The following is a 56,514-nucleotide window of genomic DNA, read 5'->3' on the forward strand; positions in this document are numbered from 1 at the left end:
TTTCCTATCTATGTTGGGCTGTACTTGCTGGCTTCAAGCATTGCCAAGAAGGGCATAGATTGCGGTAAGTCTTTTCAGGAAGACTCTAACCCCTGACAATAGCCAATCATCAAATTTTACCATTCATTATTTTTCTGACGGGTTGACATATTACATACGGATGCCATTTCAGGAGGTGATCAACATGACGGTAGCTTCTCAAGTGAAAACAGCTGTAGCTTCATTAAAAAGCGCGCAGGCCAGCTTTGAACAGTTTGCGTTAAATACACAAAACCAGCAGGCCAAAACCACGTTCACAAATGCAGCGCAACAGACACAAAACATTATTGACCAGGTCACTCCACGGTTACAACAAATTGAACAGGAAGAACCGCAGTATAAAGGTTTCTAAAAAAGGCCATGCCGATCTCTTCTCGGCATGGCTGTCCCTTTATTCCCTCGTAGATGACTGGATTGGGAGGCTGATTTTCTTGGCATGGATAGCAGGATTATGGCTAGTAAATACGGCACTATTGATCATTATTGCGGTTCGGGAGGTGCGCCGCCCCGCCAAAGCGTTGACTTGGATATCAGTCGGACTTGTATTACCGATTATCGGATTCGTTTGTTACCTGTTCGTCACGAATCCTGTGCAAATGCGGCGGGACAAGCTCGTTTCTTCGCACAATAACCCGATAGCGTTGCCTCCAGCATGTGGTGACTCCGCTTTTGTTATCGCTCGGGCTTTGCAACCTTTGTCTGTCAGTGGCCTTCGAACCAGTTACGTCCAAATCCTCACGAACGGAATGGAAACCTACGGAAAACTCCTTCAATCAATTCAGGCCGCACAAAAGACAATCGATCTGGAATATTACATATACCGGAATGACCATATCGGTAAACGTATCACAGATGTGCTGATTGACCGGGCTTTATCCGGTGTGAACATTCGTTTTATAAGGGATGGCTGGGGAAGCCGGTCATTTCCCAAACATACGGTTCGCCGGATGATGGAAGCAGGCATTGAATGCAGGACCATCTTTCCCTTGCGATTCCCCTGGGTACTATCCAACTTGACATACCGGGATCATTGCAAGATCGTCATCGTCGACGGAAAGGAAGCCTTCATGGGAGGAATCAACGTTGGGGACGAGTATACCGGAATGAAGCCGGATGTCGGTTTTTGGCGCGACACTCATATGCGGTTAACCGGCGAAACAGCGGATGATGTGAAAGCCGTTTTTGAGGCTCACTGGAAAATGGCGTCACCGGACATGCTCCATTCAACGAGAAAGGCAAAATTTATCCCTGAATCGGCTCAACTTTCAGACGATAAAGCCATTCATCCATTTCCATCCGGCAAAACAGAACGATCCGGATACGGATGGGAATGGGGATCGGAGCTGGGAACGATGGAAGGCACCCACATGGGAAAAGCTTCCCCATCCAAGGATTCGCATAACGTCTATATACAGATATTCGAAGGCAATCCCGGGCTGCCTACTCCGGTCATTCGGGAAATGCATTTCATCTGCCTGACGCAGGCGACCCGAACCATCGACGTGACCAACCCTTATTTTATACCCGATGCGGATATCATGATGGCCATCAAAACAGCCGCGGCGCGTGGCGTTCGAGTGAGATTACTGGTGCCGCGCCAAGTGATTCCTAAAGTTGCAGGAGCTGCAAGCCGTACGTATTATGGCGAACTCGTGGAAGCAGGGATCGATGTGTTTCAGTACAACAAAGGGGTGCTGCACGCGAAAGTCATGATTATCGATGGCGAGATTGCCGAAGTGGGTTCTTCCAACTACGATCTCCGTAGTTACCGTTTAAACTACGAAGTGTGTGCAGTGATGTATCATTCTGATGTGGCCCGGGAGCTTACGGAACAATTCGAACGGGATCTCGCCGAGGCTACTCCATATCGTTTGGAAGATCATATGCATCGTACCTCTTCCGAGCGCATGCTTGATCAAGCAGCGCGTTTGTTATCTCCTTTGTTATAAATCTCAAAAATTACATGGAATTGAATCGAAGTCCAATTACACATGTATATGGCGAAAGGGGAGAAGGCGCCTCCAACGAATACAAGTAATATCGAATTTGGGCAACAGTCTATGGTGCAAATATCACGCCCGGCATATAGTGTAGAAAAAAAGGAGCTGCATCATAGATGATCATGATGAAACCGATTGAAGTTGAAGGTCATCAGGTTATAAGTATCGAGGTCGCCCTGCCCAAAACAACACTTCTGGCCATCACAACCGATCACGGATATATCATGTGCGGAGCGCTTGATATTCGTTTGTTAAATGAGAAATTAAACGATCGCCGCATTGTGGCAGGACGCGCAACCGGGGTACGAACAATAGAGCAATTGCTGGATGCCCCACTCGATATGGTGACCACAGAGGCGGAATTACGCGGAATTTGCCCTGGGATGAAAGGAGCAGATGCGCTTTTAAAGATGGTAAACGAGGTTAGTTAATTTTAAATCCATACTTAAGGAAAGTAGGGGGATTTTTTGTTAACGGGTCTGCATATTGTTTTCCTTGGAGGCGATGCCCGACATCTTGAAATCATTCGGTCATTCACAGACCTGGATGCAAATGTTGTGGTAATCGGTTATGAAGATTTGCACGAACAACTTCTTGAAGTTCAGCATTCCAAGCTTACGAGGGAGGTGCTTCGCAATGCTGATGTATTGATATTACCGGTTGTCGGTACAGACGACCATGGCAGAGTAGAGTCTTCATTTTCATCTGAAACGTTATTGCTGAACAAGGAATATATGTCTTCCTTGCCGAAACACGCAAAAGTCTGTACTGGCATAGCCAAGTCTTACTTGAGGAACCTTTGCGTAGAACTAGGAATAGATCTGATTGAATTATTCAGCAGGGACGATGTTGCCATATACAATTCCATTCCCACTGCGGAAGGCGCCTTATTGATGGCCATTCAACATACGGACATTACCATACATGGTTCGCGTTGTATGGTGCTGGGTTTGGGGAGAATCGGTCTTACGTTAGCCGGCATGCTTCACCGCCTGGGAGCACACGTCAAAGCGGGGGTTCTGAAACCGGAGCAGTTTGCACGTGCATGGGAGATGGGGATTGAGCCGTTTTATACGAAAGATTTGTACGATGAAGGCGTAAATGTGGATATTATTTTTAACACGGTTCCGGAGCAAATCCTTACTTCTCGTGTGTTGACCCGTATTCCGCATCACGCTATTATTATTGATTTGGCTTCCAAACCAGGTGGGACCGATTTTCGTTTTGCCGAAAAACGTGGAATCAAGGCCTTGTTGGCACCAAGTTTACCGGGATTGGTCGCCCCAAGAACGGCTGGACGTATATTGGCGAGAACGTTATGTCAATTGATCCAGGACGAACGGAGTCAAAATCGAGAGCAAATGGATATACTTGCTTGTCCTTCCGGGTTATGAGATCGCGAACGATGGAACCGATCCATCGTTTTTTTTGAGTTTCAGCGTGCATCACTGAATAAACGGGGCAGGATTGTTCAGTCATTTACTCGAATACTTTGAAGAAAAAACATGCGGTCTATTTATTTGAATCATCGTGGAAGAAAAAGTACACGGATCGGGGAATACGGAAGATTTTGGCCAAATATTCGGAGGAAGCTAAACTTGCTCAAAACCTGTCGCCACACAAGCTGCGTCATTTTCTGTTGACCTGGCTCAAAAAGCAGGGCATCGATGACGCGCTCATACAACCGTACTCCGGTCATGAAAGCCGGAAGTCATTGGAAATCTATTCGAAGCTTGCAATCACCGATGCCCAGCAGGAATATAACGAGGTTATCAATAAATTTCCCATTTAATTTACATCTACTTTGCCCTTGGTGACAGCTACGCTGGTACTACCCCTTCTAAAGGTTTGTTTTGGGAGTACCGGGGGTAGCCTTGAATTAAGGAGCGTGTATATGGCATGATTAGACGGATAGCAGGTAGGAAAGACTGCGGAAACTGTTACAGGTTATTTAAGCCATTCGAAACAGTGCATTATCTTGGGATCGATAATTGCAGTTATTGCGCTGAATGTCGTGAAAAACTTCGTCCTGGTGAAAAGGATGATCCTCACGATCACGGCGGATGGGTTCCGGCTATCTACGTTGGATTTAATGAGGAAGGGCGAAATCATATTCTACAGCTCATTAAACTGTGGAATGAGGAGAATCAAGAAAAAACCGTATCGAAGTATCAGAATGATAGGATACACCTTTGAAAAAAAATGACTTTCCCAATTCCCGGGAAAAGTCACAAAAAAGAGGGTGTCCGTTGTCGCCCACCCATTTTACCATAATGTCCCTTTGCAGTCGCTAGGCATCAGCCGGCGGCTTTTTCGTTTTTATGTGAAGCCTGTAAGGTGGGAGTGGCCACGCGGCCAAAAGAGATCGGATTGGCCAAGCACAACAGCAAAAGTGTTTGGTCAGGTTGAATGTACAGCGATCTGCAGCATAGGTCGTATCAAAGAATTTCTTCGAAGTTATTTCCAGTGGATAAATTGATCGATATGGTGATACCGGTTTTATTTAAACAATAATTTTTAACTGTCCCTCATTGAAGCCACTGAAAAGTTGTTAATAATCCCTTTATCCTTTGACCATATTTTTTGAATTTTATCCTCAATTGTATCATACCGATAAAGATTTCTTTGCTTAGCTTTTGTTCCATGATCATCTTGAAGAACATTATACTTCTGAGGTACTCCAATAAAATAAATAAATCTGTCGTCTGAAGAGGAAATGTTGTTGGAGGCTCAAAAGTTCCTTACTGGATGATGAGAGTATCGGGTTAATAGCTCCATTGTTAGTGTTCATTTCATAAATTAAAAAATTGGCATCATCTCTGGCTTCTCATTTTACTGAAAATATGATTTTACTTCCATTTGAATTAACTGAAAAGTCTTGGATATGTTTTCGAATAAACCCTACATTCTTTAATTTAAACCCATTTGGATTGTAAATGCTGAACGTATATGGTTTAAATGGTCCCTGATTTTGATTAAAATCTTCTATATTTTGATGCGACTCTGTTTCAGAAAAGCTAGGAACGTACACATTTCCATTTGGACTTACACTAAAATTTTTGACACTCGTATCTTTTTCATCGCTATTCCAAACGTTCATTTCCTTCGATTTTAAGTCATATACGGCGATATGGAAATTCCGGTCTCCATTTAATAAAACACGCATGTAAATCTTCTCTCGTTCTTCGTCTAATTTCAAATAATCAATAGAAGAAAAGTCTGTTGTTAACTGTTGCTTATCCTTATTTTCAAGATTGATTTTAAAAAGCTGCGTTGATGATTAGAATCAAAATCAGTAAAAAATAAGTTCTTATTATTCCCTGTCAAGGCAGCAGTTGGGTAGTCCGCCGCACTTTTGGTATATACAACATGATTTTTCCCCTTAAAAAAATTAATATATGTAACTTTAAGTTCTTGGCTAGTGAATGTGATCAGTAACTTGTCGCTACTTAATTGCTTCGCGCTACCCTTATCCAATATAAACCTAGCAGCACATGCTAAGAGAAATAAACAAAAAATAGTATATAATATAGCTCTTTTCACATCTATTTTCCGCCTTTTAAAAACAGAAGTAAAGAGAATAATTCTCTCTACTTCTGTATAGTCTATACTACGCCAGTATTTTTAGCTGCTGTAAGAGTAATAACCATTATAGATGTAGCCATTAATCAGGTTTGCACCGAGTACTTGCTCAAAAACATAGGGCATAATATCTAAAATAACCGAGGAGCTTGATCCCCCCAAGGATCCAGTATCCCACTTTTCCAGTGCAGCCACTTTACCATTATCCAGATTTTTCACCAGGATCTGCGTTCCGTTGGGTGGGTTATCAAATCCAATTTTAGTTGCACAATCATAGTTACCTAAAATGTGGTAGTTACCATTACCATAATCAACGGTTTTTCCTACGCCATTGTACCAAGAAATTTTTCCATGAGCTGATAAGGCATAAGTGTTATTTGAAGGATAGAATGCTAAAGCAAACATAAACATGAACGCGATTCCCATTGCCAGTAATCTTTTCATTGTTTACCTCCAATATATATGCTTTTTTAATGACTAGTTTGGGGAAACTAGTTTTTTCTTTTACCCAGCGCTAGGTACTTATATATTCGTTGACCTAAAGACAATTTCTTCTATTTATTGAAAAAAATATATGTTCGATGCGATAAGGGACTAAAAGGAGAAAAATTGTGGTAGGGTACGAGTGGACGTTATTCGAACCGGTCTTGCGCAGTGTGAGCGGAGCCTAGTCCTTTCAACCACGATATCTTGAAACCAAACAAAACGTACAAATGGAGAAAATCATGACCACTCGCTCCAACGGGGTGGAACGGACATTTTCCGATATGCCGATGGGGGCAGTGAGAGTTCTCTCCAGTGGCTGTAAGGCAGTTTTTAAGTGGTCTTCATTGTTTTGAAAATCACTGCTCACGGCGGTGATGGTTGAGTACCCTTTATTTTTGTTCCTCGATTCCATCGATTATCCGACCGCGTGGTTGAGCCACAGCTCGGACAACTTCAATGACCGTCATATGACGGTCATGCAAAGGACTTCCCCCACTTAGAAGAAGGAAAACCCATTGACTATAAGCATAATCTGCTGTAAAATAGACTATAGTAAACGTAAGGGCGCAAGCCATCCGGAACGACAGCTCTGGATTCTCCGCCGGGGGGACGTTAAAAAATACCGTGTAGTCGAGGATTTGGCTGTCTCTATTTTTTTAAAACTGTCAGCTCTGATGATGAAAGTCATCAGAGCTTTATTATTTTTATTTAAGGGGACTACCTATGGCTTTGCTAGATTTGCCCGGCTTACTTGCGCTCCAGGTAAAACCAACAATAAATCAAATTGACTTGCCTCTTCTGCAGCAGTTTTACGAAACCCAACTTAGCCCAAATACATATATCTACAATCTCTCTTCAGGAGAGCAGATTAGACTCAAATTCGAGCCCCACCGTTTTTGCCACCTTCTTGGCATCGAAAGCATTGTTCAAAAAGCTTTACATTGGTCGAAACACAAAGAGTACAAAGGCCGTCTTGGATGGGATAATATAAAGAATGGATCGCTCAACTTTAAACACCTCAAAGACAAAGCCGGGAAGGCCGAGTTCAATAGTAAAAAAGATAAGATGCTTTACTTTTATCTTCTTCCCAATCTTCTTAATTCCGCAACAATAATGATTAAGTTTAATCCAGTACCTGGGAGTAGTGTCCAATGCGAATTGTTGCTCTACAATCAGCTTGAAGGGGTTTATTTGCATCTAGGTATTGAAAAAGAAGACGATGGAAAAAGCTATTTTCCTCGAACATTTCTTATTGAACGCATCACGGCATCTAATCCAGGAACACGGTTCATTGATGGACAACCTGACACGAAAACCGTAGTTAGCTTCGAAGTACTCGAAACTGACGGGGATGCGCAAAAGTCCTTATCCATTCCTTAATAACTGATCTCGCCATGATTGGATTGTTACAATTCTTCCAGTCGATTCGTTGGATAGCAACGTAGCAGGCAACCGCATATTCATGGTTTTCATGAGCCCTTAAGCGCTCCAAAAAGTTATGTGGTGAAGGTACTAATCAAGTGAGCCAGATACATATACGACTTTACCGCTTAAGTCATATCCAGTAATTTTGATAGGCGGGTATTGCGTGCAGCCCCGTATGTATTTGTCAGCCAACGATCGGATAAATGTACGACACGAGCAATTCAGCATTTGATCGAAAAATACCGGGCCCGTACGTGTCATGCCCTGAGACACACCTTTGGACACGACCTTGTTACTTCAGATCCGCCGGTTCCTTTAGATGTGGTAGCTATGCTCATTGGGCATTCAAAGAAGACGGAACCCCCAACATTGAAATGACCATGATTTACACTACACCAGGTTATGATGATTTAAAAAAGGCTGTAGAATCGATCAGTTGATTTTAGTCGCACGCTCATGAATTAGCTGTTATTACAAAAAGGCTTCTCCTTCCCAGTTATATGAGCTTCATTTTACTTCTAATAGGGGTACCGCGCGGAAAACGAACGTTAAAAAATAAAATCAAGTCAGCACTATGAAAAATGCGCACGCTAAGATACTTCGAAATATATCATCAGCATCAGGATATAAGGGGTCAGCCGACATTTTATCGAGTATACGTTATAATGTCGCCGTCATTACTCGTTGGAACCAACACATAGGTTTTTGTCATATGTTATGAAGTGTCTTTAATTTATGACAAAGGAGTATGCAAATACATGAATAGATTTGTGTACTTTGGCTATCCACAAGCCTATGCCTCATTCCCAGCTTCGAAATATTATCGAAATGAAGATTTACAGCGCAAGGAAACTTTGGTATTGCCGAAAAATGTTATGTACATGACACCTGTGGAACCCAAATTTACTGAGAATTTGATCCAACACATAGGTTTAATGATTGTCATCACGACAACTGTTGGCAAATTGGTCGGTACCTTGGATGATGTTTTTATTGATCACGTAGCTCTTATGGTTCATGGAAAACAGCATCACATTCGATTATGTGAAATTGTTTATTTTGAAATAGCAGAAGAGAAATAAGTGGGTCGGACTTCATCAGTAGAGATGATGCCGTCACAATAGCTTCTCCTATGCAGAGGTAATTTGAATGGAAAAACGCGGTCAATCACCGCAGAATTGAGTTTTGTGCATTATAGAGGAATCTAGCTATTTCATAGCGAGCACTTATTGGAGAGGATCCTCGAATCATGGGCGCCTCTCGCTTCTGGCTTTGGAAATGCCGCTTTTTAGGCAGCTGCAGCCTCTGCGATCCACCCTTTACCCGTTGCAGTCACGGTCTAAATTCATGGAGTGGGGTAGTTATCAAAGGTGGTGTCATATATTTTATTTTAGGCTTAGCAGTGCTGTGGTCTAATATCATGAAGAGGCTAAATTTGGGAGCAATGACCTGAAAAAATGCAATCTGTAAAGAATGCAATCTTAGCGTGATGGTAAGGAATATGTAGGGAATTCATGATCATTTTGCAAAAAATGAAGAGTCCGTTGAAAATGCTAAGCCTTAACATATTTGAATGATTAACATTATCCCCCCAATGAGGGGGGTCCGCGTTTGGTACATAGATCTAACATCTGAGCTCAAGTTCAACGCTTCAATATAGGATTACATCCTAAAACCCTTTGTATTGAGGTTCTTCTTTTTCTAGCTGTTGAACCCGGCTCTCCACCTGCTGTACGATCTGGCCAGTTTGCTGGGCCGCCTGAGTAAACAGGTTTTTCGCTTCCTGGTTTTGTGTGCTAAGAGCAAAAGTCTCCAAGCTAGCCTGGGCACTTTTTAGGGAAGCAAGTGTTGTTTTGACTTGAGAAGAAACTGTCATCACTTTCACCTCCTTTATAGAACAGTACCAACATAATCTAACCGGAAGAGGATCAAAAAATTCATGAAACAGGGTATTGTAAGCTTTTTGAGTAAAAGGATCAATATCTCCCTATCCTCAACATCATTGTTTTACCTAATTATTCGATGAGCCCGAGCTCCTCGTATACCTTTGATGAGACTACCCCGTTTTGAATAAGATGATGATCCCGTTGGAATTTTCTTAGGGCTATGGTTGTATCTGAGCGAAACTTACCATTACAAACCCCGGTAAAGTATCCAGCACTTTTTAATCTTGATTGAACCAGTTGAACGCCTCCGCCGACGTCTCCCTCAGCCAAGTTTCTTGCGTCTTGGTTGGGGTCCCCTAGGACATGACCATAAATTGTTACTTTTGTTCCGATCGGGATCATATTGAACAGTTCCTTTACGTCGTTATTGCGCATACGTATGCATCCGTGACTAAGGTGTTGTCCAATGGAGTATGGATTGTTCGTGCCATGTATACCATAAGTTCCCCAAGGGACATTCAATCCAAGCCAGCGTGGACCAAATGCAGCCCCCCAGTTTTTACCCTTATACACGATTTGGTACTCTCCAATTGGGGTCGGGGTTGTTGGATTTCCAACGGCTACAGTGTATTCCTTAATCGTCTGATCTTTCGACCGTACAACTAAACGGTGGTCAGATGGATATACATCGATGGAGATACTCCCCTGATCTGCCACGATGGGCAGGGAGGAATCGGCATAAGTATATAAAGTCTTTCCTTCGAAAACCATAAAAGCCATCAGCAGAAAAATAAGGAGTTTGTAAGTAAATTTAAATCGTGTCATTGTTAATCCTCTGGCTCTTTTCCTTGTGCTTTAGTTTTGCTTATTTTTTAACAATTGGATCCATTTTATTCGAAGTCATAAATGTATCCCCGAGACTCCGTATTCAGTATGCTTCATTCGCAAGCAATGGCATCGAAATATAAGTCAACCATGAATAGGATGGAAATCAAGGATTGAAAGGGGAATAATCAAGAATTGTCAGGAACCATGTCAAGCCATTATGCATAACATATATTACTCCGCTCTTGAGTAATTATTAGACCGGCCCGTGACTGCAACGGCATAAAGAGTGTGATCGCAGGGGTCGCTGCTACCCAAGTAAAGCGGCATGTTATTTGTTAGGGCTTCAATAAGGAACCTTCAGGAACTGGTGGAGACTGTTGGGGAATCTGATGAATCGCTCATCTTCATTAAGTCAGATCCGAATTATTGAAGCCTACGGATAGTTAACATAAAATGGGCTGAGCGGACTTGTAGTGGAGAGCATTTGAAGTGAAACGGATCTAGAAGGGCCTTTCTGAGCGCTAATTGTTTGCGCTCATTTTTTTGCGGAATTCTATACATATTTCACTGTGAATGAATAATGGCATGAATAGAAAACTTGGGTTAACTTTGCTTCTGGCCCCGAGCAAATTACAGAAGCAGAATTTAGGGTCTACTAAAACCATTTCAAAGCAACGTGAGGACATCACAGGGACCTAACGAAGATTGGGAGCTCGGAACATTGGTGCTGGGGAATCTTCTACAAGTGAGCATCCGTAGTTCCAGGAAAAGCATGAGCCATCAAATAGCCCCCACCTAATGATGGAAGGCAGATTTAGCTTATGCCAGTTGTTACCATAGGGTGGGGGCAAAGACGCTTGATCAAAGTTCTGAGACCTTCCGTTCCTTAACAAGGGTTGCTTTGCCCAAGGCTACAAAACAAAAAATGGCCAAGATTCTCATTCCGTCGCTTAGTATGTTTGATATATATGCTCGCAGGTTTCTGCTGTTGGCTCATAAAAACAATGACTCTTATAACGCCCTACAAGCGGTTGATTGTACCAAGTTTCCGGACAATTCCCTGAAGGCTTGAAATACCACAGGCTAAATTTAGCAGGCCAAAACCGTTCCCCATTTACCGCTCGTCTTGCTAATCGTCTTTCTCTGTCTCTTGCCGATTGATAAAAGTATCCGTGAATTAATGCTTCAAACGCGTGGGGTTGGTAAATCATTTGTGGAATCGTTCGAATTCCTTTGAAATCAGAGCAATTTGAAATTATACGATTAATTCCTACATTCCCTACAAGCATCATCCCCCTTTGGCCCTCGCCTTCAGCCTCCGCACGGAGCAGTCTTGCTAGCAAGGCGATATCTTGATCTCTTGCTTTGACAACCGCCATGAAATCACACCTCTTCCCTTATTGGATTAACCTTAACATATGTAGGGGAAAACGAACTTATGAGAAAAATGCCGAAGTTTGTATTTTGAAATGGAATCAAGCGAGAATAGTGTCTCGGGGGAAAAAGTGGCTTTTGGCTCGTTTCATTGCGCAATGATCGAAAAAAACAGGGTATACCAAAAGAGGAAGTTAAGTTCCCGTCATGAATACGTGGCGATCCCACCAATTTCACCCTAATCGTGATAGTAGTCGCTTTTTGACGAACCCAAACAAGGTGTTAGCCTAGGGGAACTAGTGATTCACCGCTCGGTTTGTTGTCGATCTGCTATAACAATATACTTGGGGCGATACACGGTTCGCTGATCATTGGGAATTCCCTTCGCCCTTCACTGACAGATGGGATATAATTTTCAAAACAGCTCCCAAATAAAAAGCCCACCGTGGGTTAGCAGACGGGCCATTTAACTGGGAACACGATTTTACAGGGATAGGGGGGATTTTGAGGAGATAAGGTCCATTCCGGATGGCTACTTATTTGGAATGGACCTCGATCGCAAATTGTAAAGCCGTTCTTTAACCCAAACGTTCTTAAATTCTTCCGGGAACAGACCCCGTTTTAGTGTCTCAAGGCAAGTTAACCCCCCATCAATGAGGGTGAATCCCTCCTGGTATTTTAAGCTGTATGCTGCACGCATCGCGGGATCGTGGTTTTTCTGATACTGCGAGAAGTAGCCCATGCTTTGTTCCAATGCCTTAAAACCCATCGTGAAAAACAGGTGGATTTCCTTCATTGCATCCCTAGTTTCGTGCGAAAATCCATCTGGGATTTTCATTCCAGAGAAAGAATCCGACGTTTCCCCAAATACTTCCCCTGCGGTTGAAATCGTTGCCGAAAGATTGTCGATGCTTTTAGCATTATTGAGTTTAGCGCTCTGTTCAATCCGTATATGGATTTTCTGTTTTTCCAGCGGCTCGAGACCATGATCAATCAAGTTGTAAATTATACTTTCATGGGCGTGAAATTGCTCCTCTTGTGACGGTTTCCCCGCCAAGACGGGGTAAAAAGGAGTTAGGAAAAAAAGGACCAGTGTGGCGTAAATAATCGTACTGACGCATAATCTTTGTGATTTTTTCATACTAAGTACCCCCCCGGAAGATCAAGTAGTTCAGGAATCGTCATCACCAGCCTAACACCGCCGTTTCGCAGTTTTTTGATATTAGGCAGCACCTGAATGGTGCTTGTTAGGCACTCGCCGCTCCAACCCGATATGAGCCTTGTGACTTTGTGTGTTTTCGTGACCTGATTCCGAAAATCAACATCGCTTAATTTAGGTGAATTCGCGTGGTTGAAAGAATGGTTACCCACCATATGACCCTCGCTAATCATTCGGGATGGGCCTCTAATCGGTTGAACAACCCGAGAAAGGAAATGAACCAAATGCATTTCATCGTCAATGACTCCTCGCTGATATAATTCTGAACACAGTTAATCTCCCCATCCACTTTTGGGAATATACCCCGGCATCAAGGCCATTTTTTGGTTCCCACTTCAAAAAGGAGGGTATAATGACAGTCATCGTGAAAGTTAAAAGCCCTGGTACCGAGTAGGTATGGGGCTAACGAACTTTGAGGCGAATGTATTTTTTTCTGGGGCCCCCATCACCTAGGCAAACACCGTGTGCATTATGGGTATTTCTCCATAGACTAATGTGGAAATATAAAATTGGTTCATCTTCTTAAGGAGGAATTTCAATGAATCATTTCGTACACTATGCAATGCCGATGTATACGCAAGACCATGCCACTTATTACCGGCAAATGTACGAATGGCATATGAAAATGCAACATTATCAAGAACAACTGCGTAGCTTCCATTTGGAACGGGCGAAGTACTTTCAGGGTATGGCGGAAGAAAGGGAAAAGGAGGCATCTACTAAATCCAATGATGGGCCTGCCGCTTAAGGGTAAGACTCGGATCGTTCGGTGGCTCCGAAAAAGATGGAGTGCCTTCATAAAAGACATCAATGCAAAAAACGCTATGCCCCTGACTTTCGCCTCCGTGGGACTTTTCATACTATAAAGAAAGGAAATAAAACTCGCTCACTTCTAAAAAAGCAGTGGCACTCTGGAACCAAAAGGTTCTAGAATGCCACTGCTTTTTATGTAGTAGACCTTTCCGTTACATCCCCGAAAAGGTTTGAAATTAGCGTCATGACTTTCCAGCCGTTAGTATGGTAAAGCAACTTGCATACCTTTCCGCTTTCCTGTTGCTTGTTTTTGCTTTGACCAGTTTATATCTAGCCTGTAGGGACATTCAAGGAGGGGACGAGCCTGAAGAACTGCTTTGAAAAAGTGGAGCCGATGAAGGCGCCACTTTTTACCCTAATGTGTGTAACCGGTCCCAATGCCCAATTGACGGGTGCAGCGGCCGGAAAACGGGATATCTTCTTACCAACGAAAAAAAGCCTAAATAATTAATCAATGCCATACATAGTTCCATCCCGGAAAGGGTAAGGTGTTTCATTTTTTGTGCCTAGCAGGTAATCGACTTACGCGGCCAAGTTTCCTGTGTCAAGCGAGGCGAGACCCATTCCTGCAGGGCAGAGGTACCCTCATTTTGTTTTCGTGACGGGCCAAAAACTTCAACTTTCGTCTTTTACAAAATTCCGCCGTGAGCGGCTTGGGTCATATTCAATTTAGGATAAGTTTGTTTCGATTAAACAGGACTGTTAGACATCCAACGTTTACCCCATTATGAATTCCAGCGTCCGATTGGTACAACAAGAGGGAAAATAGAAGATGGTTGTGTAATCATGGTGGGTTTTAGCGGACCATGACAGGCCATAGGACCAAGAAGCCTGCCACCAAGCCCACTCCGGCTAAGGATGGGCATGTGCATTCCCGGTCTGTTCTGTTGACATATTCAACACTTGGCTAGGCGTAAATATGTTAGAAGGAAAACTGCTGCAGTTCCGAATCGACAACAGGTTAAGTTACGGAAGTTGTGTGTTGTTTACTTCGTATAAATATCTCTGAGATGTATGAGCGGATGAGCACTAGCGGAGGCAATACAAAATATTGAACGTGAGCCCAAAAGTGAAAGCGAAAGGGATTAGACCGCCTTAAAAGGAGAAGAAGGGAGAGGGGTTACCGCGGGAATTGAAACCTAGATAGGAATGGGTGAGGGATCCATGGCCGCAAGAATCACGATTACGGGTGAGGTCTCGAGCGTTCGTAAGATTGAGAACCCCCAAGATCAAAATACAGATTGGTATTGTTTGGATTTAACGACATGGGGGACAGGAGCAGCACTGCCGGAGGGCCTACCTATGCCGAGTAAGGATATCCTGTTTACGGTGCTCCTGGATAAAAAACAGTACGATAAGGTATCTCAGGAGTCGAAAGCAGCACAATTGGGACTAATCGGTGGAAGGGTCCTGATCCAATGTGAAATTACCCTGGATTTGTCCTTTAATGTATTAGAAGGTGATGATATGGGGATTATTGCGTTTCAGGTCGAGTTCCTGGCAGCAAAAAAGGCAGCGGATTTTGCTAACCAAGAAAAGCAGAAGGTAGTCGGCAGGTCAATTTCTCCAGCAGCTCCAGCGGTAGCCGCGCCCAAAAGGCGTCTTCCTAAAAGCCCGATGAAGATTTACTCCATACAGATTCCGTATGAATTCTTCCCACCAAGGGAAGAGAAGATCCTGCGTGCGGTTGAATATTATGAGGAGCATGGTGAATTTGATCAGAAGATTCTACTCGAAAAAGGGAACGATGGATGGGTTCTTCGGGATGGGTACTCGCGGTACCTCGCAGCTAAAAGGCTCGGGTTGGATGAGGCAGACGTAGGATTATATGGGGGAAGAATGAAGCCAGCGGGGACTCCGAGTATCCCGCCTAGGGGCGAGGCATCCTTTTGGATTCCTGTCGTGTTGTCATGAGTGGCAAATCTTACGAACACATGAGGCAGAAACATGTGTTATTTGGAATCCTAGCTGTTGACTTATGATGCTTGAATTCCCCCAAAGCACAGACTTTGATGTACCAACTGTTTTGCCAGAACCCCTCCCTTGATGCCGCTATCATCATCAGGAGAAAAAGGTAAAAAGACTTACATAAACAGGATCACTCCTTCTCTCACGTCACGCCTCTACTCTATTTGAAAGCGATGATCCATTTGATAAGTGATCCAATCTTTAACTTTCTTTAATCTGGAGTGAAACGCGACAACGAAAAGACCCGACCGTTGGTACTCGAAGAAATGCACCCTTTTGATGTTGGCAATAGCTTCCTCATAGCTTTGGAATTTCAAATCAACAAACAGAAGATGATCCATGCCTTGTCGCACATATTCTACGTCTTTCCAACAATTCAACGGCACATTGGCGAACTGCCATGGCTGAAATTCACCGGGATAAAGGGGCATTTACCACCTGGTAGGGGGAACTACCGAATGTGTCCAAAATACCTATTAGCCGGTTCCGTTAAAAAAATCCGGTATTGATCCGTTGGGGAATATCAGAAATAGGGATCCTTTCGATTTCATCAATAACATATTTAACAGTATTAATGGCTCGTTGTCAGCCCTTTTCTCCTATCCAGTATCCGTTGGAAACTTGTTTGAAATCCCAAGGGAAAAATTGGCCCGGATATGAAAGCTCAATCAGTTCGGTATAATTCAATCCTTGAATTTTGGCCGGTGGATTTAACCGGTTTTTCCATAATAGTTCTGCTGTAATTTGCTTTGGGATTTTTTCGGTGGGAATATTTAAAAGGTCTTCAATGATATACCTGGTCAGTTCAACGAGATGCTGCTTTCCTGGTTCACCAACAAAGTAATGGTTTGGAAAGCGTTTTCTCGTCCCTTGCTGGATTTCATGGAATAGCATAATCACCTCTGAGCTGTTCATTGCCTCAATCCCTTCTAAAAAAAGTCTTATTATCATTTTCTCCTTTTGGTTTATTTATCATACAGCGGGGGACTATGAACCTTTTCACCGGCAATTGAATACACTATCTTGCGTTATTCATAACAACATTGAAGGAAAGTCAGGCCCTAAATAGCCTCCCTTAACACGGAGGCTATTTAGGTTTCGATGATTGGTACCTGTGGGACCAGATACCAGAGCGATTTTTTGGTGATCGTTTTGGTTCTTTAAGAATCGTATGAATTTTGGATACGGCCCGACATGGACCACAAACAATCATCTTGTTGTTAAACTGATCGAGCACACTGTGGGCAGCCTGTCTATAAGGTCTCCCTTGTATCCGAAAGAAACGACCCTTTATAGTCGTTAGGCCTTTATAAGATGGAGTTAAGGTTTGGCGGGTGTGATCGTTTATCAGCAAACGACCGCTCTTCCTGATGTCGCTTTACCCACACTTCGACTTGTGTTTTGCTTCGTAAACCTAACCGCTCAGCAACGGTTCTATATCCTAACCCTTCCTCCAAATAAAGTCGTACAGCCTCCTCTTTGATCTTCATGCTGTAACGATTAAATGTTGTCCCTTTCTTTGCCATAACAAAAGTCCCCTCCAGTCGATGCAGCCTCCGAAAGTAGTATTCATTTGAAGCCCTAATAATGCTACACACCAGTTTATTTTGGTAAATAGGCACCCTCTGTCGATCACTTTTCTCGGCGAATTCACGGGCCGGTAACGGAATTGCAAGAGTGGAGCAATGTATGATATGCCTATTCGCTTGGCTTTGTTACTTCGAACCAGGTTCACACTCACTGGTTTCATACCGCGTTCTGTCATTGACTAACAACGGTAAACTGCACAGTCATCTTCTGAATATCAGCATACATTCTCCATGTACCATCATGGGAGGGAGTGAGACAGTATATGTCGTGACGGAACGGATGTTGGGGCTAGGAATGCCACTGTTGCCGGGGGCCCCTTTGGGAGTGGGTATGCCTGCTTGTCGGGTTAGCGGATTCGAAATCGATCAATAATTTCATCATGGAAACGCTAATGCTGGACTTTCAATGGGAAGAATCAGATTCACAAGGGAAAAACATACTATTCTTTCTGAAAAGCAGAGCGCTTACCGTAGGAGAGGTTAAGGATGTTAGTGACTTTGATGCTTTCTTTGACGCCCTATTATACGGTGATGCGATTCTCCTGTTGGATGGATATACACTGGGCTTGGTTATCTCAATGAAGGGCTGGGAACATCGCGGTGTGACAGAAGCCAGTACAGAAACAGTCATCCGCGGATCCAAGGAGAGCTTTAATGAGAACCTCCGAACGAGTACAGCTATGATTCGGCGGAGAATCAAAGATCCGCGTCTATGGGTGGAGAGTAGGCAACTCGGTAAAGTGACGAAAACAAATATAGCCCTGATGTACATCAAGGGCATTGTCAATGACAAGGTCGTGGAGGAGGTGCGCGAACGTTTGGATCGTATCGATATTGATGGCATCCTCGAAGGTGGCTATATTGAACAAATGATCCAGGATGAGACGTTCACTCCATTCCCGACGATTTACAATACCGAACGCCCCGATGTCGTCGCTGCTGATTTGCTGGAGGGAAGGGTCGCTATTTTGATTGACGGAACCCCGTTTGTTCTGATCGTTCCCGTCGTATTCACGCAGTTTTTCCAAGCTGCAGAGGATTACTATCAACGTTGGGACCTTGCTAGTCTTTTGCGTATTCTGCGATTCCTCTGTTTTTTTATTGCTCTCTTGAGCCCTTCTCTTTATATCGCAATCACGACTTTCCATCAGGAAATGATCCCTTCCGATTTGTTGACAAATTTGATGGCGCAGCGGGAGGGGGTCCCGTTTCCGGCAGTGGTGATGGAAGTGACCTTCGAAATTTTGCGAGAAGCCGGCATTCGGATGCCGAAAGCCGTTGGACAAGCGGTATCCATTGTAGGGACTTTGGTCGTCGGAACGGCTGCGGTGGACCCGGGGATGGTGTCTGCCGCGATGGTCATTGTCGTCTCGATTACGGCAATCTCAAACTTCGTGTTTCCTTCTGTCAATATGGCCATTCCCGTACGCATACTACGTTTTCCGTTTATGATATTAGCAGCTTCTTTTGGATTGCTCGGAATCATAGCGGGCTTCATCGCCTTATTACTGCATTTATGCAGTTTACGCTCATTCGGGATTCCCTATATGAGTCCATTCGCTCCGCTCATTCCCAGTGATTTGAAGGATACCTTAATTCGGGTCCCCATGTGGGCCATGTTTACTCGTCCACGTTTAATGAATCAGAAAAATATCGTCCGGGAACGAACGCCAGAACCAGAACCACCAAAGTCTAAAGAATAACGCTTCTGAATGGGGTGTTTTTTATGAAGAAAGGTTTGACCTTGATGATGATGATGATTTGCCTTTCTTTATTCCTATCCGGCTGTTGGAGTCGCCGGGAGTTAAACGAACTTGCTGTAGCTTCGGCAATCGGTATTGATAAGGTGGGAAATCGGTATCAGGTGAGCGTTCAAATTGTGGTCCCAAACGAAGTCGCTTCGAAAAAAGGGGGAGGATATGAAACGCCAGTGGCCGTCTACACAACGACGGCAAAGACGATGGCCGAGGCCATCCGAAAAATGACGACGATTTCGCCCCGAAAGGTCTACCTTGCCCAGCTCCGCGTGATTGTCATTGGTGAAGAACTGGCAAGGGAGGGAATTAGCTCTGCACTTGACTTTTTGATAAGGGACCATGAGGTTCGTGAGGAAGATCTTTTCACCCTTGTTGGCAAAGAAGGCAGCGCGGGAGACATTGTCAAAGTGTTGACGCACATGGATAAAATCCCCGCTGACCGAATTCGCGGGGGCCTGAGAACACTGGATAAATATTGGGCACCCACGTCCGTCATCAAATTGGACGAGATTTCGTATGACCTTCTAACCCACGAGAGGCAGCTGGCGGTTACCGGGACTGATATCAAAGGGGGGAAGACCGGGGATGAGGGGACGAAGAAAAACGTCGAGTCTGTGGAATCTCCAGCGATTTTGCAATTTGCGGAGACAGCCGTCTTCCGGGATGACAAACTGATCGGTTGGTTAAACGAAAAGGAGAGCAAAGGGTATAACTACATTACGGATCGGGTTGAAAAAACAGCGGGGCATTTTGCCTGCCCGGGCGGGGGGACCCTAGCGGTAGACGTCATCCGCACAAAAACAAAAATCATCGGGCATTTCAGGAACGGGAAACCTTCTATCGAAGTGGACTTACGGATGGAAGAAAACGTAGCCGATGTCGAATGTACCCTCGACCTTACCGATCCGAAAACGGTCGATACATTACAGGAAAAAGGGGAGGCGGAATTGCAGGATATTATAAAAACAGCACTTGATAAAGCACAACATGAATTTAAGAGTGACATTTTTGGATTCGGTGAAGCTCTTCATCGATCTGATCCGGTAGCATGGCGAAAAATCAGGAAGAACTGGGATGAAGTCTATCCAGACATTCCTGTGAAAGTGGAAACTAAAGTTTTTATCCGAAACATGGGCACGATAGGAAATTCGATCCCCGAGGGACAGGAGGGATAGCCGCATATGGTTTCGATTCTTGGAATTATTGCGGTTGCCACCGCGATTTCCTTGTTTTTGAGGTTCCTTCTCTTAGGCGAAAAGGGTATCGCAAGGAATGTTGGGTGTTCTTCACTGTACTCCTGATGGGTATGGTTTTGGACATTGCCTGGGTATTACATGCCAGGATGCCGTCTCCTCTGGTGTTACTGGAAATTGTGTACAAACCAATAAACGACTTTCTGATGAGGTTTTTAAAGTAAAGGGGGATTTAAATGTCTGAAACCGCCAAAATTAGCACGCGCCAATTGGCCATATTGGCGACATTCTCCACCGTGGGGGATTCTATTTTGGTCTTGCCAGCGATTGTCGCTGGTGAAGCCAAGAAGGATGCATGGATTTCTACCATTTTGGGTTTAATGGTTGGCTTGCTGGTCATCCTTTTGTTCGTTTACGTAGGAAAGTTCAACCCCAAATTGGGCTTGGTTGAATTAAACGAGCGTATTCTTGGAAGATGGGTGGGGACGGTTATTTCTTCACTGTTTTTAGGATACGCTTTACTTTCGATGGGGGCACACCTAAGGGAGCTGGGGGATTTCACCGTAACCCAGGTCATGCCAGATACCCCCATTGAAGCGGTTGTCATTCATTTTAATCCTTCTCCTAGCAATTATGGGGGCAAGGCTGGGTCTTGAAACCTTCACCCGTGTTGCGGAGATCTTGTTTCCCTGGTTCATGTTGCTATTCGTCGTTTTTGTTGTATCACTTATCACGGCGACCGATATGCACAAAATACTGCCGGTGTTCGATCAGGGGCTTAAGCCTGTCTTCCGGGGGGCGATCCCCGCCGCCGCCTTTCCTTTTATGGAATTGGTCTTGTTTATGATGTTATTTCCAAGCATGAACAGAGCAGAGGAGATGAGGCGGGGGATGCTGCTTGGGGCGACATTAGGGGGGATCATTTTAATCATTACGACCGTCTTGACCATACTAGTCGTCGGTGCTGTACCATCCGCACGATATGCATACCCGGGGTACGCTTTGGCAAGGAGAATAAATATAGGGGATTTTTTTCAGAGGGTTGAAGCCATCTTGGCCCTTATGTGGACCATTACGTTTTATTTTAAGATCATGGTGTATTTCTAGCCTTTAATCGGGGACTAGCTCAGATGCTAAGAATTAAAGATTTTCGCATGTTGTTGTTGCCATTAGGTATGATCCTTATTGTGCTCCCCCTTGTGATCGCTCCAAACATCGCCTACTACAACAATCACATAGTTAACTATTGGCCGTATTTGGATGTAACGTTCAGCGTGTTACTGCCTTTATTGCTGCTTGTCGGATATGCCATCCGGAAAAGAGTGTAATCCGGGAAGTCTGATTTTGAAAAAGTCATATTTTATATGATGATCTTGAGGAGGGTGAGTATGGAAAGCCTTACATCTGTAGGACAAAGTGTGCCAAGAGTGGACACGGAGGATAAGGTTGCGGGTAGGGCAAAGTTTACCCATGATCAAACAAGGCCGGGGATGTTACATGCAAAGCTCCATACGAGTCGCCAAGCACATGCCAAAATCAAATGTATCGATACATCCGATGCCTTGCGTTCGTCGGGGGTGCAGGCGGTACTTACCAGTGATGCGTTTCCACATCCTGTGGGTCCGCTTTTGGCAGATCGACCTCCGCTCGCTATTGGTAAAGTGAGGTATTACGGTGAACCAATCGCTATAGTCGTTGCCAACACGGAACACGAGGCAAAGAAAGCAGCAGAGCTCATCCATGTGGAGTATGAAGCACTCCCCGTCGTCAATTCGCCGAGTAAAGCTTTACAAAGCCATGCGCCTTTGGTGCACGAGGGGAAGAGTCAGCCCCAAATTACAGGGGTCTACCCGGTCTTTGGCACCAATATTGCGAATCACACGAAAATCCGTAAAGGGAACATGGAAACCGGATGGTCCGAAAGCGATGTTATGATCGAAACGGATGTTTCGTTTGGGCCATCTGATCACGCTGCTTTGGAGACCCGTTGTGTGAGGGTAGAAATTATGGCAGATGGGCGCGTTATTGTACATTCTGCAAGCCAGGGGCCCTATGTCATCCGAAAAATGCTGAGTCAATTTTTCCATATTGATATCGGCAAAATTACGGTGCATACGCCGCTAGTCGGTGGAGCCTTTGGGGGAAAAGGTGCTGTGCAGCTTGAGTTCCTAGCATATTTAGCTTCTAAAGCCGTTGGCGGACAAATGGTGCAAATAGCAAACAGCCGGGAGGAAGACTTAATCACTTCTCCTGTTCATATCGGACTTGAGGCTAGGGTAAAGCTCGTCGCGACAAAACAGGGGCGGTTGAACGCGGCACAGTATCGTTTTCTGTTTGATGGGGGGGCTTACTCGGATGAGGGAGTCGGTGTGAGTAAGGCGGCTGCGGCCGATTGTACTGGCCCGTACCGTATTGACCATGTTTGGTGTGATTCATATTGTGTTTACACCAATCACCCCTATGCTACATCGTTCCGGGGATTTGGCCACCCGGAACTTACCTTCGCCATGGAAAGAGCGATGGATATCCTAGCTAAGAAACTGAATATGGACCCCTTGGAACTGAGATTGAAGAATGCGATCAGTCCCGGGGATACAACGCCAACCCAGGTTCTTTTAAATGCAAGTAATGTGGGTGATTTGCCGGCCAGTATTGCACGATTGAAATCGTTGATCGAATGGGACGGGGGGCAACGGGTTGAACATAAAGATGGGAAGATAATAGCCAGGGGGATCAGCTGCATTTGGAAAACGTCAAGCACGCCTCCAAACGCGGGTTCCGGAGCTATCCTTACGTTTAACCAGGACGGCAGTATAAATGTAAATACTGCCGCTCTAGAACTCGGGCAAGGCGTCAAGACCGTTCTCGCGCAAATCGTGGCGGAAAAGATGAAACTAGAAATAAATAAAATCCATGTCACGATTGACGTTAATACCCAATACGATCCTCATCAATGGAAAACAGTTGCGAGTACCGGGACCTATTTTGCAGGCCGGGCGGTTCTCGCTGCCGCGGATGATGCGATTTCACAACTTCGCAGAATCGCCGCTATCGTCCTCAAATGTTCCGAGGATGATTTAGAAGTTGCGGGTGGTAAAGTATGTCTAAAAGACAGCCCCGATCTCTGGGTCGATATAAAGGACATTGCGCTGGGTTATAAATACCCGAATGGCAATTCGATTGAAGGTGAAGTTATCGGGCGTGGCTCGTATATTGTCAAACATTTAACGCCGCTTAATCCCGAAACCGGATTTGGTAAACCAGGTCCCCAATGGGCGGTTGGTGCCCAAGCCGTGGAGGTCGAGTATGATCCTCGGGATCACACCTATCGGATTATGAAGGCGGCTACTGTACTCGATGCGGGCAAGTGATTAACCCCCAAGCAGCTATCGGACAAATGAGGGGTGGAATGTATATGGGGTTAAGTTTCGCCTGCAGCGAAACCCTCTCGTTTAGCGAAGATGGGATGGTACTGAACCCACAACTGCGCACCTATAAAATGTTGAGATTCGGCGAACAGCCCCAATATAAAGTCGATTTTGTGGAAACTCCTTTTAAGGAAGGACCTTACGGGGCAAGGGGGATTGGAGAATACGGGGTCATCGGGATGCCAGCGGCGCTTGCGAATAGTCTTTCTGTGGCTGCCCAAACGGAATTAACTCATCTACCGCTGCTCCCGGAATTGATTTGGGAAAGCCTGAAGGGGGAACATCCATGATTCCGTTCGATTTCGAATATTACAATCCGACTTCTGTTAACGAGGCCCTTCAGACATTCTTGGATCTCCAAGCAAATAACAAGCGAACGCTATATTTCGCAGGTGGCACGGAATTCATCAGCAGGCAAGGTTAGGACAAATTGCCGCCGATGCCGTAATTGACCTAAAAGGGATCCCCGAATGCAATGAACTGGAAACTCGACCGATGAATTTATTGTGCAATTCCTGGTCGCTGAACATGATGCTGGACTTCCGTTCATCAGCTTGAAAAAGACAAGATTTTCGAAAGTTGACTACCCCCTGGTCTCTCTCGCGGCCATCCACAAAGAAAATCAAATTCGAATCGCACTTAGCGGTGTGTGTGGATATCCCTTTCGTTCGAAGCCAATGGAGGAAGGGTTGATCGATTCGGCGCTATCGATTAAAACAAGGGTTGAACATGCGCTTCGTTATTTGCCCGGCCCGATTGTGAGTGATTTCCATGGATCAAGCAAATATAGGATGTTCGTTAGACATATGTACAAAATCCTAATTTTGTGAATATAAACTTGGAGATTTAGATGTTAGATAGCGGTCATAAGACATAGATGAGTATATAATTCGATCTATGATTATGTAATCCAGTGATTATCCCTCTTTCGTTCTTCAAATCAAAGTGCTGGGAAGCTTTGTCATCCTAATCGGTCTATTTCTTACCTTTTTTAGGGAATGGAGATATTCGATCCTATTTACTTATCTAACACATTTCTTTCAGACCTCTTTCATTGAAAGTCTCCAACGTAAGTGTAGTACAGTAGGAGATTCTCACTCGTGGTCGTTATGAGATACGACAGACATTCATCAGCATTTTCCACCCAGTTATTAGGCAGTGTCGCGGCAATATTCACATCCTCGAATCGCTCACGGTATCGCTCGATTGCCGCAAAATGCTCCCTCATGGATGGGTACCGACTACCGGTTGGTGCAGGAAGATGAAGGTGGGGAAATACTTCGCAAAAGAGACCCGTCGCACGCGCATCATCCTCAATTGATGACAACGGTGTGCCAGGGTCGGCACCTTCTAACAGGGCCACGCCCCATTCATCGTCTGCATCTAGGACATGAATCGCCCCCCGGCCCTCATAACCACAAGGAAGCAGTTGCCGCATACGCGGAGGCTATTCGCCTTAACTTTCCAGAACGTCCTTTGTTTGTGATTACTGGGGACCGCGTATCGGTTCAAAAGCGGAAAGCGATCGTGAAAGAGCTCCAGAAGCATCCGGACGCCATTCTCTTGTCCACGCAGCAGAGTCTGAGCAGTAGCATGAATATAGGGTTCATCGACAAAGTCATTATCGCTGAGCTCAGTTGGAACGATGCCTCGATGTCCCAGTATTACTTCCGCTTTATTCGCTTTAACAGCGAAAATGACAAGGAAGTTCATTTCGTCACCTATGAATCGAGCATCGAGAGCAATCTCCTAGGCCTCATCCTTGCCAAAGAGCGTCTGAATCTGTTTATGAAGAATCAGGAGCTTGATGATGAAGAACTGTACGACAAATATGGCGTGCATTTTAATCTCCTCGACCAGCTCATGGTTAAAGAGAGAGATAAGGACGGCAATGTTTCGATCCGCTGGGGAAAGCAAATGATCGTCTAATGGCTGTATTCGCGAATTTATCTGTACTTTTCTCAACTTGTGTTGAGTTGGGGATGGTGCGTTTTTATTGTTGAACAATGGACGTCACAGGTATGGTATAATTAGATGTGAGGTTGATATCAATGAGTAGACATGAAATCGAGATTGAAATTGACGAATTAACCCCTTGTTTAATCCATCGGGAATCTGGGGAATATTATAAGACAGTCGTCGAACCATTAAGCAAGTCGGATTTACCGATGCTAACAAAAAGGCATGGTTGGGGTAACTTCGATTGGAGCATAGAACATGCTGCCCCCAATCGTCATGTCTACAAACTTAGGGTTGAAGGATCAGACGTAATCCAAGGACTGATAAGTTTTGAAATCACCCAAGGGTATGTCGATGTCTTTCTAGTGGAAAGCGCCCCGTGGAATATTGGGGCTGTCACAAAAGAGTTTGTTGGTGTAGGCGCTCATTTATTCGCGATCGCTTGCAAGCATAGTTTTGAGCTGGGATTTGATGGTGTCATTGCATTCACGTCAAAAACCAACTTGATAAGCCATTACGAAGACACTTTAGGCGCCATTAGAATCGGCGGTCATTTAATGACTATTGAGACAAGTGCAGCATATAAACTTGTTGAGCGTTATTTTGGAAAGGGTGAAGCCAAATGAGCAAAGAGATTATGGATGCTTTTGAGAAAATGGCTGATTTGGGGAATGGTGTTCTTGCAATCCCTCCTCATAACGAGAAAGAACGTAAAGAACGTGATCGTCTTATGCAGGAGTATTTGCGTAACCGCACTACTGAAAAAAAGGAGTCACTTCATAAGTAGACTTAACACCGGTCAAATTCAACCGATTATTGGGAAACCGAAAAACGTGAAAAAGCGAGCCCCCGTTGTCTTGGGGGCTCGCTTATTTTGTTATTTTGATGGATCCGGCTTAATACGCTGTGAACATTGACCATTTCGAGAACGACGGTAGATGGCATGATATAGCGGCAATAGGCTTTTCAATCAGGAATCGGTTTATAGCTCTTCGCTTCCGTTTGATATGTACTGGGGAGACCCTTGGGAGAGACTGATTAAAAAGAGCATTTCACAGAAATGCTCTTTTCTGGTTTCTCGAGATTGCCAACCGTGTTTCTTGAGCTAAAACAACTACTGATATACAGGGGATGTCCGTAATGGGTTTGTTTCTCGAAAATGAAAGTGTTGGCTAAAATTAAAATACAGAGAACTCTTTTGGAAGATGTGTGAATGAGGGGGTTAAGGAGGTGTTCGATCGGGGCTAATAGCGTTGCTCTGATTTAATGAACGTTCGAGAGAGACAGGACTTCTATATACCTAAAAAAATCGTAGTTCCTATGCTAGCAGGGTATTCATCCCAAATTACTGGTGAAAGGTATCCTGCAATAACTCTAAAGGTAGGCGAAACCATTGAGATTTACTTTTCTAAAAACCGCGATTTTAGCAGTAGCCATATTAGCCATCACAGGAGTTCAAAATGTATTGGCGGATGGCTGGAATCTATCAATGTCAATTACAGATAAGCAAGCGGAGACACTTGCAGGATCCTTTCATAGTCATGTAAAACCTGGAACCGCGCAAACGTATACCGTTACTGTAAAGAATTCTGATCCCCCAAAAAGCATCAACCTTTTATCTGTACCCTACGGATGTGATCCCCGCATTAAATGGGGGCATTGGTTTTAAATACTACGGGGAAGTGGGTTGATGTCCAGCCTTAAAAAGTAACCCTTAAGCCCAACGAATCTAGAAATATCACCTTCCAAGTAAAAATACCGGAGAACGTAAAATACGGACAATATATTTCCTACTTCGCTTTGCAGGAGTTCAAAGGCGATGCAATTGTTCAGGATGTCGGAAATTCGTCTCTATCGACGGATATCACTACTAAAATCGGGATCCAGATTATTTCAGACTACAAATCTGTTTTTAGCTAAAAGTGTCTTATCTTTTTCCAGACTTGATCATCAGTATTTAGCCAATGGTTTACTAAGACTGTCTGGCTTTGTGAAAAATGATGATGGAACAATTCTTGCTAGGCCTGACGTTAATATCGAGGTATTCGATCAGGATAAAAACGAACGAGTTTTTGGCAGCTCGATGAAAATGGGTTCTGTCTATGGCTCAACCGAAGCAGAAGGAGAATTCTTGATAACAGATAAGTTTTTGCCCGCAGGTAATTATAAAGTGCTCCTTAAAGGGCAGTGGAACGACCGGGTCTTCTCCAAGACACTCTACTTTAACTTGGATAAGTCGGATGTCAATAAGGCACAGCAGTCACTGCCCGATCAAAGCATGGTTACCGTCGTCAATCAAAACAGTACTTGGCCGATCTTTGTGATTTATATTTTGGCTATAGTCATTATTTTTCTTCTGATCCTAATTGTCTTCAAGCGGCGATCTAAAAAGAAAGACACTGAAAGGGGTGGTCGTCATGTGAAAAAGAATAGTGGAAAGATGACATTAAATTAAAAGCGTAAATAAAAGGGAGGATTTCGAATTATGAAGAAAATGAGTTCGCTTCTGTGCGGTGTAGCATTATTGTTTTCAGTCCCTTTGGCAGCGTCTGCAGGTCCGGTGGATGTTCAGACTCCAGAAAGCCAGTTTAGCTTGGTCGGAGGTGAGTTGAAGTTTAATGCCCGGTCGTATTTGATACAAAGCAAATCAACAGCAAGGATTGGAAAGGAAGCACGGTGTCAACAGATATCGGAGTTACGGATGACTCTGGCCGAGCTGCTGGTTGGACACTTACAGTATCAGGTGGGGATTTTGAAAGTCCTGAGCTACCTGATCCAACATCCGGTGGAAAAGGGACGTATGTGTTATCCTATCCGGTATCCAGTGTTGAAGTTCGGATAGGAAACGTGTACGTGAACAGTGGACAAGACATTGACCCAGTCCACGGTCTGTTTGCCAGGGACTCTTCTTATCTACTTCTCCGCAAACGATTTTTAATGCTGATCCTGGTTATGGAATGGGGGACCCTACATTTGCTCTTACGGCTCCTAAAACTGTGACAGTATCCAAATCTCAGGGAGAGGGGTCATCATATCAGGTAGGGGATACAGTGGGGGCAGTGGCCACTACATATAAAAACAGATTGACTTACACCCTTAGCACTGGAATTTAATCCTTATAATGACTGTCTATCTGGTTATTATTGTCGTATTGATCGGCACAAAAGGAAGTCCTGGTCTGCCGCTGTTTTTACTGAGCAACCTTACAATATCAAGAACTAGAATTAACATGTATAATATTTATGAATTAAGTCTTGCTTTGAAAGAGAAATAGGCATAAATCCCGAGGGAGGTACGAACAGGTCATTATTAAAAGTATTGTAGTTTGAAAATCTATCTTAGACTATAGCAGTAAAGATTTCGAGCAGCTTATGATCGAAGTCGTGATATCCTGCAGCAATCGCCGGTTGATGAAGAGGTGCTAGATAGTAAATGAATATAGGTGACTGGGTAATTGTTCAAATCGGTCTACCGGGAAATCCTTATGGTGGATATGCCGGCAGAGTGGTGGCGATCTACTGCCATCATGCCAAAATCCAATTCGTTTTACGTCCAACGGGGTTCCTAGATCAATCATTTGAGCGGTGGATTCCTCTCTGGGACATTCGGTTGGTTACTACAAAGGAGTATTTTACTTGGCTGAGGTATGCATCATCAGTTCAAGGAGCTTAAAATACATAAAGTCTAGTAACATCAGCATTACAAGGAATTAAAAGGCCAAGAGATGATATCTTCGGCCTTTTTGTTTTATTACGATATATCGATGATTGAGGGCAACGGAATATCGGCAACCTGGAGGGAGCTTTTTCAGATGCGGGCATTAATAAAGTATGGGGAAAGTACCGGGAATAAGGAAACCGAGCAGGAGGGTCAAAACATAATTATGCTACTGAGGGTTACGCCGGACTCATGACTCATATCAACTAATTCGAATCCTCACACAGACCCATGGAGTGGGGACTCTGGACTCTTTCTGTTTTATTTCTTGATTCAGTCGATGCTTGATATAACTGAGGTAACACGAATTTTCTGTACGGATGCAAGAAGGGTGGGACTGGAATTGTCAGAGGACATTGATAAGGTATTCACGAACGATAGTAAATCAAAGAAGAGAACCGCAAACGGCTCTTTTGGCAGGGTTAGGGATTTGAGCTGGGAGATATAATAAATTTGATCCATCAAATATCATGAAAGACCTTAGTTTGAAGAACTACAGGGAGGAGTGGAATTATTATGACGCGAGTGGCCAACTCTCAACCGACGAATAAGCGATACATGAACGGTGTAATCGAAGCTTTTCAAAGAAAACAAGGATCGAACTGAATCATGCAAAAAGTCAATTCCTGCGATACTATCGACCTGTAAAACGGAATTGGAATTTGAACCCGACGTCGAAGAATTTGCCGATAAAATCATTAATATCAACCGTATCGTAAAGCATACTCGAAATAATGAAGGCAGCCCCCCTCAATTCAGTGGAAAAGGAACAATTAAACAGAAGTTAAGTTTTCGGCTGCGATAAAACTTGGTCAATCCTCAGAATCTGTTCATGCCCTGGTAAACACAGCAACAGGGAAGAAGTTGAAACACGCTATATTAGTGCATCGCTAATGAATTTAGAAATCAGAGGTAGTCCGTGACGATAAAGTTCTGGACTACCTCTGTGTTGTTTTTAATGTGCAAATTGTAATGGACCGCTGTTATCGAAAAGCAGTTTGACCAGTAGGTTGTCTCGATTAATTCTGATATGGTTTGCATAAATTTCCGTTCTAAGCTGCAAACCATTTGAATCTGAGTTGAGGGATTGGTATGGATCATAAATCGGCTGTCTAGTTCAATATCCGACGTTTCGACGGCAGGACGTTACCTTCTCCTCTCCGGTAAATACGGTGGAATTGGCACATTTATGGTTGATACCGGTATCTCCAGACACTTTCCAATTTGAATATCGTATGGTGAAGTTAATCGGTTTGCTTTCTGCAAATCATCAACAGAAATGCAGTATTTATTGGCCAACGATTGTAAAGTATCCTCAGCAGTAACGATATGCTGAGATCGCATTTTTTCAATTTTGCATGCTGATTGCTTAAATGAAGGCTGCTTGGATAATGGGTCCGTAAAGTCAGCCGTTAACTCATTCGCCGCTTCCCGTCCTTCCCAGCTGCCAAAGTGAAACGGAACAAATACTAATCCTTTTTGTGCTACATTTCCAATTCTTGCAGGGACCTCAATCCATCCGCGTGGTGAGGAGATACGCACAAGTTCTCCAGGTACAAGGGATAGTAACTGCGCATCTACCTCATTAATTTCCACATACCCCCGGGGAGCAGCAATATGCAAAAAGGGCGAGCGTGCAGTCTTTGTCCTTGTGTGCCAGTGCCAAACAAGCCGTCCTGTTGTCAGCCACATTGGATACTTTTCCGTAGGCGACTCAGCCGGAGGTAAATAGGTGATTGGATACAGGATTGCCCGGCCATTGGGATTTTTCTTTTCATATTCCTTTTTTGTTAAAGGCCGTCCTGTGAATTGATGTTTAGTGAAGCTTTGGGTGTATTCCGTTTCTGTAGGAAATTTAAAATCCGTATATAGTCTGGTTGTACCTTCAGGATGCTCATCATTGACCGGCCAGCGGAGGCCGTTGCACCTTTCTAATTTCTCGTAAGTAATCCCGGTCATATCACAAGGCCGGCCCTGCGAGACCTTCTTCCACTCTTCAAAGCATTCTTCTGTGGTTTTGTAAGCAATTAACGGATGTCCATCACGGTCCTTCAGGCCCATACGGTTTGCAAAATCCAACAATATTTCGAAATCCGTTCTTATGCCTCCAGGAGGGTTGACGGCTTTTCTTAATAAATTGATTGTTCGATCCGCATTCTCCATGACCCCCTCTTTCTCTCCCCATAAAGCTGCTGGAAGTAAAACATCCGCGACAGTTGCCGTCTCCGTTAAAAAAGGATCCTGTACCACAACGAATGTTTTTTCAAACGCTGCTCTGGCTCGGCGCCTGTTTGGTAGAGAAACCATAGGGTTGGTACCAATATTCCAAAAGAAGCCGATTCTGCCCATTTCCATCAAATCAATCTGTTCCTCAATCCCTTTTTCCGGTCCAACCGGAAGTTTCGCTTCATCGACATTCCATAGCCTTGCGATCTCTTTTATATGGGATGGATTGGCTGGATTTCGATGAGCCGGAAATGTCCCCACTCCGCCAACTGTCCGGTTGGCAGACGAACTGGGTTGTCCTGCCATATGGAATGGCCCGCAGCCTGGCTTGCCAATTAAACCTCTAATCAAATGCATGTTGTTGATGGCAACACAAGCTGTTGTTGCATCGGCGCTTTGGTAGACTCCTTGCAGCGTGGTGGTCACAAGAGATGGCGTTTTCCCTAATCTATGTGCTGCATTGAGGAGTATGTCCACCGGGATCCCTGTTGTCATCGACGTCTTCTCCGGTGTCCAATTATTTGTGGATTCTTTCATTTCTTGAAACCCAACTGTATGCTTTTCAATAAAGATTTTGTCAACCCAGCCATTTTTTAGAATCACATCCGTTCAAATAGAACGGTGCCTGTTTCCGCTACATTATGTCCAAACAACATCAGCGTGTCAGTTTCATCAATGTCATCAAAGGAGGTTGGACTGCCGTCCGCGCCAAATGATTGAAGAAAGCACAATTCGGTAGTAGCTGTACAAAGCCGGGTATTTGCATCAAGCAAATGAGTATGCAGGCCGGCCCTGCCAATTTTTGCGATGGTGTAGTAGTCCTCTAATAAAGCTTGTCCGGTGGAATAAATGGCGATACTAATGAAATCTTATGTTAAGAGAAACGAAAGGGCGATTTCTTCATTCTGCAGAAATTATCATGTGGGAGTAAACTTTGATATGAATACCAACCAGTTTACGGTTACTGATGGTAAGATCGCATCATTATTCATAACATATTTATTTTCAAATAGAATGGCTCAAAATATCGAAGGTGAACTTGTTTATTATAAAACATTTGGGAAATTACAAAAGGCAGCTGCGGTTATTAAGTAGAGAACAATTGCAACAATATACTGGGGGGTGTCCAAGGTATACTTCATATTTTATTTCTTTTACTTGTTTGGAGCTCAGTTTCCACTGTTTTTGTTATTGATAATAAGAAATATAAATAATAACAGTAGTAATATGTTCATGTATATGTTTATAACTTCGATGATCGTACTTATTATTTTACTAGCTTTTGCAAGGATCCGAATTGCAGTTAATAACAAGCCAAAATCAAGTATAGTTATAAATTCAGAAAATTTAGCCAACGCAAAGGAGCAGCGCGGGCTTATTGTGTTTTACACAAGCAGCAACTTGTTGCAGCATATCATGATTATTTGACGGAACAAGGGATTACACCACAGAAATCATTCTTGGTTCAATTTTAGAAAAGACCACCATTTACCGGATGGCCTTTGACTTTCATTTACAAATGGTCTTTTAAGGCCTATTCTACTGTACACTCTCAAGATATTTGACAAATAGTAAGTGACAAAAAAAGAACCGGGAAAACACGGGAAACGCCGATACTATAAGGGATTAGACGAGATAATATTAGAAAAACTATGACAGTAATCTTGAGAAGAAAAAAACGGTCACGTACTTTCGAATTTTGAAAGAAAAAAAGCGCGAAACCCTTTCGGGATAAGGGATTCGCGCTTTTTTTGAGTCCAGTTCACATTAGACCAGAATATGTATGACTCAAAAAATGTCGCCGCGTTATAACGGGGCGTTAGTCATTGTTAAATTCATTAACGCGAAGATTACCTAGTTCAAAGAAACCTAAATAAATCAAGGACTTTCGGTGATTTAGCTCTTTATATTATTGCGTTATAAAAAATACAAACCACTAATTTAAAGTGGATTTTCTTTATCCAAGCAAAGTGACATTTTAACAATTCACACAAAAAAGTGTCCCATTGCAGTTGTGACGCGGGTTTTCGGACTTTTATTAAATAAAAATTAGCATTGTTTCAATGGGACAAGGAACTGCACATTATTTCGAATAAATAGAGGCTAAGTAAGAGTCAAAAAACGCGACTTTATAGTTGGTCAATTCTTCAATTTGTACAGACTGGCAAATTGTGCGGAATTGCTTTATTTGCGCGGGTTCACAACTATCTTTTGTTAATGATTAAGGTAAGAGCAATTCTTCAGCATAAGATAGGAAAACCTATCATTGCATACAAAAAAATTAGGCGGACTCACTTTTTGCTGCGCCTTCTTCTCGTCTTTCTGTATTCATCGAGGAAGAAGACTTCTGCGTGACCGATGTTTGACGTATATCCTCACGCGCCATCAGTATCCCCATTATCATTCCTTCAATCTTCACTTGTTCCTTTTCGGTCAATTGATGAAATTTTGCTAAAAGTTCCAGATCAGCAGGAGAAATTGAATCGCCACTTGCAGTTTGAGTCGTAGGCTGAACAACATGTTCGGATATCTGATATTCTTTTCCTGTCACAAGCCAATCTATTGAAACAGAGAGCGCTTTGCTGATGAGCAATAAATTTGCAACAGAGGGAGCGTATTTGTCATTTTCAAGATCGCTCATATTTCCAGTGGATATGCCAGTCAATTTATTTATGTCTTTTAGCGTAAGCTTCAGTTCTTTTCGTTTGCCTTTTATCCTTTCACCAATTGTGCCCATATGAATTGATCCTCCCAGGGAAATTCGGATTTCAGTGTAAATATCTGATTTCAGAATTAAATTTATTGACAAGTTCGGATATCCGAAATAAAATAATGATAGATAGGAAACCTTATCAAGATATTACCACACATCATGATCTAACAACAGGTTTAAGGCAACCTGATCCTTGAAAACTGAATATTTACTTCTGATTGGAATTCTATGTGGAGAGGAGGATTTATGTGGCCAGATCCTTGCATGAGCAGCATGAGCTTGTAACGGGAATTGCTCAGAAAATTCTTGGGGATATTCAGATGAATGCTCCAGATGCGGAATTAATCGTATCTACTGCACACGAAGCAGCAATGGAATCTTTTATTGAGTTTTTGGAGGAACGCGAAAAATTACTGATTTCCGAACTGAGGAAAGTCACGCTTGAAATTAGTGCAAAAATTGCTGCAACAAGACAATTAAGAAATGAAGCGTCACGTGAAACTGGTAAACAAATCGCATTTAGAATGGTAGCAGCAGACAACCAGAAAGGAAGTGCAAACAATGAAACGTGATTTAACGCCTACCGGGGTGATCATAAAGAAAAGGTTAATCGAAACTGGAAAAACCCAATATCAGCTTGCAGCAGAGGTTGGAACTAGTAGCAATTACCTTTACCTCATTATGATCGGAGAACGGTCAGGGAGAAGTTATATTGGCAAAATTGCGGAGGCATTAGGGATTGAATCTAAGAACTTTAATGAATCAGTGTCAGCATGAAGTATTCAGAGGAGAAACTACACAGCGTTTCGAGAGAAGATGAGAAAGAGCGTCCCACCCACCACAGGCAGACGCTCTCCCGAGACAAGGAATATAAATTTCTCCTCCATTTTACCATGGATTTGCATTGAATGGAAAGGAGGTAAAGGCTTTGGATTTAATGTACATCACGATTGATGAAGCTGCTGGGTATGAAGGAGTTAGTTATGAAACAATCAAGAAAAAAATTCAACGTAATCCCAAAGCTTTTATCACAAAACATGAAGCCTCTCCATCTGGAGGAAAAGATCGCGTATTAATTTCAATATCGTCGCTTAGTAAAAAAGCTCGGTTGGCATATAAGAAATCTACCCAGATCAAAGGTGGAGATATCCTAATAGAAGAACGCGCAAAAAATGAGGAAATTCCTTGGTACGTAGAATGTGATCTAAACGCCTATCTGACAAAGAATAGCAAGCAATACTATGAAGCCGTTGAATTGGCGAATCACATCCGAGAGTTCCTGAATTATGCCGATGCTGATCGTACCAAGTTTTCAGAGGTTTTCGCCGCAAAGCTTGGTATTAGCCAAAGAACCTTATACCGACATGCTGAAAGTTATCTGGAAGCAAGTGCATGGGCTTTGAAAATGAGGAAGCAAGACGGAAATGATTATGAATTTTTCAAGGTGCTTGCGCTTTGCCGGAAACCTAAACAAAAATTCACTTTTCCTTCGCTCTCCCCTGAGTGTAAAGCCTTTATTGAGAACCTTTGGTTTGATCAAGACTTTGCAGCGAATAACGGCACGATCGACATGGTATATAGCAGGCTGATGAAAGTCGCCTCGGCCAATGGCTGGGATTACCCGAGTTACCCTACCGTCGCACGCTACATAGGTTACTTGATGGATGAACTGCGCGGAGGTAATGCCCGGTTCCTGGCTGCACGTGGCCTGCGGGAATATAAAAATCATGTCATGGTCAAAGCGTCGAGAAACACCAAAGCCCTGCCGGTTATGGGGCTGGTTCAGGGTGATGCTCATACATTAGACGTTTGGGTTAAGTACACACACCCGAACGGAAAAGTCACAGCGATTCGTCCGAAGCTCGTTGCTTGGATGGATACTCGGAGCCGCTGCATCGTCGGTGATGTGATCTGTCTGAATCCTAACGCTCAGATTCTGAAACAATCCTTGTTGAATATGATGTACGCCGGTGAAGTTGGCGGCGTGCCGGAATGGCTGCTGATCGACAACGGAAAAGACTACACCGCTGAGACAATGACCGGTCGCAAACGGAATGAACGTGTGAGCTTCGATTCTGAAACAAAGGGCTTCTATCGCTCAATCGGTATCCAGGATGACATCCGCAGCTTGCCATATCAGCCCTGGTCAAAGGGTCAGATCGAACGCTTCTTTGGAACGATGATCAGCAAGTTTGAGAAATGGCTCGTAAGTTATACTGGCACGCTAACCGGCTCAAAGACGGCAGCTAAAGTGAACAAGGATATCGACAAGATGCTGGAGCGCGATGAGCTGATCTCTATGGAAGAACTCTATGAGCTATGGAAGGAATGGCGAGATAACGAGTACCATCGTTCCATGCATAGCGGTTTGAAGCGTCAGGGTGAAAAATGGCAGACGCCGATTGAGGTCTTCCAGAATGCCGAGGAACGATATATCAAACCAGCGCCGCCGAAGTCCTACGCTACTGTCCTGATGATGAAGGCTGAGCGCGTACGGGTTTACAACGTAGGAATCCGGAAGTTTGGATACGAATACCGAGCTGATGAATTGACGGATTACATCGGTGACAAAGTGGATATCAAATGGGATGCCAATGATGTTACTAGGCTTTATGTCTATACCAAGGATGGTCAGAAAATCTGTGAAGCAGTCAGCCAGGATCTCCTGCTGATCGCCCCGAAGGTGCAGCAAAAGGCGCTAGAAGATCATATGCGAATGCAGAAAAACCAAATCAAGCGCGACACGGCGAAAGGCGATTATTTCCGAACGCCGCTTGAGCAGCGCGTGAACGAATATAACAATGCCCCTGGAGAAGTCGCCGGATTCATGGTTAAGAATGATTCCCCGAGCCCATCGAAAGTGGTCTCTCTTCCATCAGACCAGCAATTCAAGGAAGAGGTTAAATCAAGAAAAGGCAAGCGCGGAGCTGAAGTTGAGTTGTATTCAGAGAAGGCAGAGCAAGCGCTCGCCGTACTTCGCAAATTAGCTAATTAATGGAGGGATTAAATATGACGGCTGTTGCTGAACTTTACACCATTAATAAAAGTTTGGTTGTAAAAGTCCGTGAATACATGGATCAAACGGGAACCACGATTACGGAAATTGCGCGGGAGATCGGATTCTCCCGTCCCGCCGTATCCCAATTTCTAAGCGGCAATTACAAGGCCGAGAACAGTGACATCGAAGAAAAGATATCCGCATACCTGGCCGCTAAGACGGGAGAGATCGAATTGACCGCTACTAGGGAAAGCTCTCTCCCGGCTAAGCCAGGATTTTTTGAAAGCCGGGATTCAATCAATATTCTTGGCGTCTGCCAATCTGCCCAGGAGTATCTTGGGCTTGGGATTATTGTCGGTAAATCCGGATTTGGTAAGACGCATACTCTGAAGTATTACGCCAAGATGCCGCGCGTTGCTTATGTCGAGTGCGATGATACGATGGGCCAGCGCGACCTTGTCAAGGCGATTGAGCGAGCGCTCGGTATTCCTACCGGATATGGGTCTATCTGGGAGCGTGTCAACGGCATCCGGGAATTCTTTAATGTCAATCGGGGTTATCTGCTGATCGTCGATGAAGCGGACAAGCTGGTCAGCAAGTACACCCAAAAGAAAATGGAGATCCTGCGGGGAATTTTCGATCAAGCCGATGTCGGTCTGGTTATCGCCGGGGAACCCAAACTGGAGGGCTTAATTAAAGGTTATCTCTCCCGCTTTGCGAACCGGGTCGATTTCTACGCCACGCTCCGGGGTCTGTCCAATCAGGAAGTGATGAAATACTTGGCAAACTTTAACCTTGATGACGAGGCAATGCAAGAAATGATAGCCCGTGCTACGAATGCCCAAACCGGTTGTTTCCGGCTGCTTGATCGCACGCTGAACAACATTATGCGCTTATCATCCGCTGGATCGGCCATATCATCAGAAATGATCGCCAAGGCCAGTAACATGATGATGCTTTAGGAGGTTACATTATGAGAACCTTCTCGAACCCAACCGATCCGATTATTCGCCTCTTTGCTCTATTGAACTGTGTCAGGCTGCCGGTCAAAGTGAGAGCGGCAGCCGTGGTTTCTGGGCTCAGTGACTCCGAAGTTCGCCGGGCTCTGGCCTATTCACCTGATTACGTAGTGAATGGCGAGCATATTTCAGTCAAAGAACCTTACGAAGCTGTCCTGGAGAGATTAGAGAAAGAGCTATCAGAAGCGATTTCTGCCTCTGATGCCGATTGGTTATACCGTGAAAAAGGCTGCGTCTTCCGCTTTGAAGCGGGTCAGCTTATCAATACATTTATCGAATCAAAGGAGGAATTTGCATGACAAGAGTAAGAATGCCGGACGCACCGGCACTCAAAAGCTGGGATGATGTAGACCTGACGCTAAAGGAGATCGGCGAATGTCAGCTCGCCGTCGAGCGTATCGAGGCGGAAATGAACGCCAAAATTTCGGATATCAAGCTTTCTGCCGAAATGGAAGCAAAGCCGCACAAGGAACGTATCAAGCTGCTGGAACTTCAAATGAAGGAGTTTATCGATGAAAACCGCGATGACTTAGGTAACCGGAAAACGAAAGAAATCAACTTCGGTCGCGCGGGCTACCGCAAGAGTACAAAGATTGGGCTTCCTCGGGCGGCGGCCAAACTGGCGGAAGTTATCCGGCGGATTAAAGAGTTTGGAATGACAGATTGTATTGTTCAACCGCCGGAGAAAATCGACAAGGATAACCTGAAGAAGTATCCGGAAAGCGACATCTTAAAGGTTGGCGCAACACTCACCATTGATGACATTTTTTGGTATGAAGTAGATCGCGAAAAGCTGGCCGATCTGTGAGGTGCCGTTCATGGATAAGATCACCTATCCGCAAATTAAGAAGATTTATGGTCTCTCCAGACAAGCCGGTTTAAATGATGAAGAGCTGCATGACCTGGTCTATTCCGTGACCAGGTCAGACAGCATTAAGTCTCTGAGCAAAAATCAAGGGATTAAGGTTATTGATCGTCTCACTTCCCTAGTAAAAGGCCATCCTCCAACAAGAGCTACACCAAATCAAATCTGGCAAATCAATAAGCTTGCCGAAGAAATGGGCTGGACGAATGATCCCCGTAGGCTGAGACATTTTCTTGAAAATCAACAACATGTAAGCCATCCGAGCTACTTAACGCCGGAAGCCGCCAGCAAAACGATTGAGGCGCTGAAGAATATAAAGCGTCGGGCCACAAGCAGGGGGTCAGTCTAATGATTGCTTATGATTTAAAAATCTGGCCGGACCACTTTGAAGCCGTTACTTCCCCCGATCCCCTGAAACGTAAGACGGTAGAAATCAGACAAGAGGATGACAAAACGTATAGTGCGGGCGATGTATTGCGGCTGCAAGAATGGAATCCCGAAGAATGGAAATATACTGGCAGATCCGCAGTCGTTGTCGTGACGCATATTTTGCGCGGATCTCCCTATCTACCGGAAGGATTCGCAGCTTTATCTATCCGATGGATTCAAGGGAGGGGGTGTTAAGTATGGAAAACCCTCTGCTAGAGCGTTACAGCGACCTGCAAATAAAAGTGATTAACGATTATTGGGATACCATTCGCTGGACAAGGTCAACCGGCAAAGTGTCTGAAGGCATTAAAAGCAAGGAACTTGAGTTTTGGAGTAAGTATCCCGCTAAAACTGTCATCCAGGCGCTTCGGACTCATATCGATAAGTACCCTAACATCAAAGAGCATTACACCCGTGGTATTATCCGGAATTTGAGTAAAGGTCAGTCCCAGGCTCCAGCCCCATCATCGAACAATCGTTATCAAAAACCGGTTCTGCCGATTGTCCAAAGTCAAGGTGAACCAACTGTTACCGATGAAGAGTTTGCCGAATTAATGAAAATGGCTCAGCAAATGCAGGACAACAAGCGGAAATAATTATCAAAATGAATGACAAAGGAGGCGTCGAAGAAGATGTCGCTATCGAATGAAGAAGAACCCATATTCGATCCTAAAAAATTTCAATGGACGGATCGCTTGGGCTGTATTAATGCACTTGCCTCAGAATGTGCTGATAATGGAAATAAATTTGATTTGGCGGTAAGAACAATCGATTTACGGAGCTATTGCTTCAACGCAAATAAAATGACCGTGAAGCAACGGACTGCTCTCAAACGGGAAGTTTCCAAAAGGGTTAAGGATATTCAAATCATGCGGGAATCGGCAGAGGTTGGAGATATTGTTCTTGTTTCAAAAATGGTTCCTAACCCGCTATTAGGAGGGTATTTGCGGGAAGGTTCAAAGCCGGTGGAAGCCGTGGTTGTGTCAAAAATACGGTTATCGTCTTCATTTCGATATCAAGTGAAGCGCCTTGCTGATCAAGTTAATCAGGAAGGAAACGGCCATATGATCAAAGGAATTATTCGTAAAGCCTCAGAAAGTGCATCATAATGGCAAGATCAAAACCTAGCTCTGTTCCTATTCCATTCGCGACTCCACCCGATCCCAACCGCAGCTTTGTAGTCTTTCCGAAGATTTTAACGGCGGGTACAGTAGCAGTGAGTCTGGAAAGTATCCTTCATCAGGTTAGAAAGCAACCGGCTGACCGCCAGATCATTGAAGTCACCATAGACCCTACCCTTAGATTTGAAATCAAGTATGAAAAGAATGAATGTGAGGTGTCACAATGAGCGAGTTTCACTATCCTATCCGAAGCCGTGAGGCTGAAAGTCGCGCCATTGGTGCGGGAGCCGTCGATGAGTATTTGCTCACCCCGGAAGAGCTGAAGCATTTTAACAGTAATCTTCCGGAACCAGATCGGATTCAGTCAAAGGCATCCAAGCCATTTTCTTTACAACGCAAAACATCGAGCCCCCCTTCTTTGCAGCAGCCAGAACCGGCTTCAGGAGTTAAGCGGCGGTCAAAATATGAACATGTAACCAAAGACATCGTGCTAAAAGAGTTTAAAAAGGGGATGACAATCACCCAGATCGAAGAAAAATACGGAATGTCAAAGAACTTTTTATATGGTCGTCTTCGTTCCTGGGGAATTCGAAGTCCTAAATCACCTCAGTTCAGCAAGGCGGAAAACAACAAGGCCACCCCGGCTATATCCGATGATCGCAGGCCTTTAGATATCCGTATTGATAATATTACGGTTGAAGTAGTCATGGAATTGCGTAGAGCTATGGGAAAGTTTTCTCCATTAGCTTCGGCTCATGAGGGATATGCCGTACTTAAAGAAGAAGTAGACGAGGCTTGGGAGGCTATAAAAGCTAATGACCTTATTAAAGCAAGAATGGAAATGACCCAGGTCGCAGCAATGGCGATACGGTTTTTACATGATTTACCCCAGCAGAATAATCCTAGTGAAGAGGAGAATGAAAATGAACAAAGGAATTGACTGTGCCGTTCCAATCACAGCGGCAAATGCAAAAAAAATGGCGGCGGCTGGATATACTTTTGCTGCCCGCTACCTGGTACCGGAGCGTTTAGCCTGGAAACGGTTGACTAGAACCGAAGCGGAAAGGCTGACGGCAGCCGGGATGAAAGTGATCTCGGTGTTCGAAACGACAGCTTCCCGGCCTGCGGGAGGTGCGGCAGCCGGACAGGTTGACGGTGCCGAGGCCTTTAAAGAGGCGAAGCTAATAAATCAGCCAGTAGGAAGCGTAATCTACTTTGCCGTAGATTATGATGCTCAAGCAAAAGACTTTGATAAGATTGAGGCCTACCTCAAAGCTGCTGCTTCCCAGATCCCAGGTTATAAGATCGGCGTTTATGGATCGTATAAAGTCATTGAAGCAATGGCGCAGCGTAAAGCCGCATCAGCTTTCTGGCAGACGTATGCCTGGTCAAGTGGGAAGAAAAGCGCGAAGGCTAATGTTTTTCAATATAAAAATGGGCAGTCTCTGGCAGGTATGACTGTTGATTTTAACGAATCCTACGGAGGTGAGGGCTGGTGGGATACGTCCGAAGAGGACAAGCCGATGACTCCAGAGATCGAGTGCAAAGTTTCATCTTCTGACGCTGAGAAGATCATCCGATTCCTATCTGCCGCATGGTTTGTTCCGCAAAAAGAGTACGCAGGAGAATTTAACCGACTGGCGGATGAACTACGCCGGGGAACCGATATCCAACCTACCGACGCCGAAAAGATCATCCGCTTTCTATCCGCTGGTTGGCATGTCGTCCAAGACTTCAAAGATGCCCGCGACGAGTTCAACCGTTTAGCGAATCAAGTCCGCTTAGCTGCTGGACAAAAGGCCGGATGATTGCCAAATGAAATGACCCTGATATAATGGGAGGTGATTATTCCGTGGACGAATGGGTAAACGATTTGGATATCGAAATGATTCCGGATGCTTATCGCGAATTTGCGGAACTCATCGGCGTTATAGGATTTTACAAATTGGCTCAAGCCTTCGGAGGCAGTACAATTTATATCCCAAAGGCGGATACTATATTGAGGCCTGCACGGGATCATCATATCAAACAAGAGTTTAACGGATATAATCACGCTGAACTTGCTAGAAAATACGATCTGACAGAAAAGTGGATACGCGAAATTTGCGGTCCCGGGCACCATAAGGATCAGATGACGATCTTCGACTTCATAGACGAAACCCCTTAAAAATCACAGAAGCGCTTCCTCAATACCCTCAAATAAAAGAAAGCTAAGATACCAGTATAGGCAATTGCCTGTACTGGTTTTTTTATTTTTTCTGACAAGGAGGAATACGATGCAAAACTCCATCCAAGACATACTGACAAACTTTGCGCTCGGCGTACTTACTTTGCTTTGTGCCTACGCCATGTATTACATCAAGCGGGCTATCGCGAAGGTGAAACTTGAAGCGCAGAAGATCGACAATGAGGAGCAGCGCTCGCTTATACTAACTGCCCTCTCCCGGCTCGATGATGTAGCAACCAAAACGGTCAGGTCCATTGAGCAGACGACGGCAAAGGAAATCCGTGAGGCAGTCAAGGCCGGGCTAACTAGCCGAGATCAGCTCTTCCAGCTTTCCCGCCAAGCCTTCGACCAGATTTATGACCAACTGGAGCCGGAGTATCTGGCGGTTCTGGCCTCGACTTTGGGCGACATGGACAACTACATCAAAAACACAATTGAGTCCAAGGTATTGGAGCTAAAAGGAGCAGTCTGATGGATTATTCATGGATCATACAAACGGTCACAATGCTCGGGATCGGGGCTATCGGCTTCTTCCTTAAAGCAACGCTCTCCGAAGTTAAGACCCAAATCAAGGAGAACGCCGAACGGGTGGATGCGCTGGAAGAGAAGCTGGAGAATCTGAAGTCTGACCTCCCCTTTATCTACACCACCCGAGAAGATTTTATTCGCACAATGAACAACGTGGATACGAAATTGGAGAAGATCCATGACGTGCTGCTGAAAGGAGGCAATAAGCATGGTACAGGATGAACAAGAATATCGCGGCGCTCAGCATAACAAGGCGGTCCGGGGGTACATCTTGCGATCCCTCGTAAAAGGGCATAACAACTCCTTGCTATGTCGGCAGCTCGTTAATGTCATGGTCAATGATGGCGTCATCGTCAGCCCGGATATTTCGAAACACCTGGATTACTTGATCGGCAAAGGCTACATCGAATTTACCGATAATCGGATCAACTCTTATACCGCATACGCAAATGATGCCGTTATCCGGCTGACTGTCACGGGGATCGATTTGCTGGAAGGCTCCACCCCATCTGACCCGGGAGTGATGCTCTAATGGGAAAGCGTAGAACCAGATGCCTTATCGATGATTTGCCGCTGCACATTAAGGATCAGGTCGATGCCATGCTGGCAGATACCCGGATCACTTATTGGGAAATTGTCGAATATCTGGACAGTCAAGGCTATGCGATAAGTAAATCGGCAGTCGGGCGCTATGCTCTACGGCTGGATAAATCGACTCAGCGGCTACTGGAAGCCCAAGAACAGACCCGCGCCCTGGTCGAATTGATCAAGAAAAATCCGGATGCGGATTATACCGAGGGTGCCATGCAGATCATGGCCGGTGAGCTGACCCGCAAGATGGCGCAGGCCCAGGAAGAATGGGACGAGATGGATCTCGATAAAGCCGGTCGGCTGATGGTCGCCCTATCCCGCAGCAAGGTCTACAAGGACAAAGTCCGCCAGGACATGCAAAAGAAAATCGACCTTGCCTTCTCCGGAATGGAATCCGACATCATGGCGGCGATCAAGTCGGACGCTGCTCTGGCCGCCCAACTCAAAGAGGTCTTACAAAAAGCCAAGGAAAAGATGATGGCCGATGATTAAACTGGACGACTACATCCGTCAACTGGAGGAGGACGACGAAGCCAAGGAACAGATCCAAGACCTTGTCTACCAGCGGGATCTCTTCGAGCGATATGTTTGCCGGAACAATGAACACGGCGATTACCGCAAATCCCTTTGGCAGGCTTACCTGGAAGGTGATGAGCTGACCGGGGCGAACGGGCTTCGGAAAAGGCTCGGTGCGGTTGACCTGGAATACTTTGGCCGGGCTTATCTCCCCCATTACTTTATTCGGGAGTCGCCAAAATTTCATGGTGAGCTGGATCGGATCTGGACGCAAGGCGTCATGAAAGGTCTGAACCCAATCATTGATAAGAAAAAGATCTCCCGGGAAAAAGGATGCAAACGTGGTACGGCTGCTCCCCGGGGTCATGCGAAATCTACAAACTTTACGTTTAAAGATACGCTCCATGCCGTGGTCTACGAATATAAGCATTACCCCATTATCCTGTCGGATAGCAGCGACCAGGCCGAAGGTTTCCTCACTGACATCAAGACCGAACTGGAGGACAATACAGCGATTATTGAGGACTTCGGCAGCCTGAAGGGCAAGGTTTGGAAAGGCAGCGTCCTGTTGACATCTACGGATATCAAGGTTGAAGCGATCGGCAGCGGGAAGAAGATTCGCGGCCGTAGACATCGAAACTGGCGTCCGGATCTCCTCGTCCTGGACGACATCGAAAATGACGAGAACGTCAATACGCCGGAACAACGTAAGAAGCTGGAGAACTGGTTCTATAAAGCAGTTTCCAAGGCTGGGGACACGTACACGGATATTGTATATATCGGAACGATCCTGCATTATGATTCCCTGCTGTCCAAAGTGCTTAAAAACCCATCCTATAAATGTGTGACATATCGCGGGGTAATCGGCTTCTCAACTGAGGAAAGCCTCTGGGACGCTTGGGCGTTGCTCTATTGCGATCTGGACAATCCGGCACGTGAGGAAGATGCTCTGGCTTTTTTTGAAGAAAACCGGGAAGCCATGCTGGCCGGAACGGAAGTTCTCTGGGAGGAAAAACTCTCCTACTACGATCTGATGGTTATCAAGCTGTCCGAAGGTGACGCTTCTTTTAACTCGGAGATCCAGAACGATCCGATTGACCCGGACAGTTGTACGTTTAACGAGGAATGGTTCGACTTCTACGACGATGATCCGACAATCGACTTTTCCGATCCCAGATACATCATCGTAGCTGCGAATGACCCGTCGCTTGGCAAAAACAAAAAATCAGACACTAGCTCAATCATTGCCATCGCCAAGGATACCAAAACCGGTTACATGTACGTGGCCGAGGCTTCGATCGAGAAGCGACATCCGGATGTCATCATCGATGATGCGATCGAGATGTCGAAACGAAATAAACGGGATCTAAAGAAACCTTTCTATAAGTTCGGCGTGGAGACCGTACAGTTTCAGCACTACTTCAAAGATGTACTCGTTAAAAAGTCCGCTGAAGCTGGTGAGTATTTACCCATCGAGGAAATCACTAGCACCCAGAATAAATTCATGCGTATTGAAAGCTTGCAGCCGCTGATCAAGAACCGGTATCTGAAGTTTTCCCGGAAACACAAAACACTGCTTCAGCAGCTCAAAGAGTTTCCAATGGGCCGGAATGACGACGGCCCCGATGGTTTAGAAATGGCCGTCCGTCTGGCACTCAGCATCAAGACGACCAACAAAGTTGATTACAAATCTGTGATCGGCCGTGCGCTGAAGTTCCGGCGAGGCGCTTATTAAAGGGGTGAAACGAATTGTCGAAAAACAAATCCAAAAAGAACCAGGTGAATCGGCAACAATCCCCCGTGATCCAGAAGCCGGAAATGACTGAAATCGCGGTCGCCCAGGTCCATGATAAGTATTCGACCTATCCAAGCAACGGGCTGACCCCGCAGCGCTTAGCGCAAATTTTCCGCGAAGCCGATGCTGGTGATGTCATGCGGCAAATGGAACTGTTCGAGGAAATGGAGGAAAAAGACCCTCATCTGTTTTCGCAGCTCCAGACAAGGAAGAACGCTGTGACAGGTCTTGATTTCGAAATCATTCCCTTCTCGGACGAAGAGCAGGACAAGCTGATCGCCGAATTCGTCAAAGAGCAAATCGAAGCGCTGGAGAATATTGAGGATATCTTTATGGATCTCCTCGACGCGATCGGCAAGGGGATTTCCGTTTCAGAGATTATCTGGGGTTACGACGAGGGTCACACCGTTATACAAGACATCAAATGGCGCCATCCGAAAAGGTTCCTTTGGGACAACGATGACATCTTTAAAGTGACAACTCGGGAAGCTCCTAATGGCATACCGATGATTCCCAATAAGTTCATCATGCACCGGTATAAGGCTAGATCCGGACATCCGGCCCGTGCGGGGGTTTTACGGGTAGTCGCCTGGATGTATCTTTTCAAGAACTATGACATCAAAGATTGGGTCAGCTTCTGCGAAGTGTTTGGAATGCCGCTACGGCTCGGCAAATACGATCCCTCGGCCTCCGAGGATGACAAGATTGCTCTAATGCGGGCATTAATTCAAATCGGGACAGACGCCGCTGGGGTCATCCCGAACGGTACGGAGATTGAGTTCAAGGAATCCAGTAAGACGACATCAATTAATGTCTATGAGTCGTTGGCAAGATACTGTGATGAGCAGGTCTCAAAAGCGATTCTCGGTCAGACACTGACATCTGATTCCGGTGGCGGCAGCTACGCTCAATCCAAGACGCATAACGAGGTCAGGCATGACCTGACGGTGGCCGACTGTAAAGCTCTCGCTGCTACTTTGCGCCGGGATCTCCTCCGCCCGCTAGTCTATTTCAACTTTGGTGAGGATCGCCGTATACCTTACATTCGGTTCGATTGTGAGGAAGCCGATGATCTGAAGCAGACGGCTGAAATTTACGACACCTTGATCTCAAAAGTTGGGCTGAAGATACCTACAGCACACATCTATAAGAAGTTCTCTATCCCGAAACCGGAATATGGTGAGGAGGTAGCTTCTCCGCCATCAGTTGCAGCAGCTTTGCCATTATCAGCCGCACAGCCCTCTTTCTTGATGGCAAATACAAACAAGGAAACGAAGGATACAGCGCAACAGCAAATCGATCACCTGGCCGATGCAGCTCTCCAGCACAATTCAGGGGTATTTGCAAAAATATTCGCGCCGATTCTCAATATTCTTGGCAAAGCCGAAAGCTTAGAGGAACTGAAGAATCAGCTTGAGGATCAAACGTTTGTTGAATCGCTGTATGCCAAGATGGACATTCGGGATCTCGACGAGCTGCTGGCAAAGTCGATGTTTTACGCCGACCTGATCGGGAGGGCCGAAGAATATGAAAGATCTGTTTGAATTGCTAACCGAGCCGGGCTGGAGCTTTAAAGAAGCAGCCGAATTTTTTGGCGATAAACTGACGCTGAAACCAACTGACTTTTATGACCTTGCGGAAGAATATCGCCATAAAGCGTTCACCGTGTCCGGGTATAGCAAGATCCAGATCCTGAAGAAATTCCAGGACGAGCTGCTGGCAGCGATCGAAGAAGGTCAGACGACGCAAAGCTTCAGAGACAAAATGAACGACTTTCTTGAGCGCAAGGGATATGAAGGGATCACGAACTTTCAGGCAGATAACATTTACCGGACGAATATTCAGACAGCCTACCAGGTTGGGCACTACAAGCAAATGACTGATCCGGAGGTACTTCGGCTGCGGCCCTATTGGCAATATGACGCCGTTAATGACCGCAGAACACGTCCCTCTCATCTTGCAATGGATGGCAAAGTATTCCGGGCTGATGATCCGATTTGGGATACTTGGTATCCTCCGAATGGGTTTCGTTGCCGCTGCGGTGTAAAGACTCTCTCGGAGCGCCAAGTAAAAGATCGAGGGCTTACGGTTGAAACATCGGCCCCGGTTTCTGCGGAAGTCGGCGGTCGGTTCACAAATATTATTCCGGACCCGAACTTCTCCACCAACCCGGCAAAGAATGCCTTTCATCCGGATGTGAGTAGCTACCCGGAAGCCTTGCGGAAGGCCTTCGAAAATCGGGAAAAACGGAATTCATAAGACAAGGCCTCTAAAAGCCGATTTAAGCCGATAGAGAAATTTGGCTTCCGGTTGGTGGTATCTGCAATGCAACCCCCGTTATAACGCGTTATAACGGGGTCTGAGAAGCAAATGACACGTTAAGGAGGTGGTTCCCCTGAAAAAATGGTTCGCTTGCTCCGGCCAGACGGTGAAGATCGAAGGAATTCCAGACATCATTAAAGTCCTCCCTCTAGGGAGAGTTAAATCCCAAAAAGGCGACTTTATCGTCGATCAGGAGTCATTCCAGGAGATTCAAAGAAAGTTCCGTGAGCGGGCCCTCGACATCGTTGTTGATTACGAACATCAGACGCTGGAGGATGTTCAGGCTCCGGCTGGCGGCTGGATCAAAGACCTGATCCTTCAGGACGATGCCATCGCGGCAAAGGTGGAATGGACGCCAAAGGCACAGGAGTATTTAAGAAACAAGGAATATCGGTATTTGTCGCCGGTTGTGTTGGTTCGTAAATCGGATACCAAGGCGATCGTTCTTCATTCGGTCGCCCTCACAAACACCCCGGCGATTGACGGCATGTTTCCGATTGTCAACTCTCTTAATTTCAAATTGGATGAAGGAGGAAGAAATGAAATGGATTTTCTGAAGAAACTGGCGGCCCTATTGGGCTTGGGTGAAGACGCCACGGAAGAACAAATTTTACAAAAGATCAGCGAGGTGCTGAAATCCGCTGAGAAGCCTAAAGAAGATAAAGAACAAAAAGCCGACAATGAGCTGGTCGCAAATAAGACAATCATGGACTTGCTGGGCGTGGCCGAGACGGCGAAAACGGAAGATGTGGCAGCCGCCATCATGTCTCTGAAGAACCCCTCAGGGTTTGTGCCTGCATCTGAATTCCAAGCTTTGAAAGCCCGTCTGGATAAAAAGGACTCGGATGAACTTGTTACCAAAGCCCTGAAGGACGGAAAGATTTCCCCCGCTCAAAAGGAATGGGCTGAAACTTATGCTTTGAAAGATCCGGAGGGATTCAAAAAGTTCATGGAAAAGGCACCGCAAACCGTCCCGATCGGTGAGCTGACGATCGATTCCGGCAAAGAACAACCAGCGGCCACTGACGAGGCGACGCTGGCCGTGTGTAAGCAGCTCGGCGTCTCCAAAGAAGACATCGAAAAATACGGGAAGTAAGATCCATCATCTTACCTGAAGGGAGAAAAGACACATGTTAAGCAAAGGTAGAAACACCCCGGAAGTCGCTGAGGGAAGAACGCTTATGCTCCCCGTTAAGGGTGGCGCTAAAATCTTTGACGGTTCTATCGTGGCCGTCGATGCAGCCGGGTTCGCGGTTCCGGGAACCAAAGCAACCGGACTTACTGCCGCTGGCCGTGCGGAGGAGCTTGTCGATAACACATCTGGAACTGACGGGGCCTTATCTATCCGGGTTCGTCGCGGCGTTTTTGTTTGGAGCAACTCGCAGACCGGAACTATTGGTGCCAAGGATGTACTGAAGAACTGTTACATCGAGGACGATGAAACGGTCACAATAACGGCAACCAGCGCGAGCATAGCCGGTAAAGTCCTTGGATTTGAAGACGGCGACGTGATAGTCGAAATCTTGTAATCAATCTTTAAACCTATCAAGGAGGAAATGAAGCATGATTGTAAACCAGCAAGCCCTGCGGGGTATTTATACAGGGTTCAAGACTCTGTTTAACAAGGCGTTTGACGAGACGAAAACACAATGGGAAAAGGTCGCTACCAAAGTTCCATCTACTACAGGGGAAGAGAATTATAAATGGCTTGGCCGAATCCCACGGATGCGGGAGTGGATTGGAGATCGACAGATTCAAAACCTGGAAGCCTCGGATTACACGGTTAAAAATAAGGACTTTGAATTGACCGTCGGTGTAGATCGTAACGATATCGAGGATGACACGATCGGCTTGTATAATCCCGTGATTCAGGATATCGGCCAAAGTTCCGCAACATTTCCTGATGAATTGGTCTTTGACCTCTTGAAAAATGGGTTTAAGAACAAGTGTTACGATGGCCAGCCATTCTTTTCAGATTCTCATAAGGTTGGTAAAAAGTTCGTCAGCAACAAGGGAAAGAAGAAGCTAACGCCTGAGTCTTACGCTGCTGCCCGTACAGCCATGATGTCCCTGACAGATGAAAAAGAAAAAAGCCTGAAGATCATTCCGGATATTCTTGCGGTAGCCCCGGCAAATGAAAATATGGGCAAGATGATCCTCGAAGCGGATCAAATTAACGGAACGACAAATACGTACAAGGGAACTGCTACATTACTTGTCGTCCCTGAACTTGCAGGCGCTGATGATGCCTGGTATCTGCTCTGCACGTCCAAGTCATTAAAGCCATTGATTTATCAAGAACGTAAACCGCCGAAATTTGTCTCTATGACAGAGGAAACCGACCAGAATGTCTTTATGAAAAAGCAGTATCTGTATGGTGTTGATGGCCGTTCGAATGCTGGTTATGGCTTCTGGCAAATGGCATACGGCAGCACAGGCGAAGAAGCCGCTCCACCAACTGACGATCCAACAACTGAAGATCCGGCAGCCGAAGAATAACGCTTATTGAAAGGGTGATCTGATGTACTGCTCAACACAGGAGGTTCGCGACTCGGTTAAAGACGATGCGATAGGCTCTCTGATCGGTGGCGACTACATTGACGATCCGGAAGAACGCGAACTGAAGATTACACCTCTCATTAAGAGCGCGATTGAGGACGCTTGTGGGGAAATTGACGGATACCTGGCTAAACGGTATTCCGTCCCCCTCCAGGTTGTACCGAAGGCCATTAACAAATTTGCTAAGGATATCGCCATATATAACCTGTTTAGCCGGATCGGAATTGACGAATCAGAACGGGAAAAAAACTATTTGAATCGTTATAACGCAGCGATCCGCTTCTTGGAAAATGTAGCGAAAGGCATGATCGATATCGGCACCGGAGGAGTGAGCGACACCACCCGTAAAGCGGACACCGGCTTTTCGGTTCACTCCAGTCCGCGACGCTTCTCCCGAGACAGCATGAGAGGTATGTGATGTACAGCATTCGTTTAGAAGGCGATGTACGACGCTTGATGCGGCGACTAAAGCAGCTTCAAGAGGTAGACATCCGCTCGGTCAATCTCGCATTGGCCGAATCATTACGAGAATCCACCCGGGAGCGCTTCAAGGAGCAAAAAGATCCGGAAGGTAAGGTTTGGAAACAATCCATCCGTGCTTCTAAAGAGGGCGGCACTACGCTAACACAGAGCGCCGGTCTGAAGAACTCCATTAAATCCAAAGCATCCATGGACGGCTTTGCGGTCGGTACAAATAAAATCTATGCCCGGACCCATCAGTTTGGTGAAAAAGGCCGCGAGGTAACCATCCGGGCCAAGACTTCGAAAGGTCTTGTCTTCCGGATCGGTGACCGCTGGGTTCGTAAACGCCAAGTGAAGGTCAATATTAAAATCCCGGCACGGCCATTCCTGGGTATAAACGAAGCGGATATGCTCGAAATCAAGGGTGCGCTTGAAGATCTGCTGGAGGAATAACCTATGATTGTGGAATGCAGAGATTATTTAATCCAGAAGCTGCGAACTGCCGGAATTAAAACCAAGGTTTGCACTTCCATGAAAGACTTGAAAAGTTTCTCCGATTCGCATGTCGGTGCCGTTATTCCGGATGGTGAGTCGTTTCAGAAGGCGTACAGCAAGAAGGTATATCAAACGGATTCCGGAGATAAACACAAGCGCCGGAAACTCTTTGATCGTGAGCTGACCTTCGTTGTCGTAATCGGAGAAAATGATTACCTTCGGGCCTCTGAAATTTTCGATCGGTTTATGGGATCTCTTGATACTGGAATCGTGATTAACGGTAACTATACCGAAATCATTGTCCCTGAAGCCGATTGGGTGGACAAGAATGACAGCATCTTGAACAGCCAAATCGCGGTTCAGATCCAGGTCAAATTCATGGGTGGCATTTACCGCGATACGGATTTTGCAAAGGTTAGTAATTACGAAATCAGAAGTATAGAACAGGAGGATTGAAATGGCAGCAAATAAAGATGCGGCAATTCCCCAGGGTAACACCCCGGAGCTTCGGGATGTTGGCGAGCTGAAGCAGCTCCTAAACGTTCCGGAATCCACTTACCAAGGCGTCGCCGCCTCTGAGAACTGGAAGCCTGGTCGCCAGGTCACGCAGGCAGAGTTCGAAAAGGCTGTAGATCGCTTTAACGGCAGCCCGATCAGCGGAAAGAAGGTGAGGAAAAATGCTTAGAGATGTAAGCACGACAATTACAGACGGAGGTCTTGGGGTTAGTGCCGCATCCGGAACTGGAATCCATATTAAAATCGGGGTTTCTTCGGTCCAGGCTAACTCTCCTATTCCGATCACGGGCAACATGAGCGCAGCCAAAATTAAACAGCTCCTGGGGCTTTCTCCTTTGGCTGACGCCGTCCTTGATAGTGTGGAAAATGGTTCCGGGAAAATCTACTGTGTACCGGTGGCGGCCTCTGTAGACGGCGCTATTGGCGAAGTCAAAAAGGAAGGTTCCGGAACGGGGACGGCGATCGTGTCCGGCAAACCCAATAATGCCTATGAAATTATTGTTCAGATTACGGAATCAGGCGGACTGAATGCGGCTACTTTGCGGTATTCGGTAGACGGTGGCTATTCTTTTGGGGATGAAATCACCATGCCATTAAATGGTGAGCTGGCGATTCCTGACACGGGCCTGACTTTCAAATTTTCGGAAGCCACGACCGAACCGGCGAATTCGTTCCAAGTCGGCGATGCCTTTACAGTCAAATCCGAGGCCCCGCAGATGTCCAATCAGGACGTTATTAAAGCCTTGGCCGCTCTCCGGAATAACACCCTGGCCTATGAGTTTATTCATATCGTCGGGGAATCTGCTCGGGCTCTTTGGCTAGCGGTCGCTTCTGAGATTACGACCTTTCACGAAACGTATAAAAAGCCGGTCTTTGCAATTATGGAGGCTCCAAGTCCGGAGCCTGGGGAAACCGTGGACACCTACGCGCAGCGGCTGGTAAACGAACGAAAAGGCCTGAAACATACAGATATTCAAATCGTGACGGCACGATCCCGCTATACCAAGATGGACGGCCGAACAATGGAGATCAACAATGCCGGTATTGTGTGCGGCTGGTATGCGAAGGCAGCTCCCCAGCAATCGATCGGTGAAACAAAAACATTCAGCATCGCTGAAACAAAAATGCTGGAATTGCTTCCGGCAGGCATAGAGGATTACATCGGCTTGCTGGATGAGGCAAACTACCTCACGTTTCGGCAGTACGAAGGGCTTGACGGTTTCTATGTGACGAACGCCAGGATGATGTGCCCGGATGGATCGGATTACCGTTACGCCGAGAATGTCCGGATTAAGAACAAACTGATCCGTGAAACCCGGAAAGAAGCCCTCAAGCAGCTTCAGGGCCAGGTCGATATGTCGGACGTTCAAGGGAGCCTGGAGACGATCGCGAAATTCATCGAGACTCCGGTGGATGAAATGGTACGGGCAAAGGAGATCTCCTCGGGAAGAATCATTGTTCCGGAAGATCAGGATATCCTGGTCACCGAAACCCTTCAGGTCATCATTCGCTACGTGCCGGTCGGATATGTCCGGGAGATCGCCATCGATCTCGGTATGGAAAATCCATATGTAGGAGGCGCGTAAAATGAGCATTATCAACGGCAAGGCGTATGATTGGGGCGATGTGAATATCGCTATCCCTGGCCTCTCTTTGGAAGTTCAAGAGATTAGCTATGATGATGAACTTGAGAAAGAAGTTGTCTACGGGAAAGGACTTCGGCCGCGCGGCTTTGGCGAAGGGAACTACAAATCAGAGGGAAAGCTCTCTCTACTGCGCGATGATTACGATGATCTGATTGCCTATTGTAAGGCCCAAGGAGTCGGCTTATATAAGTTGGTCATTCCGAAAATTGTAATTAGTTATGCTGATGGCAATAGCCGTACAAGAACGGACGTACTGAATACGGTCACCTTTACCAAGGCGTCTCATAAAAACGCCCAGGGCGATAAATCGCTGAAAGTAGATCTGGACTTTATCATCGTTAATGGCATTGATCGTGACGGGGTTAAGCCGGTCTAACGGCTCCACCCCCGTCAATATCAAAATAAATGACAAATTTCGGAGGCGAAATCTATGAGTGAAAAAGTAGTAACGACGAAAGCTGATGACTATAAAGCAAAGTATGACAAGGTGTACCAGGTGAAAGCTACCTTGGAACCTGACGATCAATCGACGGTTGATCTGGAGTATGTTTTCAAACGTCCGTCTTCTCCTAGTTTTGATCGGTATGTCAAAACTACATCCCAAAGCACAACAAAAGCCCTACGGAATTTTATCCTGGACAACATCGTGGAGGAACAAGCTACAAAGCTTGAAGCGGATCTGGAAGAATATCCGGCTCTTGCATTAGCGATTGGCGAAAAGTTACTCACGATGCTCGGGCTTAGCAAGGACGTAAATTTAAAGCAGCTTTAGAGAGTGCCCTTCAGGAGGTAAAAGCCAATATTGTAGAGTCAGGAACACTGGAAATCTATCGGTTTTTGCCTCCTGCTCTTCTAAAGAAAGACCCGGGGCAAATGGACATGGAAGAGTTTATTCGAACCTTGGCGCAGGCCAGGTACGTGCAGGAAGTAGAGGAAATCATTATGGCGAAGGCGATTGTTAGGGCGTTCGGGGACTAAAAAAACCGCCCTTAAAAGGACGGTTTCTTTCCGCGAATCCAGCTTCCATAAACCTTTGTTGCACTTTTTACGATTTTGAAAAACTTATCGTTCTTCTTTTCCACGTATCTACCCATTGTATGTTGATTCCCAAGCCAGAGAGAGTACGGAATTATGTATATACTCAGGGGCACAAAGATGATAACTGCAATAATGGCACCTGCACATAGTGCGAAAAGCAAGATTTTAAATGCAAACCATAATCCAACCATGATATTTCCTCCTCTATGTATTTAATTAGTATTTCCAATATATCACAACTGAAAGGGGGCGACTATATGTGAGCTTGGATTCTGTCTTTCGATTGTCGGTTATTGTCGGCATGATCGATCAGTTGACCGGGCCTATGACACGCATAAACTCTTCAGTCGATGAATCGGTTAGTAGAATTGATAAACTGAATCAGAGTTTTGCAAGTATGACCAAAACCGGTCTTGTTGTTGCTGGAATCGGTGCCCAGATCACTGATACGGCTCTGGCCCCTATAGAAGCAACCTTTGAAACGCGCCGGGCACTCGGTGAATTATCGGCTATGGGGGTAGAGAACTTTGCCGCGCTGGAGTCGGCTGCTCGTGAATTTTCCGATGAATGGGCTGGGACAAGTAAGTCTGATTTCTTAAAGGCAGCGATTGATATCAAAGGTGGTATAGATTCTCTTACGGACGAAGGTGTCGCGGGTTTCACGGAAATTGCCGGGATCACTGCCAAAGCCACCGGAGCAACAATCGAAGAAATGACTTCACTCTTTGCAACCGGATACGGAATCTATAAGGATTTTTACTCGGATCTCTCTGATTTGGATTTCGGAGAAATGTTATCGGCAGGGCTTGCTGAAGCAATTCTCGTCTTTAAGGCATCCGGTCCTGGTATGGCCCAAGCGATTGAATCCCTTGGCGGCTCGGCCACAACTGCAAAGGTCCCGCTTGAAGAACAACTCGCTGTTCTAGGGCAGCTTATGGCTACGATGTCGGGATCTGAAGCTGGTACAAAATATAATGCCTTTGTTCGCTCTGCTGCAAAGGCTGGTAAAACGTTGGGATTAACCTTTACGGATTCAAATAACCAGCTCCTCTCCATGCCCGAAATACTTGAAACGATGAGGGCCAAATATGGAGAAACGCTTGATACCATTGAAAAGCAGCAGATACAAAAAGCGTTTGGAACTGACGAAGCTGTCGCATTGATCGACTTGCTTTATTCCAAGAC

Annotated in this window: 65 protein-coding genes and 2 pseudogenes (1 of these 67 only partly in view); 53 read left to right on the plus strand and 14 right to left on the minus strand. The window is 45.4% G+C overall.

Annotation, left to right across the window (positions count from 1 at the left end; genetic code table 11):
- Positions 1–184: 184 nt before the first annotated feature.
- The 5 genes from V3851_RS20915 to V3851_RS20935 all read left to right on the plus strand — a co-directional run bounded on the left by V3851_RS20915 (position 185) and on the right by V3851_RS20935 (position 3,831).
- Positions 185–391 (plus strand): DUF1657 domain-containing protein, encoded by a 207-nt coding sequence (locus V3851_RS20915; RefSeq protein ID WP_029197844.1) that lies wholly within the window; start codon positions 185–187, stop codon positions 389–391.
- A 79-nt stretch (positions 392–470) separates the two neighbouring features.
- The gene (locus V3851_RS20920) at positions 471–1,988 is read left to right on the plus strand and encodes a phospholipase D-like domain-containing protein (protein ID WP_331846715.1); all 1,518 of its coding nucleotides are present in this window, start codon (positions 471–473) and stop codon (positions 1,986–1,988) included.
- Between the two features lie 167 nt (positions 1,989–2,155).
- Entirely contained in the window at positions 2,156–2,470 is a 315-nt protein-coding gene (locus tag V3851_RS20925) for a YunC family protein (RefSeq protein ID WP_021624005.1), read from the plus strand.
- Positions 2,471–2,506: 36 nt separating this feature from the next.
- Positions 2,507–3,433 (plus strand): dipicolinate synthase subunit DpsA, encoded by a 927-nt coding sequence (gene dpsA / locus V3851_RS20930; RefSeq protein ID WP_331848511.1) that lies wholly within the window; start codon positions 2,507–2,509, stop codon positions 3,431–3,433.
- A 98-nt stretch (positions 3,434–3,531) separates the two neighbouring features.
- Positions 3,532–3,831 (plus strand): tyrosine-type recombinase/integrase, encoded by a 300-nt coding sequence (locus V3851_RS20935; protein WP_246061417.1) that lies wholly within the window; start codon positions 3,532–3,534, stop codon positions 3,829–3,831.
- Between the two features lie 1,035 nt (positions 3,832–4,866).
- Here the strand turns inward: V3851_RS20935 and V3851_RS20940 are convergent.
- The 3 genes from V3851_RS20940 to V3851_RS20950 form a co-directional block, all read right to left on the minus strand.
- Positions 4,867–5,205, minus strand: a complete 339-nt coding sequence (locus V3851_RS20940) for a hypothetical protein (RefSeq protein ID WP_128630832.1) — start codon at positions 5,203–5,205, stop codon at positions 4,867–4,869.
- Between the two features lie 59 nt (positions 5,206–5,264).
- Positions 5,265–5,582: a hypothetical protein gene (locus V3851_RS20945; protein WP_128630831.1), complete on the minus strand. Its 318-nt coding sequence runs from the start codon at positions 5,580–5,582 to the stop codon at positions 5,265–5,267.
- Positions 5,583–5,663: 81 nt separating this feature from the next.
- On the minus strand, positions 5,664–6,065 hold the full coding sequence (locus V3851_RS20950) for an RlpA-like double-psi beta-barrel domain-containing protein (RefSeq protein WP_128630830.1): 402 nt from the start codon (positions 6,063–6,065) through the stop codon (positions 5,664–5,666).
- A 765-nt stretch (positions 6,066–6,830) separates the two neighbouring features.
- Between V3851_RS20950 and V3851_RS20955 the strand changes: the two genes are divergently transcribed.
- The 3 genes from V3851_RS20955 (at position 6,831) to V3851_RS20960 (ending at position 8,614) form a co-directional block, all read left to right on the plus strand.
- Positions 6,831–7,487, plus strand: a complete 657-nt coding sequence (locus tag V3851_RS20955; RefSeq protein WP_128630829.1) for a PBECR4 domain-containing protein — start codon at positions 6,831–6,833, stop codon at positions 7,485–7,487.
- Between the two features lie 204 nt (positions 7,488–7,691).
- On the plus strand, positions 7,692–7,910 hold the full coding sequence (locus V3851_RS27010) for a tyrosine-type recombinase/integrase (protein WP_178075801.1): 219 nt from the start codon (positions 7,692–7,694) through the stop codon (positions 7,908–7,910).
- Between the two features lie 380 nt (positions 7,911–8,290).
- Complete coding sequence (locus tag V3851_RS20960) at positions 8,291–8,614, plus strand: DUF2642 domain-containing protein (protein ID WP_128630828.1); 324 nt, start codon at positions 8,291–8,293, stop codon at positions 8,612–8,614.
- Between the two features lie 587 nt (positions 8,615–9,201).
- Here V3851_RS20960 and V3851_RS20965 read toward each other — a convergent pair.
- The 5 genes from V3851_RS20965 to V3851_RS27015 all read right to left on the minus strand — a co-directional run bounded on the left by V3851_RS20965 (position 9,202) and on the right by V3851_RS27015 (position 13,069).
- Positions 9,202–9,408 carry a DUF1657 domain-containing protein gene (locus V3851_RS20965; protein WP_128630827.1) on the minus strand — a complete coding sequence of 69 codons (207 nt, stop codon included), beginning with the start codon at positions 9,406–9,408 and terminating at the stop codon, positions 9,202–9,204.
- A 139-nt stretch (positions 9,409–9,547) separates the two neighbouring features.
- The gene (locus V3851_RS20970) at positions 9,548–10,198 is read right to left on the minus strand and encodes a L,D-transpeptidase family protein (RefSeq protein WP_246061910.1); all 651 of its coding nucleotides are present in this window, start codon (positions 10,196–10,198) and stop codon (positions 9,548–9,550) included.
- A gap of 998 nt (positions 10,199–11,196) precedes the next feature.
- Positions 11,197–11,625: a cell wall hydrolase gene (locus tag V3851_RS20975; RefSeq protein ID WP_128630825.1), complete on the minus strand. Its 429-nt coding sequence runs from the start codon at positions 11,623–11,625 to the stop codon at positions 11,197–11,199.
- 527 nt (positions 11,626–12,152) lie between these two features.
- Positions 12,153–12,761 (minus strand): hypothetical protein, encoded by a 609-nt coding sequence (locus V3851_RS20980; RefSeq protein ID WP_128630824.1) that lies wholly within the window; start codon positions 12,759–12,761, stop codon positions 12,153–12,155.
- Positions 12,758–13,069 (minus strand): polysaccharide deacetylase family protein, encoded by a 312-nt coding sequence (locus V3851_RS27015; protein ID WP_414859340.1) that lies wholly within the window; start codon positions 13,067–13,069, stop codon positions 12,758–12,760. Before V3851_RS27015 ends, V3851_RS20980 begins: the two co-directional genes overlap by 4 nt.
- Positions 13,070–13,377: 308 nt before the next feature.
- Between V3851_RS27015 and V3851_RS20985 the strand changes: the two genes are divergently transcribed.
- Together V3851_RS20985 and V3851_RS20990 are read left to right on the plus strand one after the other, a co-directional pair.
- On the plus strand, positions 13,378–13,587 hold the full coding sequence (locus V3851_RS20985) for a hypothetical protein (RefSeq protein WP_128630823.1): 210 nt from the start codon (positions 13,378–13,380) through the stop codon (positions 13,585–13,587).
- Positions 13,588–14,954: 1,367 nt separating this feature from the next.
- A complete protein-coding gene (locus V3851_RS20990) occupies positions 14,955–15,566 on the plus strand; it encodes a ParB N-terminal domain-containing protein (protein ID WP_128630822.1) in 612 nt (203 codons plus the stop codon).
- A gap of 639 nt (positions 15,567–16,205) precedes the next feature.
- Here V3851_RS20990 and V3851_RS20995 read toward each other — a convergent pair.
- Positions 16,206–16,535: a hypothetical protein gene (locus V3851_RS20995; protein ID WP_128630821.1), complete on the minus strand. Its 330-nt coding sequence runs from the start codon at positions 16,533–16,535 to the stop codon at positions 16,206–16,208.
- Positions 16,536–16,927: 392 nt separating this feature from the next.
- A complete protein-coding gene (locus V3851_RS21000; protein ID WP_128630820.1) occupies positions 16,928–17,146 on the minus strand; it encodes a transposase in 219 nt (72 codons plus the stop codon).
- A gap of 392 nt (positions 17,147–17,538) precedes the next feature.
- Between V3851_RS21000 and V3851_RS21005 the strand changes: the two are divergent.
- The 5 genes and pseudogenes from V3851_RS21005 to V3851_RS21020 all read left to right on the plus strand — a co-directional run.
- Positions 17,539–18,912 (plus strand): annotated as a pseudogene (locus tag V3851_RS21005) (spore germination protein); the annotation flags it as partial.
- A gap of 23 nt (positions 18,913–18,935) precedes the next feature.
- Positions 18,936–20,141 (plus strand): Ger(x)C family spore germination protein, encoded by a 1,206-nt coding sequence (locus V3851_RS21010; RefSeq protein ID WP_128630818.1) that lies wholly within the window; start codon positions 18,936–18,938, stop codon positions 20,139–20,141.
- Between the two features lie 254 nt (positions 20,142–20,395).
- Positions 20,396–20,815: a GerAB/ArcD/ProY family transporter gene (locus tag V3851_RS21015; RefSeq protein WP_128630817.1), complete on the plus strand. Its 420-nt coding sequence runs from the start codon at positions 20,396–20,398 to the stop codon at positions 20,813–20,815.
- The gene (locus V3851_RS27020) at positions 20,793–21,266 is read left to right on the plus strand and encodes a GerAB/ArcD/ProY family transporter (protein WP_128630816.1); all 474 of its coding nucleotides are present in this window, start codon (positions 20,793–20,795) and stop codon (positions 21,264–21,266) included. The genes V3851_RS21015 and V3851_RS27020 overlap by 23 nt, the downstream gene beginning before the upstream one ends.
- Positions 21,267–21,547: 281 nt before the next feature.
- Positions 21,548–23,877: pseudogene (locus tag V3851_RS21020) on the plus strand (xanthine dehydrogenase family protein molybdopterin-binding subunit).
- A gap of 761 nt (positions 23,878–24,638) precedes the next feature.
- Here V3851_RS21020 and V3851_RS27025 read toward each other — a convergent pair.
- Positions 24,639–25,025, minus strand: coding sequence for an aminoglycoside phosphotransferase family protein (locus V3851_RS27025; protein ID WP_128630815.1), 387 nt, complete (start codon positions 25,023–25,025; stop codon positions 24,639–24,641).
- A 44-nt stretch (positions 25,026–25,069) separates the two neighbouring features.
- Here V3851_RS27025 and V3851_RS21025 point away from each other — a divergent pair, with 44 nt between their 5' ends.
- The 6 genes from V3851_RS21025 (at position 25,070) to V3851_RS21050 (ending at position 28,388) form a co-directional block, all read left to right on the plus strand.
- Positions 25,070–25,516: a hypothetical protein gene (locus tag V3851_RS21025; RefSeq protein WP_178075800.1), complete on the plus strand. Its 447-nt coding sequence runs from the start codon at positions 25,070–25,072 to the stop codon at positions 25,514–25,516.
- A gap of 122 nt (positions 25,517–25,638) precedes the next feature.
- Positions 25,639–26,172, plus strand: a complete 534-nt coding sequence (locus V3851_RS21030; RefSeq protein ID WP_128630814.1) for a hypothetical protein — start codon at positions 25,639–25,641, stop codon at positions 26,170–26,172.
- Positions 26,169–26,333 carry a hypothetical protein gene (locus V3851_RS21035; protein WP_178075799.1) on the plus strand — a complete coding sequence of 55 codons (165 nt, stop codon included), beginning with the start codon at positions 26,169–26,171 and terminating at the stop codon, positions 26,331–26,333. Before V3851_RS21030 ends, V3851_RS21035 begins: the two co-directional genes overlap by 4 nt.
- A 606-nt stretch (positions 26,334–26,939) precedes the next feature.
- On the plus strand, positions 26,940–27,215 hold the full coding sequence (locus tag V3851_RS21040) for a hypothetical protein (RefSeq protein WP_128630813.1): 276 nt from the start codon (positions 26,940–26,942) through the stop codon (positions 27,213–27,215).
- A 150-nt stretch (positions 27,216–27,365) separates the two neighbouring features.
- A complete protein-coding gene (locus tag V3851_RS21045; RefSeq protein ID WP_128630812.1) occupies positions 27,366–28,001 on the plus strand; it encodes a hypothetical protein in 636 nt (211 codons plus the stop codon).
- 30 nt (positions 28,002–28,031) lie between these two features.
- Entirely contained in the window at positions 28,032–28,388 is a 357-nt protein-coding gene (locus V3851_RS21050) for a hypothetical protein (protein ID WP_128630811.1), read from the plus strand.
- 2,021 nt (positions 28,389–30,409) lie between these two features.
- Here the strand turns inward: V3851_RS21050 and V3851_RS21055 are convergent.
- Entirely contained in the window at positions 30,410–31,984 is a 1,575-nt protein-coding gene (locus V3851_RS21055; protein ID WP_331848512.1) for a molybdopterin-dependent oxidoreductase, read from the minus strand.
- A gap of 444 nt (positions 31,985–32,428) precedes the next feature.
- Between V3851_RS21055 and V3851_RS21060 the strand changes: the two genes are divergently transcribed.
- Positions 32,429–32,584, plus strand: coding sequence for a hypothetical protein (locus V3851_RS21060; protein WP_178075798.1), 156 nt, complete (start codon positions 32,429–32,431; stop codon positions 32,582–32,584).
- 1,186 nt (positions 32,585–33,770) lie between these two features.
- On the opposite strand, the gene V3851_RS21065 is transcribed toward V3851_RS21060, so the two are convergent.
- Entirely contained in the window at positions 33,771–34,226 is a 456-nt protein-coding gene (locus tag V3851_RS21065; RefSeq protein WP_331848513.1) for a helix-turn-helix domain-containing protein, read from the minus strand.
- 224 nt (positions 34,227–34,450) lie between these two features.
- On the opposite strand from V3851_RS21065, the gene V3851_RS21070 reads away from it, so the two are divergent.
- The 30 genes from V3851_RS21070 (at position 34,451) to V3851_RS21215 (ending at position 55,063) form a co-directional block, all read left to right on the plus strand.
- Positions 34,451–34,774, plus strand: coding sequence for a hypothetical protein (locus V3851_RS21070; RefSeq protein WP_331848514.1), 324 nt, complete (start codon positions 34,451–34,453; stop codon positions 34,772–34,774).
- Positions 34,764–34,979: a helix-turn-helix domain-containing protein gene (locus tag V3851_RS21075; protein WP_331848515.1), complete on the plus strand. Its 216-nt coding sequence runs from the start codon at positions 34,764–34,766 to the stop codon at positions 34,977–34,979. The genes V3851_RS21070 and V3851_RS21075 overlap by 11 nt, the downstream gene beginning before the upstream one ends.
- Positions 34,980–35,139: 160 nt before the next feature.
- Positions 35,140–37,197, plus strand: coding sequence for a Mu transposase C-terminal domain-containing protein (locus V3851_RS21080; RefSeq protein WP_331848613.1), 2,058 nt, complete (start codon positions 35,140–35,142; stop codon positions 37,195–37,197).
- Between the two features lie 14 nt (positions 37,198–37,211).
- Entirely contained in the window at positions 37,212–38,162 is a 951-nt protein-coding gene (locus V3851_RS21085) for an AAA family ATPase (RefSeq protein WP_331848516.1), read from the plus strand.
- A gap of 11 nt (positions 38,163–38,173) precedes the next feature.
- On the plus strand, positions 38,174–38,518 hold the full coding sequence (locus V3851_RS21090; RefSeq protein ID WP_331848517.1) for a hypothetical protein: 345 nt from the start codon (positions 38,174–38,176) through the stop codon (positions 38,516–38,518).
- Positions 38,515–39,027, plus strand: coding sequence for a host-nuclease inhibitor Gam family protein (locus V3851_RS21095; protein ID WP_331848518.1), 513 nt, complete (start codon positions 38,515–38,517; stop codon positions 39,025–39,027). The genes V3851_RS21090 and V3851_RS21095 overlap by 4 nt, the downstream gene beginning before the upstream one ends.
- Positions 39,028–39,037: 10 nt before the next feature.
- On the plus strand, positions 39,038–39,433 hold the full coding sequence (locus tag V3851_RS21100) for a phage protein GemA/Gp16 family protein (protein ID WP_331848519.1): 396 nt from the start codon (positions 39,038–39,040) through the stop codon (positions 39,431–39,433).
- Positions 39,433–39,708 carry a DUF3850 domain-containing protein gene (locus tag V3851_RS21105; protein ID WP_331848520.1) on the plus strand — a complete coding sequence of 92 codons (276 nt, stop codon included), beginning with the start codon at positions 39,433–39,435 and terminating at the stop codon, positions 39,706–39,708. The genes V3851_RS21100 and V3851_RS21105 overlap by 1 nt, the downstream gene beginning before the upstream one ends.
- A 2-nt stretch (positions 39,709–39,710) precedes the next feature.
- The gene (locus V3851_RS21110; protein WP_331848521.1) at positions 39,711–40,109 is read left to right on the plus strand and encodes a hypothetical protein; all 399 of its coding nucleotides are present in this window, start codon (positions 39,711–39,713) and stop codon (positions 40,107–40,109) included.
- Positions 40,110–40,145: 36 nt separating this feature from the next.
- Positions 40,146–40,622 carry a hypothetical protein gene (locus V3851_RS21115; protein WP_331848522.1) on the plus strand — a complete coding sequence of 159 codons (477 nt, stop codon included), beginning with the start codon at positions 40,146–40,148 and terminating at the stop codon, positions 40,620–40,622.
- Between the two features lie 235 nt (positions 40,623–40,857).
- Positions 40,858–41,574 carry a hypothetical protein gene (locus V3851_RS21120; protein WP_331848523.1) on the plus strand — a complete coding sequence of 239 codons (717 nt, stop codon included), beginning with the start codon at positions 40,858–40,860 and terminating at the stop codon, positions 41,572–41,574.
- A complete protein-coding gene (locus tag V3851_RS21125) occupies positions 41,552–42,442 on the plus strand; it encodes a DUF1906 domain-containing protein (RefSeq protein ID WP_331848524.1) in 891 nt (296 codons plus the stop codon). Before V3851_RS21120 ends, V3851_RS21125 begins: the two co-directional genes overlap by 23 nt.
- A gap of 44 nt (positions 42,443–42,486) precedes the next feature.
- Positions 42,487–42,801, plus strand: coding sequence for a Mor transcription activator family protein (locus V3851_RS21130; protein WP_331848525.1), 315 nt, complete (start codon positions 42,487–42,489; stop codon positions 42,799–42,801).
- Between the two features lie 109 nt (positions 42,802–42,910).
- Positions 42,911–43,333, plus strand: coding sequence for a guanylate kinase (locus V3851_RS21135; RefSeq protein ID WP_331848526.1), 423 nt, complete (start codon positions 42,911–42,913; stop codon positions 43,331–43,333).
- Positions 43,333–43,611, plus strand: coding sequence for a hypothetical protein (locus V3851_RS21140; protein ID WP_331848527.1), 279 nt, complete (start codon positions 43,333–43,335; stop codon positions 43,609–43,611). Before V3851_RS21135 ends, V3851_RS21140 begins: the two co-directional genes overlap by 1 nt.
- Positions 43,598–43,921 (plus strand): hypothetical protein, encoded by a 324-nt coding sequence (locus V3851_RS21145; protein ID WP_331848528.1) that lies wholly within the window; start codon positions 43,598–43,600, stop codon positions 43,919–43,921. Before V3851_RS21140 ends, V3851_RS21145 begins: the two co-directional genes overlap by 14 nt.
- A complete protein-coding gene (locus V3851_RS21150; protein WP_331848529.1) occupies positions 43,921–44,472 on the plus strand; it encodes a phage protein Gp27 family protein in 552 nt (183 codons plus the stop codon). Before V3851_RS21145 ends, V3851_RS21150 begins: the two co-directional genes overlap by 1 nt.
- Positions 44,465–46,231 carry a phage terminase large subunit gene (terL, locus tag V3851_RS21155; RefSeq protein ID WP_331848530.1) on the plus strand — a complete coding sequence of 589 codons (1,767 nt, stop codon included), beginning with the start codon at positions 44,465–44,467 and terminating at the stop codon, positions 46,229–46,231. The genes V3851_RS21150 and terL overlap by 8 nt, the downstream gene beginning before the upstream one ends.
- A 14-nt stretch (positions 46,232–46,245) precedes the next feature.
- Positions 46,246–47,835, plus strand: coding sequence for a DUF935 domain-containing protein (locus V3851_RS21160; RefSeq protein ID WP_331848531.1), 1,590 nt, complete (start codon positions 46,246–46,248; stop codon positions 47,833–47,835).
- Complete coding sequence (locus tag V3851_RS21165) at positions 47,819–48,550, plus strand: phage head morphogenesis protein (RefSeq protein ID WP_331848532.1); 732 nt, start codon at positions 47,819–47,821, stop codon at positions 48,548–48,550. The genes V3851_RS21160 and V3851_RS21165 overlap by 17 nt, the downstream gene beginning before the upstream one ends.
- Positions 48,551–48,677: 127 nt before the next feature.
- Entirely contained in the window at positions 48,678–49,709 is a 1,032-nt protein-coding gene (locus V3851_RS21170; protein ID WP_331848533.1) for a phage protease, read from the plus strand.
- Between the two features lie 34 nt (positions 49,710–49,743).
- A complete protein-coding gene (locus V3851_RS21175) occupies positions 49,744–50,142 on the plus strand; it encodes a hypothetical protein (RefSeq protein ID WP_331848534.1) in 399 nt (132 codons plus the stop codon).
- Between the two features lie 34 nt (positions 50,143–50,176).
- Complete coding sequence (locus tag V3851_RS21180; protein WP_331848535.1) at positions 50,177–51,112, plus strand: Mu-like prophage major head subunit gpT family protein; 936 nt, start codon at positions 50,177–50,179, stop codon at positions 51,110–51,112.
- A 22-nt stretch (positions 51,113–51,134) separates the two neighbouring features.
- On the plus strand, positions 51,135–51,590 hold the full coding sequence (locus V3851_RS21185) for a gp436 family protein (RefSeq protein WP_331848536.1): 456 nt from the start codon (positions 51,135–51,137) through the stop codon (positions 51,588–51,590).
- Positions 51,590–52,087, plus strand: a complete 498-nt coding sequence (locus V3851_RS21190; protein ID WP_331848537.1) for a phage virion morphogenesis protein — start codon at positions 51,590–51,592, stop codon at positions 52,085–52,087. The genes V3851_RS21185 and V3851_RS21190 overlap by 1 nt, the downstream gene beginning before the upstream one ends.
- A gap of 3 nt (positions 52,088–52,090) precedes the next feature.
- A complete protein-coding gene (locus tag V3851_RS21195) occupies positions 52,091–52,585 on the plus strand; it encodes an SON protein (protein WP_331848538.1) in 495 nt (164 codons plus the stop codon).
- Between the two features lies 1 nt (position 52,586).
- Positions 52,587–52,814, plus strand: a complete 228-nt coding sequence (locus V3851_RS21200) for a hypothetical protein (protein WP_331848539.1) — start codon at positions 52,587–52,589, stop codon at positions 52,812–52,814.
- The gene (locus V3851_RS21205; protein ID WP_331848540.1) at positions 52,807–54,231 is read left to right on the plus strand and encodes a DUF2586 domain-containing protein; all 1,425 of its coding nucleotides are present in this window, start codon (positions 52,807–52,809) and stop codon (positions 54,229–54,231) included. The genes V3851_RS21200 and V3851_RS21205 overlap by 8 nt, the downstream gene beginning before the upstream one ends.
- A gap of 1 nt (position 54,232) precedes the next feature.
- Positions 54,233–54,667: a hypothetical protein gene (locus V3851_RS21210; RefSeq protein ID WP_331848541.1), complete on the plus strand. Its 435-nt coding sequence runs from the start codon at positions 54,233–54,235 to the stop codon at positions 54,665–54,667.
- 54 nt (positions 54,668–54,721) lie between these two features.
- On the plus strand, positions 54,722–55,063 hold the full coding sequence (locus tag V3851_RS21215; protein ID WP_331848542.1) for a DUF6848 family protein: 342 nt from the start codon (positions 54,722–54,724) through the stop codon (positions 55,061–55,063).
- Positions 55,064–55,280: 217 nt separating this feature from the next.
- On the opposite strand, the gene V3851_RS21220 is transcribed toward V3851_RS21215, so the two are convergent.
- Positions 55,281–55,520, minus strand: a complete 240-nt coding sequence (locus tag V3851_RS21220; RefSeq protein WP_331848543.1) for a hypothetical protein — start codon at positions 55,518–55,520, stop codon at positions 55,281–55,283.
- Between the two features lie 68 nt (positions 55,521–55,588).
- On the opposite strand from V3851_RS21220, the gene V3851_RS21225 reads away from it, so the two are divergent.
- A protein-coding gene (locus tag V3851_RS21225) for a phage tail tape measure protein (RefSeq protein ID WP_331848544.1) crosses the window boundary here: on the plus strand, positions 55,589–56,514 show its 5' end (the start). Its footprint extends 1,447 nt past the window's final position; the window shows 926 of its 2,373 coding nt (coding positions 1–926); its start codon is at positions 55,589–55,591; the stop codon falls past the right edge of the window.

Origin of the sequence: Paenibacillus haidiansis (assembly GCF_036553665.1) — a bacterium.
Lineage (GTDB): Bacteria > Bacillota > Bacilli > Paenibacillales > Paenibacillaceae > Fontibacillus > Fontibacillus haidiansis.

Bases quoted from the DNA above. Each gene is read 5' to 3' on its own strand.
- V3851_RS20915 (WP_029197844.1), top strand. From the start codon at position 185: ATGACGGTAGCTTCTCAAGTGAAAACAGCTGTAGCTTCATTAAAAAGC.
- V3851_RS20925 (WP_021624005.1), top strand. From the start codon at position 2,156: ATGATCATGATGAAACCGATTGAAGTTGAAGGTCATCAGGTTATAAGT.
- V3851_RS20940 (WP_128630832.1), bottom strand. From the start codon at position 5,205: ATGCGTGTTTTATTAAATGGAGACCGGAATTTCCATATCGCCGTATAT.
- V3851_RS20950 (WP_128630830.1), bottom strand. From the start codon at position 6,065: ATGAAAAGATTACTGGCAATGGGAATCGCGTTCATGTTTATGTTTGCT.
- V3851_RS20955 (WP_128630829.1), top strand. From the start codon at position 6,831: ATGGCTTTGCTAGATTTGCCCGGCTTACTTGCGCTCCAGGTAAAACCA.
- V3851_RS20960 (WP_128630828.1), top strand. From the start codon at position 8,291: ATGAATAGATTTGTGTACTTTGGCTATCCACAAGCCTATGCCTCATTC.
- V3851_RS20965 (WP_128630827.1), bottom strand. From the start codon at position 9,408: ATGACAGTTTCTTCTCAAGTCAAAACAACACTTGCTTCCCTAAAAAGT.
- V3851_RS20970 (WP_246061910.1), bottom strand. From the start codon at position 10,198: ATGGCTTTTATGGTTTTCGAAGGAAAGACTTTATATACTTATGCCGAT.
- V3851_RS20975 (WP_128630825.1), bottom strand. From the start codon at position 11,625: ATGGCGGTTGTCAAAGCAAGAGATCAAGATATCGCCTTGCTAGCAAGA.
- V3851_RS20980 (WP_128630824.1), bottom strand. From the start codon at position 12,761: ATGAAAAAATCACAAAGATTATGCGTCAGTACGATTATTTACGCCACA.
- V3851_RS27015 (WP_414859340.1), bottom strand. From the start codon at position 13,069: ATGCATTTGGTTCATTTCCTTTCTCGGGTTGTTCAACCGATTAGAGGC.
- V3851_RS20985 (WP_128630823.1), top strand. From the start codon at position 13,378: ATGAATCATTTCGTACACTATGCAATGCCGATGTATACGCAAGACCAT.
- V3851_RS20990 (WP_128630822.1), top strand. From the start codon at position 14,955: ATGCCGAGTAAGGATATCCTGTTTACGGTGCTCCTGGATAAAAAACAG.
- V3851_RS20995 (WP_128630821.1), bottom strand. From the start codon at position 16,535: ATGAACAGCTCAGAGGTGATTATGCTATTCCATGAAATCCAGCAAGGG.
- V3851_RS21000 (WP_128630820.1), bottom strand. From the start codon at position 17,146: ATGGCAAAGAAAGGGACAACATTTAATCGTTACAGCATGAAGATCAAA.
- V3851_RS21010 (WP_128630818.1), top strand. From the start codon at position 18,936: ATGAAGAAAGGTTTGACCTTGATGATGATGATGATTTGCCTTTCTTTA.
- V3851_RS21015 (WP_128630817.1), top strand. From the start codon at position 20,396: ATGTCTGAAACCGCCAAAATTAGCACGCGCCAATTGGCCATATTGGCG.
- V3851_RS27020 (WP_128630816.1), top strand. From the start codon at position 20,793: ATGGGGGCAAGGCTGGGTCTTGAAACCTTCACCCGTGTTGCGGAGATC.
- V3851_RS27025 (WP_128630815.1), bottom strand. From the start codon at position 25,025: ATGCGGCAACTGCTTCCTTGTGGTTATGAGGGCCGGGGGGCGATTCAT.
- V3851_RS21030 (WP_128630814.1), top strand. From the start codon at position 25,639: ATGAGTAGACATGAAATCGAGATTGAAATTGACGAATTAACCCCTTGT.
- V3851_RS21035 (WP_178075799.1), top strand. From the start codon at position 26,169: ATGAGCAAAGAGATTATGGATGCTTTTGAGAAAATGGCTGATTTGGGG.
- V3851_RS21045 (WP_128630812.1), top strand. From the start codon at position 27,366: ATGCAATTGTTCAGGATGTCGGAAATTCGTCTCTATCGACGGATATCA.
- V3851_RS21050 (WP_128630811.1), top strand. From the start codon at position 28,032: ATGAAGAAAATGAGTTCGCTTCTGTGCGGTGTAGCATTATTGTTTTCA.
- V3851_RS21055 (WP_331848512.1), bottom strand. From the start codon at position 31,984: ATGACAACAGGGATCCCGGTGGACATACTCCTCAATGCAGCACATAGA.
- V3851_RS21060 (WP_178075798.1), top strand. From the start codon at position 32,429: ATGAATACCAACCAGTTTACGGTTACTGATGGTAAGATCGCATCATTA.
- V3851_RS21065 (WP_331848513.1), bottom strand. From the start codon at position 34,226: ATGGGCACAATTGGTGAAAGGATAAAAGGCAAACGAAAAGAACTGAAG.
- V3851_RS21075 (WP_331848515.1), top strand. From the start codon at position 34,764: ATGAAACGTGATTTAACGCCTACCGGGGTGATCATAAAGAAAAGGTTA.
- V3851_RS21080 (WP_331848613.1), top strand. From the start codon at position 35,140: ATGTACATCACGATTGATGAAGCTGCTGGGTATGAAGGAGTTAGTTAT.
- V3851_RS21085 (WP_331848516.1), top strand. From the start codon at position 37,212: ATGACGGCTGTTGCTGAACTTTACACCATTAATAAAAGTTTGGTTGTA.
- V3851_RS21090 (WP_331848517.1), top strand. From the start codon at position 38,174: ATGAGAACCTTCTCGAACCCAACCGATCCGATTATTCGCCTCTTTGCT.
- V3851_RS21095 (WP_331848518.1), top strand. From the start codon at position 38,515: ATGACAAGAGTAAGAATGCCGGACGCACCGGCACTCAAAAGCTGGGAT.
- V3851_RS21100 (WP_331848519.1), top strand. From the start codon at position 39,038: ATGGATAAGATCACCTATCCGCAAATTAAGAAGATTTATGGTCTCTCC.
- V3851_RS21105 (WP_331848520.1), top strand. From the start codon at position 39,433: ATGATTGCTTATGATTTAAAAATCTGGCCGGACCACTTTGAAGCCGTT.
- V3851_RS21110 (WP_331848521.1), top strand. From the start codon at position 39,711: ATGGAAAACCCTCTGCTAGAGCGTTACAGCGACCTGCAAATAAAAGTG.
- V3851_RS21115 (WP_331848522.1), top strand. From the start codon at position 40,146: ATGTCGCTATCGAATGAAGAAGAACCCATATTCGATCCTAAAAAATTT.
- V3851_RS21120 (WP_331848523.1), top strand. From the start codon at position 40,858: ATGAGCGAGTTTCACTATCCTATCCGAAGCCGTGAGGCTGAAAGTCGC.
- V3851_RS21125 (WP_331848524.1), top strand. From the start codon at position 41,552: ATGAAAATGAACAAAGGAATTGACTGTGCCGTTCCAATCACAGCGGCA.
- V3851_RS21135 (WP_331848526.1), top strand. From the start codon at position 42,911: ATGCAAAACTCCATCCAAGACATACTGACAAACTTTGCGCTCGGCGTA.
- V3851_RS21140 (WP_331848527.1), top strand. From the start codon at position 43,333: ATGGATTATTCATGGATCATACAAACGGTCACAATGCTCGGGATCGGG.
- V3851_RS21145 (WP_331848528.1), top strand. From the start codon at position 43,598: ATGGTACAGGATGAACAAGAATATCGCGGCGCTCAGCATAACAAGGCG.
- V3851_RS21150 (WP_331848529.1), top strand. From the start codon at position 43,921: ATGGGAAAGCGTAGAACCAGATGCCTTATCGATGATTTGCCGCTGCAC.
- terL (WP_331848530.1), top strand. From the start codon at position 44,465: ATGATTAAACTGGACGACTACATCCGTCAACTGGAGGAGGACGACGAA.
- V3851_RS21165 (WP_331848532.1), top strand. From the start codon at position 47,819: ATGAAAGATCTGTTTGAATTGCTAACCGAGCCGGGCTGGAGCTTTAAA.
- V3851_RS21175 (WP_331848534.1), top strand. From the start codon at position 49,744: ATGTTAAGCAAAGGTAGAAACACCCCGGAAGTCGCTGAGGGAAGAACG.
- V3851_RS21180 (WP_331848535.1), top strand. From the start codon at position 50,177: ATGATTGTAAACCAGCAAGCCCTGCGGGGTATTTATACAGGGTTCAAG.
- V3851_RS21185 (WP_331848536.1), top strand. From the start codon at position 51,135: ATGTACTGCTCAACACAGGAGGTTCGCGACTCGGTTAAAGACGATGCG.
- V3851_RS21190 (WP_331848537.1), top strand. From the start codon at position 51,590: ATGTACAGCATTCGTTTAGAAGGCGATGTACGACGCTTGATGCGGCGA.
- V3851_RS21195 (WP_331848538.1), top strand. From the start codon at position 52,091: ATGATTGTGGAATGCAGAGATTATTTAATCCAGAAGCTGCGAACTGCC.
- V3851_RS21200 (WP_331848539.1), top strand. From the start codon at position 52,587: ATGGCAGCAAATAAAGATGCGGCAATTCCCCAGGGTAACACCCCGGAG.
- V3851_RS21205 (WP_331848540.1), top strand. From the start codon at position 52,807: ATGCTTAGAGATGTAAGCACGACAATTACAGACGGAGGTCTTGGGGTT.
- V3851_RS21210 (WP_331848541.1), top strand. From the start codon at position 54,233: ATGAGCATTATCAACGGCAAGGCGTATGATTGGGGCGATGTGAATATC.
- V3851_RS21215 (WP_331848542.1), top strand. From the start codon at position 54,722: ATGAGTGAAAAAGTAGTAACGACGAAAGCTGATGACTATAAAGCAAAG.
- V3851_RS21220 (WP_331848543.1), bottom strand. From the start codon at position 55,520: ATGGTTGGATTATGGTTTGCATTTAAAATCTTGCTTTTCGCACTATGT.